Source organism: Marinobacter persicus, from assembly GCF_900114155.1.
Taxonomy (GTDB): domain Bacteria; phylum Pseudomonadota; class Gammaproteobacteria; order Pseudomonadales; family Oleiphilaceae; genus Marinobacter; species Marinobacter persicus.
Genome location: NZ_FOSC01000007.1, coordinates 115,344 through 173,014, shown reverse-complemented (window position 1 = coordinate 173,014; position 57,671 = coordinate 115,344). Strand labels below are relative to the sequence as shown.

At 61.1% G+C, this 57,671-nt stretch carries 50 protein-coding genes and 1 tRNA gene (2 of these 51 cut by a window edge); 21 read left to right on the top strand and 30 right to left on the bottom strand.

Annotated features, from left to right (window positions below):
- The 3 genes from BMZ63_RS09350 to BMZ63_RS09340 form a co-directional block, all read right to left on the bottom strand.
- Positions 1-1,209, bottom strand: partial view of an NADP-dependent isocitrate dehydrogenase gene (locus tag BMZ63_RS09350; protein WP_091704770.1) — the 5' portion only. 1,032 nt of this gene lie to the left of the window's left edge; the window shows 1,209 of its 2,241 coding nt (coding positions 1-1,209); it begins with the start codon at positions 1,207-1,209; the stop codon falls past the left edge of the window.
- A gap of 510 nt (positions 1,210-1,719) precedes the next feature.
- Positions 1,720-3,708 (bottom strand): acetoacetate--CoA ligase, encoded by a 1,989-nt coding sequence (locus BMZ63_RS09345; protein ID WP_091704767.1) that lies wholly within the window; start codon positions 3,706-3,708, stop codon positions 1,720-1,722.
- A 25-nt stretch (positions 3,709-3,733) separates the two neighbouring features.
- Positions 3,734-4,093 carry a DUF6164 family protein gene (locus BMZ63_RS09340; RefSeq protein ID WP_091704764.1) on the bottom strand — a complete coding sequence of 120 codons (360 nt, stop codon included), beginning with the start codon at positions 4,091-4,093 and terminating at the stop codon, positions 3,734-3,736.
- A gap of 82 nt (positions 4,094-4,175) precedes the next feature.
- Between BMZ63_RS09340 and BMZ63_RS09335 the strand changes: the two genes are divergently transcribed.
- Genes BMZ63_RS09335 through BMZ63_RS09320 form a run of 4 tightly spaced genes read left to right on the top strand, consistent with a single transcriptional unit; the run spans position 4,176 to position 8,654 of the window.
- Entirely contained in the window at positions 4,176-5,573 is a 1,398-nt protein-coding gene (locus BMZ63_RS09335) for a DUF2868 domain-containing protein (protein ID WP_091704762.1), read from the top strand.
- Positions 5,566-7,002, top strand: coding sequence for a GTPase/DUF3482 domain-containing protein (locus BMZ63_RS09330; RefSeq protein WP_091704759.1), 1,437 nt, complete (start codon positions 5,566-5,568; stop codon positions 7,000-7,002). The genes BMZ63_RS09335 and BMZ63_RS09330 overlap by 8 nt, the downstream gene beginning before the upstream one ends.
- A gap of 44 nt (positions 7,003-7,046) precedes the next feature.
- On the top strand, positions 7,047-7,442 hold the full coding sequence (locus BMZ63_RS09325) for an ectoine synthase (RefSeq protein WP_091704756.1): 396 nt from the start codon (positions 7,047-7,049) through the stop codon (positions 7,440-7,442).
- Between the two features lie 9 nt (positions 7,443-7,451).
- Positions 7,452-8,654: an MFS transporter gene (locus BMZ63_RS09320; protein ID WP_091704754.1), complete on the top strand. Its 1,203-nt coding sequence runs from the start codon at positions 7,452-7,454 to the stop codon at positions 8,652-8,654.
- Between the two features lie 154 nt (positions 8,655-8,808).
- On the opposite strand, the gene BMZ63_RS09315 is transcribed toward BMZ63_RS09320, so the two are convergent.
- Both BMZ63_RS09315 and BMZ63_RS09310 read right to left on the bottom strand, forming a co-directional pair.
- Positions 8,809-9,984 (bottom strand): type III PLP-dependent enzyme, encoded by a 1,176-nt coding sequence (locus tag BMZ63_RS09315; RefSeq protein WP_091704751.1) that lies wholly within the window; start codon positions 9,982-9,984, stop codon positions 8,809-8,811.
- Between the two features lie 155 nt (positions 9,985-10,139).
- Positions 10,140-10,958, bottom strand: coding sequence for an ATP-grasp domain-containing protein (locus BMZ63_RS09310; RefSeq protein ID WP_091704748.1), 819 nt, complete (start codon positions 10,956-10,958; stop codon positions 10,140-10,142).
- A gap of 156 nt (positions 10,959-11,114) precedes the next feature.
- Here BMZ63_RS09310 and BMZ63_RS09305 point away from each other — a divergent pair, with 156 nt between their 5' ends.
- Both BMZ63_RS09305 and BMZ63_RS09300 read left to right on the top strand, forming a co-directional pair.
- Positions 11,115-11,486 (top strand): DUF6746 family protein, encoded by a 372-nt coding sequence (locus BMZ63_RS09305; protein WP_091704746.1) that lies wholly within the window; start codon positions 11,115-11,117, stop codon positions 11,484-11,486.
- Between the two features lie 92 nt (positions 11,487-11,578).
- On the top strand, positions 11,579-12,433 hold the full coding sequence (locus BMZ63_RS09300; RefSeq protein ID WP_091704743.1) for an eIF2B alpha/beta/delta subunit family protein: 855 nt from the start codon (positions 11,579-11,581) through the stop codon (positions 12,431-12,433).
- Here the strand turns inward: BMZ63_RS09300 and hrpB are convergent.
- The 7 genes from hrpB to BMZ63_RS09265 all read right to left on the bottom strand — a co-directional run bounded on the left by hrpB (position 12,387) and on the right by BMZ63_RS09265 (position 20,331).
- On the bottom strand, positions 12,387-14,861 hold the full coding sequence (gene hrpB / locus BMZ63_RS09295; RefSeq protein WP_091704740.1) for an ATP-dependent helicase HrpB: 2,475 nt from the start codon (positions 14,859-14,861) through the stop codon (positions 12,387-12,389). The genes BMZ63_RS09300 and hrpB overlap by 47 nt on opposite strands.
- Positions 14,862-14,867: 6 nt before the next feature.
- Entirely contained in the window at positions 14,868-16,073 is a 1,206-nt protein-coding gene (locus BMZ63_RS09290; protein WP_091704737.1) for a YbfB/YjiJ family MFS transporter, read from the bottom strand.
- A gap of 89 nt (positions 16,074-16,162) precedes the next feature.
- Positions 16,163-16,828 carry an SCO family protein gene (locus tag BMZ63_RS09285; protein ID WP_091704735.1) on the bottom strand — a complete coding sequence of 222 codons (666 nt, stop codon included), beginning with the start codon at positions 16,826-16,828 and terminating at the stop codon, positions 16,163-16,165.
- 136 nt (positions 16,829-16,964) lie between these two features.
- Positions 16,965-17,885: a heme o synthase gene (gene cyoE, locus BMZ63_RS09280; protein WP_227663463.1), complete on the bottom strand. Its 921-nt coding sequence runs from the start codon at positions 17,883-17,885 to the stop codon at positions 16,965-16,967.
- Entirely contained in the window at positions 17,882-18,997 is a 1,116-nt protein-coding gene (locus BMZ63_RS09275; protein WP_091704732.1) for a COX15/CtaA family protein, read from the bottom strand. The genes cyoE and BMZ63_RS09275 overlap by 4 nt, the downstream gene beginning before the upstream one ends.
- 4 nt (positions 18,998-19,001) lie before the next feature.
- Positions 19,002-19,628, bottom strand: a complete 627-nt coding sequence (locus tag BMZ63_RS09270) for a hypothetical protein (protein ID WP_091704729.1) — start codon at positions 19,626-19,628, stop codon at positions 19,002-19,004.
- A complete protein-coding gene (locus BMZ63_RS09265) occupies positions 19,609-20,331 on the bottom strand; it encodes an SURF1 family protein (protein WP_091704726.1) in 723 nt (240 codons plus the stop codon). Before BMZ63_RS09265 ends, BMZ63_RS09270 begins: the two co-directional genes overlap by 20 nt.
- Before the next feature lie 66 nt (positions 20,332-20,397).
- Here BMZ63_RS09265 and BMZ63_RS09260 point away from each other — a divergent pair, with 66 nt between their 5' ends.
- Entirely contained in the window at positions 20,398-20,601 is a 204-nt protein-coding gene (locus BMZ63_RS09260) for a twin transmembrane helix small protein (RefSeq protein ID WP_091704723.1), read from the top strand.
- A 4-nt stretch (positions 20,602-20,605) separates the two neighbouring features.
- Here the strand turns inward: BMZ63_RS09260 and BMZ63_RS09255 are convergent, their stop codons facing one another.
- From BMZ63_RS09255 to coxB, 3 genes are read right to left on the bottom strand one after another with little or no spacing between them, the layout of a single operon-like run.
- Positions 20,606-21,493 (bottom strand): cytochrome c oxidase subunit 3, encoded by an 888-nt coding sequence (locus BMZ63_RS09255; protein ID WP_091704721.1) that lies wholly within the window; start codon positions 21,491-21,493, stop codon positions 20,606-20,608.
- Between the two features lie 27 nt (positions 21,494-21,520).
- Positions 21,521-23,104: a cytochrome c oxidase subunit I gene (gene ctaD / locus BMZ63_RS09250; RefSeq protein ID WP_091704891.1), complete on the bottom strand. Its 1,584-nt coding sequence runs from the start codon at positions 23,102-23,104 to the stop codon at positions 21,521-21,523.
- Positions 23,105-23,123: 19 nt separating this feature from the next.
- The gene (gene coxB, locus BMZ63_RS09245; RefSeq protein ID WP_091704718.1) at positions 23,124-24,251 is read right to left on the bottom strand and encodes a cytochrome c oxidase subunit II; all 1,128 of its coding nucleotides are present in this window, start codon (positions 24,249-24,251) and stop codon (positions 23,124-23,126) included.
- A 206-nt stretch (positions 24,252-24,457) separates the two neighbouring features.
- Here coxB and BMZ63_RS09240 point away from each other — a divergent pair, with 206 nt between their 5' ends.
- The 4 genes from BMZ63_RS09240 (at position 24,458) to BMZ63_RS09225 (ending at position 27,830) form a co-directional block, all read left to right on the top strand.
- On the top strand, positions 24,458-25,147 hold the full coding sequence (locus BMZ63_RS09240; RefSeq protein ID WP_091704888.1) for an MATE family efflux transporter: 690 nt from the start codon (positions 24,458-24,460) through the stop codon (positions 25,145-25,147).
- A 148-nt stretch (positions 25,148-25,295) separates the two neighbouring features.
- On the top strand, positions 25,296-25,943 hold the full coding sequence (locus tag BMZ63_RS09235; protein WP_091704885.1) for a hypothetical protein: 648 nt from the start codon (positions 25,296-25,298) through the stop codon (positions 25,941-25,943).
- A gap of 72 nt (positions 25,944-26,015) precedes the next feature.
- A complete protein-coding gene (locus tag BMZ63_RS09230) occupies positions 26,016-26,402 on the top strand; it encodes a DoxX family protein (protein WP_091704716.1) in 387 nt (128 codons plus the stop codon).
- Positions 26,403-26,510: 108 nt separating this feature from the next.
- On the top strand, positions 26,511-27,830 hold the full coding sequence (locus tag BMZ63_RS09225) for a Na+/H+ antiporter family protein (protein WP_091704713.1): 1,320 nt from the start codon (positions 26,511-26,513) through the stop codon (positions 27,828-27,830).
- Between the two features lie 201 nt (positions 27,831-28,031).
- Here the strand turns inward: BMZ63_RS09225 and BMZ63_RS09220 are convergent, their stop codons facing one another.
- From BMZ63_RS09220 to prlC, 4 genes are all read right to left on the bottom strand, one after another.
- The gene (locus BMZ63_RS09220; protein ID WP_091704711.1) at positions 28,032-28,535 is read right to left on the bottom strand and encodes a FixG Ig-like domain-containing protein; all 504 of its coding nucleotides are present in this window, start codon (positions 28,533-28,535) and stop codon (positions 28,032-28,034) included.
- Between the two features lie 97 nt (positions 28,536-28,632).
- Positions 28,633-30,042 carry an aminotransferase-like domain-containing protein gene (locus BMZ63_RS09215; protein WP_091704709.1) on the bottom strand — a complete coding sequence of 470 codons (1,410 nt, stop codon included), beginning with the start codon at positions 30,040-30,042 and terminating at the stop codon, positions 28,633-28,635.
- 3 nt (positions 30,043-30,045) lie between these two features.
- Positions 30,046-30,300, bottom strand: coding sequence for a YheV family putative zinc ribbon protein (locus tag BMZ63_RS09210; RefSeq protein ID WP_091704705.1), 255 nt, complete (start codon positions 30,298-30,300; stop codon positions 30,046-30,048).
- A gap of 56 nt (positions 30,301-30,356) precedes the next feature.
- Positions 30,357-32,411, bottom strand: a complete 2,055-nt coding sequence (prlC, locus tag BMZ63_RS09205) for an oligopeptidase A (RefSeq protein WP_091704702.1) — start codon at positions 32,409-32,411, stop codon at positions 30,357-30,359.
- A 211-nt stretch (positions 32,412-32,622) separates the two neighbouring features.
- Between prlC and BMZ63_RS09200 the strand changes: the two genes are divergently transcribed.
- A complete protein-coding gene (locus BMZ63_RS09200; RefSeq protein ID WP_091704699.1) occupies positions 32,623-33,162 on the top strand; it encodes a gamma carbonic anhydrase family protein in 540 nt (179 codons plus the stop codon).
- Positions 33,163-33,359: 197 nt separating this feature from the next.
- Positions 33,360-33,815, top strand: a complete 456-nt coding sequence (locus BMZ63_RS09195) for an Hsp20/alpha crystallin family protein (RefSeq protein WP_091704696.1) — start codon at positions 33,360-33,362, stop codon at positions 33,813-33,815.
- A gap of 5 nt (positions 33,816-33,820) precedes the next feature.
- Here the strand turns inward: BMZ63_RS09195 and BMZ63_RS09190 are convergent, their stop codons facing one another.
- The 7 genes from BMZ63_RS09190 to BMZ63_RS09160 all read right to left on the bottom strand — a co-directional run bounded on the left by BMZ63_RS09190 (position 33,821) and on the right by BMZ63_RS09160 (position 40,070).
- Complete coding sequence (locus BMZ63_RS09190; protein WP_091704693.1) at positions 33,821-34,654, bottom strand: flagellar motor protein MotB; 834 nt, start codon at positions 34,652-34,654, stop codon at positions 33,821-33,823.
- Positions 34,655-34,656: 2 nt separating this feature from the next.
- The gene (locus tag BMZ63_RS09185) at positions 34,657-35,430 is read right to left on the bottom strand and encodes a motility protein A (RefSeq protein ID WP_091704691.1); all 774 of its coding nucleotides are present in this window, start codon (positions 35,428-35,430) and stop codon (positions 34,657-34,659) included.
- A 32-nt stretch (positions 35,431-35,462) separates the two neighbouring features.
- Positions 35,463-36,290, bottom strand: a complete 828-nt coding sequence (aroE, locus tag BMZ63_RS09180; protein WP_091704688.1) for a shikimate dehydrogenase — start codon at positions 36,288-36,290, stop codon at positions 35,463-35,465.
- Positions 36,283-37,221: an oxygen-dependent coproporphyrinogen oxidase gene (gene hemF / locus BMZ63_RS09175; RefSeq protein ID WP_091704685.1), complete on the bottom strand. Its 939-nt coding sequence runs from the start codon at positions 37,219-37,221 to the stop codon at positions 36,283-36,285. The genes aroE and hemF overlap by 8 nt, the downstream gene beginning before the upstream one ends.
- Before the next feature lie 8 nt (positions 37,222-37,229).
- Complete coding sequence (tsaC, locus tag BMZ63_RS09170) at positions 37,230-37,802, bottom strand: L-threonylcarbamoyladenylate synthase type 1 TsaC (RefSeq protein ID WP_091704682.1); 573 nt, start codon at positions 37,800-37,802, stop codon at positions 37,230-37,232.
- Positions 37,803-37,844: 42 nt separating this feature from the next.
- The gene (dprA, locus tag BMZ63_RS09165) at positions 37,845-38,987 is read right to left on the bottom strand and encodes a DNA-processing protein DprA (protein ID WP_177187056.1); all 1,143 of its coding nucleotides are present in this window, start codon (positions 38,985-38,987) and stop codon (positions 37,845-37,847) included.
- 66 nt (positions 38,988-39,053) lie between these two features.
- The gene (locus tag BMZ63_RS09160; RefSeq protein ID WP_091704680.1) at positions 39,054-40,070 is read right to left on the bottom strand and encodes a LysM peptidoglycan-binding domain-containing protein; all 1,017 of its coding nucleotides are present in this window, start codon (positions 40,068-40,070) and stop codon (positions 39,054-39,056) included.
- Positions 40,071-40,365: 295 nt separating this feature from the next.
- On the opposite strand from BMZ63_RS09160, the gene def reads away from it, so the two are divergent.
- The 7 genes from def (at position 40,366) to BMZ63_RS09125 (ending at position 48,006) form a co-directional block, all read left to right on the top strand.
- Positions 40,366-40,869, top strand: coding sequence for a peptide deformylase (gene def / locus BMZ63_RS09155; RefSeq protein WP_091704677.1), 504 nt, complete (start codon positions 40,366-40,368; stop codon positions 40,867-40,869).
- An 81-nt stretch (positions 40,870-40,950) separates the two neighbouring features.
- A complete protein-coding gene (gene fmt / locus BMZ63_RS09150) occupies positions 40,951-41,886 on the top strand; it encodes a methionyl-tRNA formyltransferase (RefSeq protein ID WP_091704674.1) in 936 nt (311 codons plus the stop codon).
- A gap of 2 nt (positions 41,887-41,888) precedes the next feature.
- On the top strand, positions 41,889-43,181 hold the full coding sequence (rsmB, locus tag BMZ63_RS09145) for a 16S rRNA (cytosine(967)-C(5))-methyltransferase RsmB (protein ID WP_091704672.1): 1,293 nt from the start codon (positions 41,889-41,891) through the stop codon (positions 43,179-43,181).
- Positions 43,178-44,581, top strand: coding sequence for a Trk system potassium transporter TrkA (trkA, locus tag BMZ63_RS09140; RefSeq protein ID WP_091704669.1), 1,404 nt, complete (start codon positions 43,178-43,180; stop codon positions 44,579-44,581). Before rsmB ends, trkA begins: the two co-directional genes overlap by 4 nt.
- Positions 44,582-44,717: 136 nt before the next feature.
- Positions 44,718-45,743, top strand: coding sequence for a glycine--tRNA ligase subunit alpha (gene glyQ, locus BMZ63_RS09135; RefSeq protein ID WP_091704667.1), 1,026 nt, complete (start codon positions 44,718-44,720; stop codon positions 45,741-45,743).
- Between the two features lie 2 nt (positions 45,744-45,745).
- Positions 45,746-47,827 (top strand): glycine--tRNA ligase subunit beta, encoded by a 2,082-nt coding sequence (glyS, locus tag BMZ63_RS09130; RefSeq protein WP_091704665.1) that lies wholly within the window; start codon positions 45,746-45,748, stop codon positions 47,825-47,827.
- A 102-nt stretch (positions 47,828-47,929) separates the two neighbouring features.
- Positions 47,930-48,006: transfer RNA gene (locus tag BMZ63_RS09125), tRNA-Pro, on the top strand.
- A 75-nt stretch (positions 48,007-48,081) separates the two neighbouring features.
- On the opposite strand, the gene BMZ63_RS09120 is transcribed toward BMZ63_RS09125, so the two are convergent.
- The 4 genes from BMZ63_RS09120 to BMZ63_RS09105 form a co-directional block, all read right to left on the bottom strand.
- Complete coding sequence (locus BMZ63_RS09120) at positions 48,082-48,951, bottom strand: phosphate/phosphite/phosphonate ABC transporter substrate-binding protein (RefSeq protein WP_091704662.1); 870 nt, start codon at positions 48,949-48,951, stop codon at positions 48,082-48,084.
- Positions 48,951-51,281: a bifunctional diguanylate cyclase/phosphodiesterase gene (locus BMZ63_RS09115; protein WP_091704659.1), complete on the bottom strand. Its 2,331-nt coding sequence runs from the start codon at positions 51,279-51,281 to the stop codon at positions 48,951-48,953. Before BMZ63_RS09115 ends, BMZ63_RS09120 begins: the two co-directional genes overlap by 1 nt.
- A 75-nt stretch (positions 51,282-51,356) precedes the next feature.
- Positions 51,357-53,612 (bottom strand): ATP-dependent DNA helicase, encoded by a 2,256-nt coding sequence (locus BMZ63_RS09110; RefSeq protein ID WP_091704656.1) that lies wholly within the window; start codon positions 53,610-53,612, stop codon positions 51,357-51,359.
- A complete protein-coding gene (locus tag BMZ63_RS09105) occupies positions 53,609-55,315 on the bottom strand; it encodes a VRR-NUC domain-containing protein (protein ID WP_091704880.1) in 1,707 nt (568 codons plus the stop codon). The genes BMZ63_RS09110 and BMZ63_RS09105 overlap by 4 nt, the downstream gene beginning before the upstream one ends.
- A gap of 84 nt (positions 55,316-55,399) precedes the next feature.
- Here BMZ63_RS09105 and recC point away from each other — a divergent pair, with 84 nt between their 5' ends.
- Positions 55,400-57,671 carry the 5' portion of an exodeoxyribonuclease V subunit gamma gene (recC, locus tag BMZ63_RS09100; protein ID WP_091704654.1) on the top strand. The gene runs 1,334 nt beyond the window's last position, so the window shows 2,272 of its 3,606 coding nt (coding positions 1-2,272); the start codon lies at positions 55,400-55,402; its stop codon lies beyond the right edge, outside the window.

Here is a 57,671-nt window from a genome sequence, read left to right as displayed (position 1 = left end):
CGGGTCAAACGCACCGTGCTTCTTACAGAAGTTGATGGTTTCCTGGTAGATGGTGGCGTAGGAACGGTCCGGCAGAACGGCCTTGGTATCACGCATGCCACCTTCGCTGTCCCACATCTTGCCGGAGCTGCGGATCATCGCCGGCATGGAGGCGTCGACAATCACGTCGCTCGGTACGTGCAGGTTGGTGATGCCGTTGTCGGAATCCACCATGGCGATTTCCGGACGTTCTTCGTAGATCTTCGCCAGGTCCTGCTTGATTTCGTTCTGCTTGTCTTCCGGCAGCTGCTGGATTTTCTCTTCCACGGAAGACACGCCGTTGTTGGCGGTCACGCCCAGCTCTTCAAACAGGTCGCCGTATTTTTCGAACAGCTCTTTATAGAAGCTCTTCACCGCGTAACCGAAGATCACCGGGTCGGAGACCTTCATCATGGTGGCCTTCAGGTGCAGGGAGAACATGATGTCGTTCTTCTTGCAGTCTTCGATCTGCTCGTCGAAGAACTTGAGCAGGGCTTTCTTGCTCATGAAGGTGCTGTCCAGAACTTCGCCGGCCAGCAGCGGCAGCTCGGACTTCAGAACGGTTTTCTCGCCCTTGGCGTTTTCGAAAACGATTTGCGCGGTGGTGTCGTTTTCCAGGGTGACAGACTGCTCTGCGGAGTAGAAATCGCCGTCGTTCATGTGCGCCACGTGGGTCTTGGAATCGGCGCTCCACTCACCCATGGAGTGCGGATGCTTGCGGGCGTAGGCTTTAACCGCGGCCGGGGCGCGACGGTCGGAGTTGCCTTCACGCAGAACCGGGTTTACGGCACTGCCCAGCACTTTGGCGTAACGGGCCTTGACGTCTTTTTCTTCGTCGGTCTTCGGCTCTTCAGTGTACGCGGGTACTTTGTAACCCTGGGCATTCAGTTCCTTGATCGCGGCGTTCAGCTGGGGAACAGAAGCACTGATGTTCGGCAGCTTGATGATGTTGGCGTTCGGGTCTTTGGTGAATTCACCCAGTTCTGCCAGAGCGTCCGGTACCCGCTGGTCTTCCTCGAGGTAGTCCGGGAAGTTCGCCAGAATACGTGCCGCCAGGGAGATGTCGCTGGTTTCAAAATTAATGCCGGCCGGCTTGGCGAAGGTTTCCAGGATGGGAAGCAGGGAACGGGTCGCGAGGGCAGGTGCCTCGTCCGTCAGTGTGTAGACAATTTTGGCTTTGGAGTCTGTCATTTTCGTCCTCAGGCTAATGGGTGGATTCGGGACGGTCATCGCCGGGCCTTCCGCCTTTTGGGCACTGCGGCCTGGGCAATGACTGAATTCGAAACTTTTGATAGGCCTACTAAGATACCATTTTTTAGTAAGTTTTGGTTACGATCTTAGTATAAGAACGGATTAATCTGCCTGATTTTCCGTTACAGGACGGTTAAATGACGGGATTTTACGAAACTTTCTTTCATTTAGCTTGCTGGCTAACTCAGAAGTGGGCGCAGCACGGGGAGGGCCTTCCAAAACACGCTTAAACCCATCCATGGGGCGCTCAAGCTCCGCCATCCCTGGCTCCGCATGGTTTTGGAAGGCCCTCCCCCGTACTGCCTCGCCAACTACGTGCAAATCTGGGCTTTTACACAACTCGCGTATTTGAATGATTGGCAGATTGTCGACAATTTCCGCGTTCTGGTTGCGAGAAGCTGAACCTGCCCCACTTTTAAATTGAAAGCATCGTGGTCCGGGAGTGCGCACTCATTCCGACAACAATCCGATCTCCGTCAGTTTATCCCGGATACGGTCCAGCGCTTCCGGGTTGCCCAGGGCATCACGGTTATCCGCTTTGCTGGAGCCGTTAATCAGGCGCGCCACGGCCAGTTCCACTTTTTTGCCGCTACGGGTGTAGGGAATGTCCGGCACTTCGATGATGTGTTTGGGCACGTGCCGTGGGCTGGCACCCTGTCGGATCCGCTGGCGCAATTGTTGCGCCAGGTCATCGGTCAGGGTCTGGCCGTCGGCGGGCACCACCAGCAAGACCACTTCCACATCACCGTCGATCTGGCGCCCCACCACCAGGCTGTCTTTCACCTCCGCCACGGTTTCCACCTGGCGGTAGATTTCGGCGGTGCCAATGCGCACACCGCCGGGGTTCAGGGTGGCGTCGGAGCGGCCGTGGATAATGGCGCCGCCGTGTTCGGTAAATTCGATGAAATCACCGTGTGCCCATACACCGGGGAAGGTACTGAAGTAGGCCTCGCGGTAACGTTCACCGTCCGGGTCGTTCCAGAAGCGCACAGGCATGGAGGGCAACGGCTGACGGCAGACCAGTTCGCCGCGGCCCCGGGCCAATGGCTGGCCATCTTCGCTGTACGCCTGTACATCGACGCCCAGCAAACGGCACTGGATTTCGCCCCGGCGCACCGGCAACAGGGGTGTACAGCCGACGAAGCAGCCGCAGATGTCGGTGCCACCGGCGATCGATCCGAGCAGAACCTGCGGGGCACCGTCCCCGTATATCCAGTCGTAGTCTTCGGGCAACAAGGGCGAGCCGGTGGAGAACACCACCCGCAGGTGGCTCTGGTCGAGACTTCGGGCCGGTCGCAGGTCGGCTTTCCGGCAGCCGGCGATGAATCGGGCACTGGTGCCGAAATGAGTGACTTTTTCGGCGGCGACCGTGTCCCACAGGAAGTTGAGGTCCGGGTAGCCGGGCGAGCCATCCACAGTGATCACGGCGGCGCCGGTCATCAGCGCCGAGGCCTGCCAGTTCCACATCATCCAGCCGCAGGTGGTGAAGTAAAGGAAACGGTCCCGCGGGCCGACATCACCGTGCAACATCAGTTCCTTGGCGTGGTTGACCAGCAATCCGGCCGTACCATGCACGATGCACTTGGGTTTGCCGGTGGTACCGGAGGAGTAGAGGATATAAACGGGGTGGTCCGGGCCCACGGGCGTGAATGAGGGCGGTGTACCGGCGCCGAAGGCCAGGGCATCGTCCCAGGTGGTTACCCGATCACCACTGACCGGCGGCTCATCCGGCAACTGGGCGATGCTGACCACGGTTTTCAGGGATGGCAGCTGGCGCACCAGGCCGGCAAACTCCTCCTGTCGGGCAAAGGTCTTGCCCCCATAACCGTAGCCATTCACCACGATCAGTGCGGCCGGTTCGATCTGGCCAAAGCGGTCATTGATGGCACCGATACCGAAATCCGGCGAGGCGGAGCTCCACACGGCCCCCAGGCTGGTGGTCGCCAGCATGGCCACCAGTGCTTCATAACCGTTGGTGACCACACCAGCCACACGGTCACCCTGTTGCACACCCCGGCTGCGCAGGAAAGCTTCCAGCGCACCGGTATCGGCTTTCAGTTCGGCGTAGGTCTTGCGCAACACTGGCCGGGTTTCGCAATAGGCCACCACGGCTTCGCTGTTGGCCTGGTCGCCCTCCGCCGGGGTTAACAGGTTGGCGGCGAAGTTCAGACGCATGCCGGGGAACCACTGCGCTCCCGGCATGGATCGGTTGCCAAGCACCGTTTCGGCGGGTGTGTCACAGGTCAGCCCACAGTAATCCCAGACACTCTGCCAGAACGTTTCCAGTTGGTTGACCGACCAACGATGCAGCGCATGGTAATCCTCGAAAGGGCCGTGGCCCTGTTTCTCCAGCCAGCTCTTGAAGCCCGCCATACGGCTACGCTCGAGCGCCTGATCGGTGGGCTCCCAGACAACCGTTGTTTGTTGTTTTTCGCTCATCTGATTCTCCGGTGTATTCAAGATTTCAGCCCAGGCTGATAAACGGCAGCAGGCTTAATGCAGCAATGGCCGCAACAGCCAGCACTGCGGCCAATACCGAGACCGGCCGTTGCCGAAAGTGGTACCAGAAACCCGTTTCGCCACGCAGACTACGGGCGGCAAACGCTTCCTGCTGGCGAGCCTGACGCTCGCTCTGGTAGTGCTCGAGCAGGGCCTGGGCCCGCTCCGCCTCGTCGTCATCGTGCACCCAGAAACCGCCCATGCTGATACCCCAGCGGCTGGGCGGGGTTTCGTAGTAACGGACCTTGTGGGCCTCGAACAGATCCCGGATCTCATCGGCTTCGTCATCGGGCACGTGCCGCAAGTTCATCAGGTGGTGGGGCATGGCGGTTCCCGGCTGGCTTCAGTGGCATTGTTGGCTATATGCTAACAGCATACACCAGCTGCCCCATTGTTCAGGATTCTGCATGACCGATAAGCCCCTTCGTCTGCTGCTGGCCTTTGACGACCGATTCCAGCGCGACAGGGACCAGCCCGCCACCTTCCTGCACCGGCGCGATCGCCGTTTCGCTCTCGATTGCCAGCAACAGGGCCGCTCCCCGGGTATCCGTGCTTGGCTGGCGCACCTTGACAGGCTGTCGGGGGCCGGTGCTGATCGCAGCCAAACACCAGGCTCGCGTTACCTGCAACGCTGGCGCGCCCTCGGCGCCGGTTTCATCGCCGGTGGCAGTCTATTGGGTGTTGCCGCCATGCTCGGCCTGTTGCTTTACGAAGGCGGCCAGCGCATCAACGTGACGGTATTTCTGGCCTTTGTGATGCTGCAATTACTGCTGGCAGTGGTCACCACCGTGCAGGCAGCCGCCGGCTGGCAACCCTGGCACTGGCTGACACGCCATTGGCAAACCACCGAAAAAAGTCCTGTCCGTACCGCCCTGCAGCCACCAATGGCTGCACGGGCAGCACAGGCCGGAGGCCTGGCCTTTGCCACCAGCGGACTGATAACACTGCTGATCATGGTGGTGATCCAGGATCTGGCCTTTGGCTGGAGCACCACACTGGATACCGCCAGCACCAGTTACCACCGCCTGGTGAGCTCGATTGCGGCGCCCTGGGCCTGGTTGTGGCCGGCGGCGGTACCGTCCCTGGAACTGGTGGAAGCCACCCGCTTCTTCCGGGCCGCGCCCGATGCAGCCACCACATCACCACCACAGTGGGGCCAGTGGTGGCCGTTTCTGACCATGACCTGGCTGACCTGGACATGGCTGCCCCGGCTGGCACTGTTGCTGGCCACGCACTTTTTTCTTCAACACAGGGCCCGGCGGTTACTGGCAAGGCACCCGGGGCTGACCACCTTGCACTACCGGATGGAAACCCCGGTCATTGAAACGGGCAATCAACACAGTGATGCGGACGATCTACCAGACACCCGAACCCGCAGTGAGCTGGCCAGCCTCCCGGTGACGCCGGTCTGTATTGCCTGGGCCGGAGCCGGCAGGGATGGGCTCCCGGAGGAGCTGGTGCCGACCAGTTCCCGGCCGCTTTCCGTCGGTGGCAATGCCCGCCTGGAAGACGACGATGCCGTTCTGCAGGCCACCCGCCAGCAACTGCAGCAACAAAGCCGGCCGCAGGTACTGCTATTAACCCGCAGCTGGCAGCCGCCCACCGGTGAGTTAAGCGATTTTCTCGAACAGGCCCGGCAGCACTGGCCAGCCGGCACCCGGGTCACACTGGTGCCACTGGCTGCCGACCCCGGCCTGCCTCCGGCGGACCATCTGCTGCAGCCATGGTTGCGCTTTGCCGGGCGCCTGTCCGGTTTTGCCTCGGTGGCGACGGTGGGCAGCACCCGGGAGGCCAACCATGAGTAACCCGTCTCCGGTGTTTGCCGTGGTGGGTCATCCGAACAAAGGTAAATCCAGTATCGTGGCCACCCTGTCGCAAAACGACGCCATCGCCATTGCCCTGGAACCCGGCACCACCCGCCAGCAACAACGCTACCCGATGACCGTGGACCAGCAGTTGCTGTATACCCTGGTGGACACCCCGGGCTTCCAGCGCCCGCGCCGGGTGCTGCAATGGCTGGAAGCCCATAGCGTGTCGGCCTCGGACCGGCCGGAAACCGTGCGCGCCTTCGTACGCGAGCATGAGGGCGACACCCGTTTTGTTGACGAGTGCGAATTGCTCAAGCCGATTATCGAAGGCGCCGGTATCATCTACGTGGTGGACGGCTCAGTGCCTTACAGCGCCGAGCACGAAGCGGAAATGACCATTCTGCGCTGGACCGGCCGGCCCAGCCTGGCGCTGATCAACAGCATCGGTGATGACGACTACAGCGACACCTGGCAGGCAGCGCTTGGCCAGTTCTTCCAGGTTGTGCGCAAGTTCGACGCCGTTCGTGCTCCTTTTGCGCAGCATCTCAGCCTGTTGAAAGCCTTTGGCCAGCTCGAACCCGCCTGGGAGCAACCCTTGCAGCAGGCCGTCGAACACCTGGCAAGCCAGCGTGAGCATCGCCAGCACCAGGCCGCCGCCCTGATCGCGGAGGCCCTGATTGCCATGATGCGCTTTCAGGAAACCCGCACACTGCCAGACCAACAGGCAACCACCGATCCGCAAGCCCTGGAAAACAATCTGCGCGAGCGCTGGTACCAACACCAGCGGCAGCGGGAGCAAACGCTGCGAGCCAATATCGAAACGCTGTATCAGCACCAGCATATCCAGCGCCAGGAAGCCGAGCTTGAATGGCACAGCGAGCACGACCTGTTTTCCGAAAGCACCCGCCAGGCCTGGGGCGTCAGCAAGGGGTACCTGGCCACCGCCGGCTTCGGGGCCGGGGCGGTAAGCGGCGCCGGCATTGATGCGCTCACCTTCGGCTCGTCCATGGGCGCCGGTGCGTTGCTCGGCGGATTGGCCGGCGCGGTGGGCAGCTACCTGTATGGCGACCGCCTGACCCTGCCAACGCTGAAAATCGGCCCACTGAAAAATGGCCTGAAAACCGCCCGCTTCGGCCCGGTTCAGGACCCCCAGTTCGGCTACGTGGTGCTTGGCCGGGCGGTGGACCACTGGTGGCATATTGCCATGCGCAACCACGCCGGACGCGAGTTGCTCGAGCTGGAACCCACCGACCAGCACTGGCTGGAAGGGCTGGATAAAAGCCATCGCCGCAGCATCCAGCGAACCCTGGACAAGTGCCGGAAACAGCGCCAGCCCGATCAGCGGCAACGGCAGGATTTGATAATCGCCATCGAACAGGCTATGAAGGTTTACGAACAGTGGCGGTTGAATCATACCGCAAGCTAATGTTTATACTGTAAGGCTGTTCCATCACCAAACGAGGAATGCGCATGAAAATTGTACGAGTGCAAGACATTATCGGTACTGAACGCGAAGTCAGTGCCCAGCAATGGACCAGCCGCCGCTTGCTGCTGAAAAAAGATGGCATGGGTTTCTCCTTCCACGAAACCATTATCAAGGCCGGCTCTGAGCACACCTTCTGGTACAAGCACCATCTCGAAGCGGTTTACTGTGTTGGCGGCAATGGTCGGATCAAAGACCTGGCCACTGGCGAAGTTCACGAAATCACCGACGGCACCCTGTACGCTCTCGACAATCACGATCGCCACACCCTGTACGGCGGCACCGAGGACATGCGCCTGATCTGCGCCTTCAACCCGCCGGTCACCGGCCAGGAAGTGCACGACGAAGACGGCGCCTACCTGCCGGACACCAGCGAAGACTGATTCGCGCCCGTGGCAATTCCCTCTGCCGCGACCGCACCGCCACCGCCAGCCAGACTGCTGCCGGTGGCGGTGTTGCTTTGGCTGGCCGGTGTTTACCTGAGAATCCCCGTGCTGGTGGCGCCGCCCCTGGCACCCTTCATTGGCGATGAACTGGCACTGAGTCAGACGCTGACCGGTGCACTGACCACGCTCCCCATCCTGATGCTGGCCATCGGCGCCATGCCCGGCTCCCTCGCTATTTCCCGCATCGGCCCACGCAATACCCTGGCGCTGGCCATGCTGATCATGGTGATTGGCTCCGCCGGCCGTGGTCTGGTGCCGGACACCTCTACCCTGATGCTTGCCAGCGCCGTCATGGGCCTGGGCGTGGCGATGATGCAACCGGCCCTGCCGGCACTACTCCCGCGCTGGCTGGAACCCCACCATCTGGCCATCGGCTCGGCCATCTATATGAATGGCATGCTGATGGGTGAATTCATTGGCGCCGGCATAACCCTGCCAGTACTCATGCCATTACTGGACAACAGCTGGCGTGCCACCCTGCTGGCCTGGTCGCTGCCGGCGCTGTTGGTTGCCGCCGCCCTGTTTCTGCCCAAACGGGACCTGGCCCGGCCGGTACGCAAAGCCGCCTGGCTGCCGGACTGGAAAAACCCGCTCACCGTCCGCCTGGGACTGCTGCTGGGCCTGTCTGGCTCCATGTTCTTCGGCCTTAACGCCTACATGGGCAACCTGCTGGAACAGCAGGGCCGTATCGGCATGCTGTCCGAAGCCCTGTTCTGGTACAACATCGCCCAGGTCTTCGCCTCCCTGGTCATGCTGAAAACCGCCCGGCTCTGGGTCGGGCGCCGAACCCTGATCGTCATCATGGCGGTACTCAGCATCCTGGGCACCGCCGGCACCGTGGTACTGGAAGGCTGGTGGTTCATCGCCAGCGCCACCCTGATGAGCTTCGTTGCCGGCATCCTGCTAATACTGCTGGTGGCCCTGCCACCGCTGCTGGTCAACTCCGCCGAAACCGGTCGCCTGTCCGCCGGCACCTTCCTGGTGGGCTACACCATGGCCTTCTCCGTGCCCATGGCCGGCGGGGTACTGGCCGACTGGACCGGCGACCCGCGCCACGCTGTCATGGTCATGATCGCCTACAGCCTGCTGGTGTTGCCCCTGGCATTCACCCTCAACCTGAAACGAAAAAAGGACCAGCCCGAAAGCTGATCCTTACCGATAAAGGCCTGCACCCAAGCCGGAAGGCCGGGGCAGGGAGTGCTTCCCCGCAGGGAATCATTGTCTGAGCAAAGCGAGTTGTTGATTCCCGGAGGGGAAGCACTCCCTGCTCAGGCCCGGCCCCAAGCCTGATCAAACTCCACAGTTAAAGGTAATAATCCTTCAACGGAGGAAACCCGTTAAACTCGATGGCGCTGTAAGTGGTGGTATAAGCCCCGGTCGACAACCAGTACATCCGGTCACCAATCGCCAGATTCAAAGGCAACGGGTATTTATGGTGCTCGTACATGATGTCGGCACTGTCACAAGTCGGCCCGGCAATCACGCAGTCTTCGCCCTCGCCGGTTTTCTCCGTCCAGATCGGAAACTTGATGGACTCATCCAGCGTCTCAATCAGACCGGAAAACTTGCCAACATCGGTGTACACCCAGCGATGCAACGCGGTACGGGATTTACGGGCAATCAACACCACCTCACTGACCAGCACCCCGGCATTGGAAATCAGTGACCGGCCCGGTTCAATGATGATCTCCGGCAAATCGTCGCCAAAATCCTCGTGCAGAAAACGTGCGATTTCCTCGGCGTATACACCCAGCTCATTGGTCCGGCTGATGTAATTGGCCGGAAAGCCACCGCCCATGTTGATCATCTTCAGCTCGATACCATCTTCTTCCTTCAGGCGCTCGAAGATCACCTTCACCTTGCTCAGAGCCGCATCCCAGGCACCGATTTCCCGCTGCTGGGAGCCCACATGGAAGGACACACCATAAGGCACCAGCCCCAGGTCACGGGCCAGGATCAGCAGGTCCATGGCCATATCGGTCTGGCAGCCAAACTTGCGCGAGAGAGGCCAGTCTGCGGTCAGTGTGCCTTCGGTCAGGATGCGGACATACACCTTCGAGCCCGGGGCAGCCTTGGCAATGTTGCGCAGGTCGGCCTCGGAATCGGTGGCATACAGGCGCACACCCTTCTCGTAGAAGGTGCGGATATCCTTCGCCTTCTTGATGGTGTTGCCGTAGCTGATGCGGTCACCGGTTACCCCCAGAGCCATCACCTTGTCCAACTCATACACCGAGGCAATATCGAAATTGGCGCCCTTGTCCCGCAGCAGTGTCAGAATCTGCGTGGCCGGGTTAGCCTTCACCGCATAGTAAACCTTGGCATAGGGAAAACCTTCCACCAGCTCGTTGTACTGACGATCGATGATATTGGTATCAATCACCACAAACGGGGTTTCCTTGGTGTCGGCAAAATCCTTGATGCGTTTGAAGGTCTCGGCACTGTAGTAGTCGGCAATCTCGGCGTTGGGGGTCTGGTTCATCGGTGGTGTTTCCCTCCACGGGGCAAACAGGCATAAAAAAAGGCACCACAGCAAGGCTGAGGTACCCATCGGATTTCGCGATCATCGGGCTTTTTTCCCAACTCGACAAATGCGCAGTTATACCGATAAACCCATGCGCCGGGAGGCCCTGTACGTCAGACCGCCACCGGCCAGAGTGGACCCGGATCACTCGGGCCATTCGGGCCCTGTGGCTGGCTCTGGCGTTGCAGGTATTCCAGAATGGCTTCTTTCAGATCCGCTCCCCGTGCCAGCCCCTGATTGCCAAACAGGCGATTGAATTCCAGCACGTAGGGATAGCCTTCCACCATCGCAATATCAAAGCCGGCATGGTCGACCCCAAGCTCCCGCGCCAGGCGCATTGCCAGCTCTGTGGCGGCCGCCGGCACCGCATCGGCAACAACCCGGCCGCCTTTGGCCACATTGTTGTAAAACCCCTGCTCGGCCTGGGTTCGCCAGTAGGCGGTTAAAACCCGGTCACCCACCACAACCACCCGCACATCCCGGTCAATAGGCAGATATTCCTGGGCATAGAGGACACTGGTGCGCTCGCAATAGGCCTGCCAGTCAGCCCGGTTTTCAATCAGCCAGACCCCTTCGCCCATGCTGGCTTTGGGCAGTTTGGCGACAAACGGCAGGCTCATCCCATCCCAGATCATGTCCCGCTCCTGCGGGCCATTGGCTTCGATCCGGGTCCAGGGCGTGTGTTCCGGTACTACGGCCTGGAAGGCCCGGGTCATCTCCACCTTGTCGTGACCAATCCGGTAACTGGCAACACTCGGAAACACCCGGCATTTCAGGCCATGGACCAGCGCATTGAGCTGCCAGTACTCGGGAAACAGTACCCAGTCCGCCTCCTGCAACACGGCTTTATGGCGCAGGAAATGTTCGGGCTTGAGTACTGTCGTGTCGGGAAAGCCCAGGGTTCGAAAGACATCGAAGGATACAAACTGCATGGTCACCGCCGCACGGTGTGGAACTTGGCGGCATTTTATCCGGCTTACGGTGGCTGACAAGCTTTATTTCATCACCTGAAATTGATCAATCTCATGGTTCAAAAACACAATAACGATAATAATTCGCATTACATTGCAACTGAAAGAGGAACCACCATGCAGACATTTCTGAAACCTGTCGCTCTTGCCTCAGCCCTGCTCTTCACTGCGCCCGTCATCGCCGATGATGACTATGGCCATTTCAAGGGCAAACCGTCCGAGACCCTGGAAGAGGCCGTTGCCAACTTTTCTGAATACAACACCAAACTGGAAAAGGTACTGGCAGGCGACCTGACACCCGAAGCCATGAACGAAATCCATGAGCTGACCTACACCATCGAAAATGCGCTGGCCAGGATCAACGAAGAGTTTGACGGTCTGGCCGTCACCCTTGAGGAAATCCACCTGTCTTCCGAGCGCATGGAAACCGATCAGGTTCAGGAATACGGTGAGCAGTACCTCGATACCAGCCGCAAGGTGATCGAGTAACCCGCTCCCGGACACACGCAGCTGGTCGCCATTTTCCGCTGCGGTAATATTGCTGCTAACCTCAGGGTGAACCCATCACCCCGTTAGCAGCAATGCCCCATTTTCCTTCCAGCGCACAAGTCCTGCTCGACCAACTCAAGCAGGACACCACCTCCGGTGCCACACAGCTGGCTTTGGCCACCCTGCGCAATCTTCAGACCTGGACTGATGAGCACCATCCGTCTGCCGGGGAAACGGCTGTTGTTCTAACGGCGCTGGCGGAAGCCCGACCGAGCATGGTGGTGATTGGTAACGCCCTGGAGAGCGTCCGGAGCCGGCTGAAATCAAACCACAATAATGCCGGGCCGATCATCTCAGAACAGATCCAGCTTCTTGAAAACGCCAGTCAGGACATGGCTCGCCATGCCCGCTCCCGGATACCGGAGGGCGCCACGGTCATGACCCACAGCGCCAGTTCGGCGGTACTGGCGCTGTTCGAGGACATGGTGCGGGCAAACCACCGGTTTTCGGTGATCTGCACCCAGAGCAGTCCGGGCATGGAGGGGTACACAGTCGCCCGGAGACTGGATACCCGGCGAGTGCCGGTTACCTTGATCACCGATGCCCAAATGGGGCTGTTCGTGCCGCAATCGGATGTGATCGTGACCGGCTGTGACTGCTGGCTGTCAGACCATTATTTCGTCAATAAGAGCGGCACCCTGCTGCTGGCACTGGCTGCACGCCATTTCAGAAAACCCTTCTGGGTACTGGCCGACAGTTTTCGGGACAGCAACAAGACCCATGACACGGTTAATCTGGAAGAACTGCCTGCACGGGAAATGGCAGCCCCCGAAGGCGGGTTCGTCACCGCCCGCAATATCTACTTTGAAACCATTCCGGAAACGCTGATTACCGGTCGCATCAGCGAGCAGGGCGTTTTTTCGTACCCTGCTGGGCCTGGGCGGTGAGGGGGTCTTCCGGCCAGGGGTGTTTCGGGTAGCGTCCGCGCATGTCCTTGCGCACCTCCGGATAGGCATTGGCCCAGAAACTGGCCAGGTCCGAGGTGACCGCCAGGGGGCGTTGGGCCGGGGAGAGCAGGTGAATCACCACCGGCACCCGGCCGGCGGCCACCCTTGGCGTCCGGGTCCAGCCGAACAACGCCTGCAGCTTGGCGGACAGCACCGGGCCGTTGTCGGCGGTGTAGTCGAGAGTTACGCGCTGGCCGGTGGGGATGCCCATGGCCTTCGGGGCCAGTTCATCCAGCTGTTGCTGTTGGGGGTAATCCAGCAGGGTATTCAGCGCCTGCATCAGGTCCAGTTTCGCCAGGTCTGCCCAGCGCTGCATGCCGGCCATGAAGGGCGCCAGCCAGGTGTCCAGACCAGCCAGCAGGGCATGGTCGCTCACCTCCGGCCAGTCGCCAGGGAATTCCCTGGCCAGCAGTTGAACCCGCGCCTGCCATTGCCGGGAGTCGTCGCTCCAGGGCAGCTTATCCAGCCCCTTGCGGCGTACGGCATCCACCAGCCCCTGCTGGATCAATGCAGGGTCCACATGGGACAGAGGCTTTTCCGCCAGCACCAGGGCGCCGAGCCTGCGCACCTGTCGCGCCATAATGGTGCCGCGTTTGTCATCCCAGGTGGCTTCTTCTCGCTGGTCAATGTGCGCCGCCAGGTCAGTCTCCAGATCCGCCAACGCCACCGGTGCCGCCAGGTAGATGGTCGCTTCCCGGGCCTTGCCATCCAGCTCGGCGGCCACCAGCCAGTCTTCCCCGGCCAGCGAGTCGTCTTCCCGAAGTATTGCGCCCTTGCCGTTACTGAGTTGAAAGCGGGGCTGGTTGCCGGGGCGGCGCCGGGCGATACGGTCCGGGTAGGCCTGGGCCAGAACCCTGCCCACGTCGGTTTCGGCGGGTAGCCCGCCGGTATCCGTGCCCCGGTTCAGGCGCCTGGCGGCCTGGCGCACGGCCTTCAGGCGGGCCGGATCCACCCCCGGGCGCTGACTGTCGCCGCGCAACACGCGGATCCGTTCGTGCAGATCGGCCCCGGCACCCGGGCCCAGCAAATCGCGCTCTTCCAGCAGGGCCGCCAGTTCAGCCGCCAGGCGAGCGAATCCCAGCACCCGGCCTTTCAGCACCATGTGCGCCAGCCTGGGGTGCAAGCCCAGTTCCCGGGCGGCTTTGCCATGATCGGTAATCGCCCCCTCGCTATCCAGCAGGTCCAGCCACCGCAACAGCGTTTGCGCCTGCCGCCAGTGTGCCGGCGGCGGGGCATCAATCCAGTTCACCTGCTCCGGGGTGCGGGCGCCCCATTGGGCCAGCTCAAGAACGACCGGAGCCAGATCCGCTTCCCGGATCTCGGGCGGGGTGTAATCCGCCAGCCCGAACTGTTCAGACTCACTCCATAGCCGGTAACAGACGCCCGGCTCAATCCGGCCGGCCCGGCCCTTGCGCTGCTCCGCCGAGGCTTTCGACACCCGGCCAGTCACCAGCCGGGTCATACCGCTATTGGGATCGAACACCGCCCGGCGCTGCTGGCCGGCATCAATCACTACCCGCACGCCCTCGATGGTCAGGCTGGTTTCGGCAATGGCAGTGGCCAGCACGATTTTGCGCTGGCCGTCTGGTGCCGGGGTAATGGCCCGATCCTGCTCCTCACTTTTCAGGTTGCCATACAAAGGCGCAAGCAGGGTGTCCTCCGGTAACTGACCCGCCAGTTGTCTGGTCACCTGGCGAATCTCCCCGGCCCCGGGCAAGAACACCAGCAGCGAGCCGGATTGTTGCTGCAAGGCCTCGTGAATCACCGCCACCACCTGATCCGGCAACCGGGTATTGCGGGCCGGCGGCCGGTAGTGGACTGCCACCGGAAACGCGCGCCCCTCACTGGTGATCACCGGTACGTCGCCCAGGACCCGGGCAATGGGGGCAGTATCGAGAGTGGCAGACATGACCAGCAGTCGCAGGTCCTCACGCAACGCCTGCTGGGATTCCCGCACCAGTGCCAGGCCGAGATCGGCCTGCAGGGATCGTTCGTGAAATTCGTCGAACAACACCGCCGCATACTCTTCCAGCAGGGGGTCGTTCTGGATCAGTCGGGTGAGAATGCCTTCGGTGACCACCTCAATACGGGTGGCAGGGGAAACTTTGCTATCCAGACGGGTGCGGTAGCCAACGGTCTGTCCCGGATTTTCATCCAGCTGCCGGGCCATGAACCGGGCCGCCGAGCGGGCAGCCAGCCGGCGGGGCTCGAGCATCAGGATCCTGCCGCCCTTCCGCCAGGGCGCATCAAGCATGGCCAGTGGCACGCGGGTGGTCTTGCCGGCTCCGGGCGGGGCCTGCAGCAGTGCGGTATTACCGGTTTCCAGCGCCTGTTTCAGCGCTGGCAGACTCTCCTCTATCGGCAGCATGGGGTGTTATTGCGAGCGCGCGTGCCAGTCTTCTGGCTTGGGCACAAAAAAGGCCAGCAACAGGCCAAAGGCCAACGCCGCCACGCCAATGCCGAACGCGGAAACCAGCGTGCCCCCGCCATCCAGCCATTGTTTCGTGAGCCAGGGGCCGACCATCTGGGTAAAGCCATAGAGGGCCACCATGGCCGCCGACAGCCGCGGCCCCTGGTGCGGGTGCAAGGCCCGGCCCAGGCGCTGGGTCAGCAGCACCGTACCCAGGAAGGTGCCACCCACCAGCGCGGCGCAAAGCATCAGCCCGAGGGCGCCCGGCCAAAGCACTGCCGCCAGCACCCCCAGCAACTGAATCAGGAAATTCAGCCGCAGCGCCGGCAGATCGCCCATCCGGGCACCCAGTTTGTTCCAGATCCAGGGGGCGGGAATGGTGAACAGGGCAACGATCACCCAGGTGCCGTCGAGCAGGGCATGGCCTTCCGGTAATTCCAGCTTCGCCAGTAGCGGCAGGAAAGTCATCGGCAGGATATAACCCAGACCAGCACCGGCATAGGACAGAAACAGGGGGGCACTGGCCCGGTCAATCAGGGGGGTGTTCACCAGCTCTTTGCCGGAATCGTCATGCTGGCGCACCGGGATGTCCAGCTTGCGCAGCTGGACCACACCCCACCAGGCCAGGGGAATGGACAGCAACGCCGCCGGCCACCAGCGCTCGGCGCCTTCCAGCCAGCCGGCGGTGCCGGTAACCAGACCACTGGAGACCAGCAGGCCAGCCCCCACGCCAATATAGACCAGCCCACTCATGGTGGCCCGGTTACGCAACACCAGCCATTCCAGAATCAACGCCGGAGCCTGTACAAAAACCACGCCATTGGCCACGCCATTGAGCCAGCGGCTGGCCGAAATCAGAGTCAGGTTGTCGGTCTGGGTGACAATCAGAGTGGTAATTACGTGAACCGCCAGGAAAAGCGGCAACATAACGCGAATGTGGGCGATCCTGTGCCACTTGATGGCAACCATCGCACCCATCAGGTAACCCAGGTAATTCCAGGTGGCCACCGCCGCGCCATCCGAGGCACTGAACTGGCCGTCATCCACCAGATAAGGCAGAAGCGGCGTGTAAATAAACCGACCGAGGGCATGCACCACCAGCAATACGCAAGCACCGGCCAGCAGCACGGTAAACAGTTGCCTGGGATTCGCGGCGGTCTGTGAGGTCATGGCAGCTACCTGATTATTGTTGGTTTAGGAGCCAGCCAGTGTATGCAAAGCTAACGATGATGTCAGTTTGACCTTCGATTAAGAAGCGCTCAACCCTGCGATGCCCGCGCGTGATTCGCCTGTACCCATTCATAGATACGCTCGAACGCCTCAAGCAACTGATCCGGCCGATGCGGTGGCTGAATCAGTGCCTGCACCTCCGCATCCGGATTGAGCAGGGCAAAATGGCCGCTGTGGTCCACCAGTAACTGACCACCCTCTTCCCGGTGCTGGAACACCGCACTGAGGCTTTTTGCCAACTGCCGGGTGGTTTCCAGATCGCCCGTCAGACCATGGAAATTGTCACCGAAGAAACTGGTGTAGTCGTTCAGACGCTCCGGCGTGTCGTGCTCCGGATCAGCGCTGATCAACAGATAATCCGGCTGGGGCAATTCCGGCGGCAGTTGCCCGTCCATCTGCCGCAAAGTGGTCATGGCCACCGGGCAGATATCCGGGCAGTTGGTGTAACCCACGAACGCAAACGTCCAGCGGCCTTTCAGGTCTTCCCGGGTGGTGGGCTCGCCCTGTTCATTGGTGAGCGTGAACTCCGCCAGCGGACGGGCTTCGGTGTAGACATAGGCGTTGTATTCCGCCAGATCCGGGGCGGAGGTAGCTTCGGAACTCTCCAGATTGGTCTGACGGTAGACCACAAACGAAAAAATACTGATCACGACCAGCAGCAACACGGCTACCGTTATTTTTACCGAACGACTCATGAATACAAACCCTTACTCGAAGAGCGGCTGGGGCCGGGGGTGCTTTTCTGGCGGAAAAATTGTCTGAGCGAAGCGAGTTGTTTTTTCCAGAAGAAAAGTATCCCCGGCCCCGGGCGATCCTGCACGCTGTCTAAATTCAGAAAAACACAAAGTGATCCACAAGAAGTACCACAAACAGCGCCATCAGGTAAGTGATGGAATACTTGAAGGTATTGAGCGCCACACGCCGGTCATCCCCCCGTAACAGCCGGATGGCGTACCAGACAAAGCGCAGCCCCAGGGCCAGGGCACCCAGCAGATAGATACCGCCCGACATGCCTGTGACAAAAGGTAGCAGGCTGGCCGCCAGCAGCATCAGCGTGTAGAGCAGAATATGCAGCTCGGTGTAGCGGTTGCCGTGGGTGACCGGCAGCATCGGAATGCCAGCCCTGGCGTATTCCTCCTTGCGGTGAATGGCCAGCGCCCAGAAATGCGGCGGCGTCCAGGCGAAAATGATCAGCACCAGCAACAGGGCATGACCTTCCACCTGCCCGGTCACCGCCGTCCAGCCCAGCAACGGCGGCATGGCGCCGGCCAGCCCGCCAATGGTGATGTTCTGCGGCGTGGCGCGCTTGAGAAACAGGGTGTAAACGCCGGCATACCCCACCAGCGACGCCAGGGTCAGCCAGGCGGTCAGGTGATTGACCAGCATCATCAGTACCGCCATGCCGGCGCAGGCGAGCATGGTGGCGAAGATGATGGCATCAAACGGCGCAATCCGCCCGGTGGCCACGGGCCGGCGACGGGTGCGGGCCATGACCGTGTCGATTTTCTGGTCCACCACATGGTTCACCACGGCAGCGGAACCCGCCAGCAGGCCAATACCCAGGTTGCCGAACAACAGGACAGGCCAGGGCGGCACTCCGGGCGTCGCCAGCAGCATGCCGATGACCGAGGTGAGCAGCATCAACGCCACCACTTTTGGCTTGGTCAGTTCCAGCAGGTCGCGCCAGCCCGGTACCCTGGACCGGGGCCGGGACGCGTCGGGGACTGTCAATGTGCGGGTGGAGTTATTCATACCGTCACCTCCCGGGATAGCGGGTTTGTTGTTGTTATTGGCCGGGCAACCGGCAATCGGTGAGCGCGCCAGATCAGGTGCACCACAGACAACAGCAGCGCTGCGCCAGTGGCGTTGTGGGCCACGGCAACCGCCAGTGGAATATGCAGCCAGACATTGGCCAACCCCAGCAAAATCTGCAACGCCAGCACACCAGCCACCAGCGCCGTGGCACCGCCAAGCCCGGTGTGGTGCCGGCCGCGCCAGAGCCAGGCCAGCAGTCCACTGAAATACACCAACACCACCAAGGCACCCAGGCGGTGACTCATGTGGATCGCCACCCGGCCGTCGGCAGTCAGTTGTCCACCCAGATAATTAGGGCCCACCTGCTGGGCAATGTCGAAGCCGTGGCGAAAATCCATGCCGGCCGGCCACCACTGGCCCTGGCAGGTGGGTAAATCGGTGCAGGCGACAGCGGCGTAGTTCGCGGCGGTCCAGGCCCCCAGAGCAATCTGCAGGATCACCAGAAACAAGCCGCCATAAAGCCATGGCCAGAGGCCCGCCGGCACCCGGTACGGCCTTTCCCCGGAGGACCGGGACTGCTGCGCACCGGCTCGCCTCGCGGATGCCTGCAATCTGTGTAAGCGCAACGCCAGCAGCACCAGCAAAGTCAGCGTTGTGAAGCCCCCCAGCAGGTGCAGCGCCACCACCTGGGGCCACAGTTTGAGGGTGACCGTCCACATGCCAAAGGCGCCCTGCAGCACCACAAACGCGGCAATGAACACCGGCAGGCCGACGGGAATACCCTTGTGGCGGTTTCGGATAGCCGCAGTTGCCAGCCCGAATATCACCAGTCCCAGGGTGCCGGCGGCGTACCGGTGAATCATTTCCGGCCAGCCCTTGGCCACATCCACCGGCGTGTCCGGGAAGCGGGCATTGGCGATGGCGATGTGCTCGGCACTTTGCGGCACGGTCAGAAAGCCGTAGCAGCCCGGCCAATCCGGACAGCCAAGCCCCGCGTGAACCAGGCGCGTCCAGGCACCCAGCATGATCACCACAGCCGCCAGCGCGCAGGCAAGCAGGCTCCATATCCACATTCTTCTTGCCAGGGTAGTCGTTGCCACAGCAGCCATCCGCTCACCCCACCTGCGACAGTTTCAACAGATGTTTCAGGTCCTTCAGGATCTGCTTGCCGGTATGGTCCGGGCCATAGTGCATCATCACGTTGCCAAACGGGTCCACCAGGAACAGGCCGGGCTGACGACCGGGAGAGAAATCCGCTGGCCAGCCGGCCCGTTCCCCCGGGGCAACCTGCAATTGCTCAATGGCCGGATACTCCTGTTGCAAGCGCTCCTCCAGCGGCGCCGGCACCGAGCCCAGCCACGCCGACCGGCTGACGCGGGGTGCGTTCTTGCCCAGCGCCACATTGACCTGCCGGGCCAGATACAGAAGCTCCTCACACTCAGCGGCGCAGGTCTCGGCGGCCACCAGCATCTGCCATTGGGGATCGTCCACGCCAGCGGCGAAACGGTCAGCAAACGGTTGGCCGTCAGCAGTTTGCAGATGAAGCGCCTGTACCGGCACCAGCGGCTGCACCAGGCTGCCCTCGTTGGTGTGCCCGGTGGGGTTCAACCAGCCGGTGAAATACATCACCGTGGCCAGAATCATCGGGCCAAAGCCCACCGCAAACAGCAACAAGGCGGTACGCCGACCGCGTCGGGTCTGTTGAGGATCGGGCAGGGTATCAGCCGTTATCGTTGTCATTGTCGGCTCCTGTTGTTTTCCGGTAGCTGGCGGCGGCGGTCAGAACGACCAGGGCCAGCGCCAGGGCAAACCATTGGGCGGCGTAACCGTAATGGGTTTGCGGCCCCATCAGGTCCGGCGCGGCAGCTGGTTCAAAACTCCCCGGCTGCTGACCGTTGTGCAGCTGTACAATCAACGCCGGCGGCCGCTCGATCTGCTCCGCCACCCGTTCCGGCGGCAGTGCCTGGACCCGGCGAGGCCAACCGGCGGAGCCCTCCGCCTGGTCGGACAGCACCGGCGGCTGAGGATACGCCGCCAGGCGGCCATTCAGAGTTACCTGTTGTGCCGGTGTCGGGACCTCCGGCAGCCGGTCCCGCCTGGCCGGTGCCGGCAGCCAGCCCCGGTTTACCACCAGTGGGCGGCCTTCGGTAGGCAGGAACACCGTCAGCACCTCATACCCCGCCTGGCCATTGCGGGTGCGGTTGTCCAACAGCCAGGTCGGCTCGCCGTACCGGCCCGTCACCGTGACCGGCTGACCCGGGCGCTGTTGTTCTCCCGTTAACCGGCTCCAGGTCTGGCGACTGTCCTCCCCCTGCCAGTCCGCCAGCATCCGTTTTTTCTGTTCCGCCCGGTCCAGTTGCCAAACACCAAGGCCCACCAAGAGCGGCAGGAACAAACCGGCAAACATCAGCAAACGCCAGTCGGCCCGCCAGCGCCGCGCCATCAGCCCCGGCTCCCCCTGCCAACAGGTTTGCTATAGTGGGAACTATAGTCAAAAACGGATCCGACCATGCTCAAAGTCGCCATTGTGATACTGCTCCTGGCCATTATCGTGAGCCTGTTCAGCGGCCTGTTCTTCCTGGTTCGCGATGGTGGCAAAACCCGCCGGGTGGTCAATTCACTGGCCCTGCGCGTGGCCCTGAGCCTGCTGTTACTGGTTCTGGTCATCACCGCGCTGTTGACCGGGGATCTGACCCTGAACCCCACCCCGTGAATCGCTAGATGATGTAGACAAAAACAAACAGCCCCAGCCAGACCACATCCACAAAATGCCAGTACCAGGCCGAAGCCTCGAACCCGAAGTGGTTATCCCCGGTAAAGTGACCCTTGCTGACCCTTACAAACATGACAATCAGCATCAGGCTACCCAACATCACATGGGCGCCATGAAAGCCGGTGAGCATGAAGAAGGTGCTGCCGTATATGCCGGACTGCAGGGTCAGATCCAGATCCTTGTAGGCATGCACGTACTCCTGGGCCTGCAGGGTCAGGAACACCAGCGCCAGAACAATGGTGGCGCCCAGCCAGAGTTTGAGCTTCTGCCGCTGGCCGGCCTTCAGCGCATGGTGGGCAACCGTCACGGTAAACGATGAACTGACCAGCAGAATGGTGTTGATCAGCGGCAGCCCCCAGGGACCGATCACTTCTTTCGGGCCCGGATAGGCCTCGGGATTCGGGTTATTCACCAGCGGCCAGCTGGCCTGGAATCCCTCCCACAACATGTTGGTGGTGCCTTTGTCGCCTTCACCCCCCAACCAGGGCACCACAAACACCCGAACGTAAAACAGAGCCCCGAAAAAGGCGGCAAAAAACATGATCTCCGAAAAAATGAACCAACCCATCCCCCAGCGGAAGGAGCGGTCCATCTGTGCGCTGTAAAGCCCGGCCCGGCTTTCCCGGATCACACTGCCGAACCAGCCAAACAGCATGTAGGCCATGATCAGCGCCCCGATGAAAAACATCACCCAGGCCCCGGTAGTGCTTTCCCCCTGTTTGCCGTTGACCATGATCGAGGCCACACCGTACAGGGTGACACCCAGGCCCACGGTAGCCACGATCGGCCATTTGCTCTGCTCGGGAACGTAATAACTCTGTTCTTGTGCCATGACTCCCTCCAATCGCCCGACCTTGGCCTACTTCACCTCTGGCGGTGTGGAAAAGGTGTGATAGGGCGCCGGTGACGGCACCGTCCATTCCAGACCTTCAGCGCCCTCCCAGGGTTTGGCCGGCGCTTTTTCGCCACCTCTTACGCATTTCACCACAATGAACAGGAACAGCAGCTGGGTCGCACCGAACAAAAACGCCCCGATGCTCGACACCATGTTGAAATCGGCAAACTGCAGGGCATAATCCGGAATGCGCCGGGGCATGCCCGCCAGCCCCAGGAAGTGCATGGGAAAGAACGCCAGGTTCATGCCCACGAACGACAGCCAGAAATGGGTTTTGGCCAGAATTTCGTCGTACATGTGGCCGGTCCACTTAGGCAACCAGTAATAGGCCGCCGCAAAGATGCCGAAAATGGCCCCCGGCACCAGTACGTAATGGAAGTGCGCCACCACAAAGTAGGTGTCGTGGTACTGGAAATCCGCCGGGGCGATGGCCAGCATCAGGCCGGAAAAACCGCCGATGGTGAACAGGATGATAAAGGCCACTGCGAACAGCATGGGCGCCTCGAAGGTGAGCGAGCCCCGGAACATGGTGGCCACCCAGTTAAACACCTTCACCCCGGTGGGCACGGCAATCAGCATGGTGGCGTACATGAAGAACAGCTGTCCGGTCAGGGGAATGCCCACGGTAAACATGTGGTGCGCCCAGACCACGAACGAGAGCAGGGCGATGGCGCCCACCGCATACACCATGGAGGCGTAGCCGAACAACGGTTTGCGCGAGAAGGTCGAAACAATGTGAGAGATGACCCCGAACGCCGGCAGGATCATGATGTACACCTCTGGGTGCCCGAAAAACCAGAACACATGCTGGAACAGCACCGGATCGCCACCACCGGAGGCATCAAAGAAACTGGTGCCGAAGTTGATGTCCATCAGCATCATGGTGACCACACCGGCCAGCACCGGCATTACGGCAATCAGCAGGAACGCGGTGATCAGCCAGGTCCAGACGAACAGGGGCATTTTCATCAGGGTCATGCCCGGCGCCCGCAGGTTCAGGATGGTGGCGATCACGTTAATGGCGCCCATGATCGATGACACGCCCATAATGTGAATGGCAAAAATGAAGAAGGTAGTGCTGGGCGGCCCGTAAGTGGTGGACAAGGGCGCGTAGAAGGTCCAGCCGAAATTGGGCGCACCGCCCTGCATGAACAGGGTGGACACCAGAATCAGGAAGGCGCAGGGCAACAACCAGAAACTCCAGTTGTTCATGCGCGGCAGGGCCATGTCCGGGGCGCCGATCATCAACGGCAGCATCCAGTTGGCCAGGCCCACGAATGCCGGCATCACCGCGCCGAACACCATGATCAGCCCGTGCATGGTGGTCATCTGGTTGAAAAACTCCGGCTGGACAATCTGCAGCCCCGGCTGGAACAGTTCGGCCCGGATCACCATTGCCATGCTGCCCCCGAGCAGAAACATGGCAAAGCTGAAGATCAGGTACATGGTCCCGATGTCTTTGTGATTGGTGGTCAGCAGCCAACGGGTAATGCCGCTGGCCGGGCCGTGGTGATGTTCCTGGCTGTGGCTTTCTGCAACCGCACTCATCAGCACTCTCCCGTTCCTGTTACTCGCTCAGGTAATCCACGATGTCCTGGGGCGTGACCATTTCGCCGGTGTTGTTGCCCCAGGCATTGCGTTCGTAGGTAATCACTGCCCCCAGCTCCACTTCACTGAGCTGGCTGCCGAACGCCTGCATGGCGGTGCCGGACACGCCGTTGACCACGATATCGATATGCGCAGCCCGGTCTTCGGTCGCGACAGCGCTGCCCTTGAGGGCCGGGAACGCCGGCGGTGAACCACTGCCGTCGCTCTGGTGGCAGGACGCGCAGGCACTGGCGTAAACCTGCTCACCGCGCTCCATCAACTCGTCCATGGTCCAGTCTTTCTCGGTCAGCAGTCGCTCCTGCTCGGCGGCTTCACGCTGTTCGGCCACCCACTGGTCGTACTCTTCCTGGGGCACCGCTTCCACCACCACCGGCATGAAACCATGGTCCTTGCCGCACAGCTCGGTGCACTGGCCCCGATAAATGCCGGGCTCGTCAATGCGGGTCCAGGTTTCGTTGATAAAGCCGGGAATGGCGTCTTTCTTCACCCCGAGCGCCGGCACCCACCAGGAGTGGATGACATCGTTGGCGGTCAGCAGCAAGCGGACTTTTTTGCCCACCGGCACTTTCATCGGTTTGTCCACTTCCAGCAGGTAGTTCTCACCCTTGGCCTGACGGTTTTCGATCTGGTCGCGGGGGGTCGCGAGGCTGGAGAAAAAACCGAAATCCTCGTTGATGTATTCGTACTGCCAGCGCCACTGGTAGCCGGTCACCTTGATGTCCACCTCGGCTTCGCTGGTGTCGTACATGTCAATCAGCGTGGCGGTGGCGGGAATGGCCATCGCCACCAGGATGGCCAGGGGGATAATGGTCCAGAGAATTTCCACCACCGTGTTCTCGTGGAAATTGGCCGGCTTGTGGCCTTTGGACTTGCGGTGGGCGATGATTGACCAGAACATCACCCCGAAGACCACCACGCCGATGGCCACACAAATCCACAGAATGGTCATGTGCAGGCTGAAAATCTGGTTGCTGGTGCCGGTGACCCCCGGCGACATGTTCATCGTCCAGTCCGCCCATACCGAAGTCGGCGCAGCCAGGCTGGCCACGGCAACAACCGGGAGCGTCCGTTTGGTGTGTACGCGCATGCTGTGTCTCCACAGAGTGTTATTCTTGTCGGCTTTTGCGCCCTGCCAGAAACGGGTATATCAAGTTCGAGTATAGACACAGATCAAAAAATGACTAAAAAACGGTCAAACCCAATCAAACTAAGCAGAGAATTTTGAGACATAAATCGTCTAAGACCTTCGCCAGCAGCACCGACCGGCGCCTGTGGGCACTGGCCTGGCCGCTGATGCTGACCAACCTCACCGTGCCCCTGCTGGGACTGGTGGATACCGCCGTGCTGGGCCACCTGGACAGCCCGGAATACCTGGGCGCGGTGGCCGTGGGTGCCAATCTGTTCAGCATCCTGTACTGGACCTTCGGCTTCATGCGCATGGGCACCACCGGCCTGGCCGCCAATGCGGTACTGATTACATTTCTGCTGGTGATCTCCAATGCCCTGGACGGCTTTGCCAATGCCGCAGAAGCCCTGATCGGGGAAGCCGTGGGCAGGGGCAGCCGCCGGCGCTTCCGTGTGGTGTTCCGTACCGCCCTGCGCTGGTCTCTCTGGGGAGCGCTGGCGCTGACCATCGGCTTTGTTCTGGGCGGACGCTGGCTGATCAGCCTGCTGACCGGCATTGAAGAGGTCCGGCGAACGGCCTGGCAATACCTGCCCTGGCTCTGGCTGCTGCCCTTTGCTTCAGTGTGGGGATTTCTGTTCGACGGCATCTTTATCGGCGCCACCCGCACCCGGGACATGCAGAACACCATGCTGTTTTCAGCCCTGGCGGTGTTCCTGCCGGTCTGGTGGCTGACCACCGGCTGGGGCAACCACGGGCTGTGGTTGTCCCTGATCAGCCTGATGCTGGCCCGCGCCGTCAGCATGGGTTGGCTGAGCTGGCAATACAGCCGGAACGGCAGCTGGTTCAGGCAGGAATGATTGTCACTTGCAAGGCAGTTTAAAAAATCTTGACTACACTTTGCCTAAAACACGGGGCCGCATGGTGAGCGGCCCTTTCATTCACGGTCGGGACCACCCTGGAGGCGCCTTGCGACCCCAACTTGCGCAGATGACGGCTGCACCGGACATGACACCACAGGTTGTCCTCGAAATTATTGACCAGGCGAGGCGCCAGGAGGCCCATTCCGGCACCTTTTTCCGCCAGATGAAAGACACCGCCCCGCGGTTGCCCTCATCGGTGGTGGTGGAGTGCCATCAACCGGCGGCCTGCCTGTTCCGTTTTGCCGCCGAATACATCGAGATGGCGCCCCGGCTGATCGAGTGCGTGGACGCCTGTGCCATCGAGGCCGGGTGCAAGCCCCTGTTCCAGCCATTCATCGATGCCGCCATCCGCTATTTCACTCAGCCTTCGGCCATGCTGCTGAAATACGAGGGGCTCAATGGTCTGCTGATTCGTGCCTACCAGTGCCACCGGCTGATGGAGGAGATGCACGAAAACAACCGTTCCATCCGTGCCAGTGAGCTGTTTGATCTGGAGGCCACCCGCGCCAACCTGCTGGTACACCGCCTGATTGGCGAACCCTTTGCCAACGAACTGGACGACGCCATTCTCCGTACCGTGCTTGAAATCGCCGGCACGCCGGATTTCTACAATCTGGATCTGGAGCCGTTCATCAACCAGGTCAACAACCGCGCCTGGGACTGGATGCGCAGTTACTGGGAAAACCTGCTGGTGCGTAACCACATTCGTTTTGCCCTGGGCTCGCCAGACTGACTCCGGTCACTGCATCTTTCCTGAAAAATCCGTATTCTTCGCGTTTTGATTCACCATCAAGGGGAAGAAACCGTGCTTGAAAATACCGATCTGGGCAAACTGCTGGTTCGACTGGCTGTTGGCGGCCTTTTGCTTTTTCATGGTATTTCGAAGCTGTTCAACGGCATTGGCTTCATTGAGACGTTGTTGGCCAGTCACAACTTACCCACACAGCTGGCCTGGGCGGTGTATATCGGTGAAATCATCGCGCCTTTGATGGTCATTCTCGGTTATCAGACCCGCATTGGCGCACTGCTGATTTTTCTCAACATGGTGGTCGCCATTGTTCTGGCCCACACCCATGAGTTGCTGGCACTGAGCAGTAACGGCGGCCTGGCGCTGGAACTGCAACTGTTCTTCCTGATCAACGCCGCTGCGGTGTTTTTCATGGGGCCGGGCAGATACAAGCTCAAGAATTGATCAATCCGCTTTGACTCACGCCGGCATTTACGGCAGATTAGCCCGCTTTTCAAACTGCCGGTGCCCACAAGGCACCGGTAAAACCACAATTCCTACCCGGAGTTCGCCATGAATGCCGTTGTTGCCGCGGTGCTGATCATGCTCGTGCTGAGCCTGTGCCGCATTCACGTTGTTGTTGCCCTGATTATCGGCGCCATTTCCGGCGGCCTGATCGCAGGCATGTCCCTGGACGCCACCATCGATGCCTTCAACAGTGGCCTGGGCGGTGGTGCCACCGTCGCGTTGTCCTACGCCACCCTCGGTGCCTTCGCGGTGGCCATCGGCAAATCCGGCCTGGCCCACGCCCTGGCCGATCGCGCCCTGGCCATGGTGGGGCGCCAGGACGACGGTGCCGCCAAAGGCATCCGCTTTCTGATCATCGGCCTGCTGGTGGCCATTGCCCTGTCCTCCCAGAACATCCTGCCCATTCACATCGCCTTTATCCCGCTGGTGGTGCCGCCGCTGCTGTACGTAATGGCGAAGCTGCGCATGGACCGCCGGCTGGTGGCCTGCGTGCTCACCTTCGGCCTGATTACCCCGTACATGTTCCTGCCGGTGGGTTTCGGCGGCATTTACCTGAACGAGATTCTGCTGGCCAACGTGGCCGACAACGGCGTGGACGCCAGCGACCTGAACGTCATGTCCGCCATGGCGCTGCCGGCCCTGGGCATGCTGCTGGGCGTGCTGGTGGCGGTCTTCTTCAGCTACCGGGGCAAACGGGATTACAACCTGGAAGCCATTGCCAAGACCGAACGCACCGACATCCAGTACAACCCGAAGACCCTGATCATGGCGCTGGTGGCCATCGTCGTGGCCTTCGTGGTCCAGCTCTGGCTGGGCTCCATGATCCTCGGCGCATTGGCGGGGTTTGTGCTGTTCAACCTGTCCGGCGTGGTGAAGTGGAAGGAAGCGGACGACCTGTTCACCGAAGGCATGAAAATGCTGGCCATGATCGGCTTCATCATGATCACCGCCAACGGCTTTGCCGAGGTGATGCGTGAAACCGGCCACATCGCCAGCCTGGTAGAGGGTTCTGTCGCTGCCATTGGTGACAACAAACCGCTGGCCGCCCTGCTGATGCTGGTGGTGGGCCTGCTGATCACCATGGGCATTGGCTCGTCGTTCTCCACCATTCCCATCATCGCGGCCCTGTACGTGCCCCTGGCCCTGCAAATGGGCTTCAGCCCCCTGGCCATCGTGGCCCTGGTGGGCACCGCCGGCGCGTTGGGCGATGCCGGTTCACCGGCCTCGGATTCCACCCTCGGCCCCACCGCTGGCCTGAACGTGGACGGCCAGCACAACCACATCTGGGACACCGTGGTGCCCACCTTCCTGCACTACAACCTGCCTTTGCTGGCCTTTGGGTGGTTGGCGGCCATGGTGCTTTAGGGCTGGGGGTTAGTCTTTAAAGCTTAGCCTGCTGGTTATGGTGGGCAATGAGGGGCTGGTAGGGGATGTCAAAACGGAAAACGGTGGTTTTCCTGAATGTTTTGACATCCCCTACCAGCCCCTCATGTTTATCCTGTGTGATAACGCCTTTTGAAGACTTTTTAGGGCCAGGATTCTATTAACTCGTGGGTCTGTTGACGGTTATCGCACTTGTGCCGTGAACTTGCTTTTCACCATGAGTGTTGGTGCGATGTCATCAGCCGGCAGGAGATGGAAGTTAAGACTGGTCACATCGTTCACGAGGTTCTCAGGGCTGACAGAGATCGACACCGGTACTTCAAGCCTCTCGCCAGCGCCTACCGGGCCAATGGTCTTCGTGCTGGGGTGCGCGCCATTCAGCCCGGAAACACGAAACTCATAACTTCGACTCTGGTTGCTTTTATTGAGCAGTTTCAGGGTATAGCTGTTCTCCACCTGACCTTTGGCGTTGTAACGAAACAGGCCACGGTCTTTTTCGACATCCAGGGTCTGCATGGGCCTCGACACCAGCGCCCACGAAAAGGTACCGATCATGGCCAGCAGAATCACGGCATAACCCAGCATTCTTGGCCGCAGGATACGCAGGCGCCTGAAATAGCCTTTAAAACTGCGGGTCTGGATTTTCCCGTCATCAGTGACGGTTTGGATTGGTATCTGCTGGCCCATCGTTCGCTCTCACGTTGGTGTCTTTTGCGACAGCCTAGGGCGTGGGAACGAATCGGTGCAGGCTCACATTTTTCAATAATGATCGGTACAGATGGGGTCAGTGCAGACCAAGCAGCGCTGGCAGACGTTGCAGGGCGCCTCGCCGTCGGTCATTCCATGGGTGGGCGAAACTCAATCGCAAACCGTTGGTGTAATCGCCGGAAGCCGAAAACAGCGGGCCCGGAGTGATCACGATCCCGGCTTGCAACGCCGCCTGATAAACGGCGAGGGTGTCACAGGTATCGGGGAGCTCCAGCCAGAGTGCCAGACCTCCTTGAGGAACCGAGACACCCACCGTGCCCGGCCATTGGCGAATGTCCCCAAGTAGCTCGTCGCGCTGTTCGCGCAGACGCAGCCGCTCTCTGCGCAAATGGGCATGTAACGCACCTTCCCGCATAAAATCGGCGACGCCTTGCTGCAAATACCGGCTGCTAGCCAACTGCGTCACCAGCTTCAGGTGCAGTATCCGATCGTGCCAACGGCCACCCGCTATCCAGCCAAGACGCAGGTCGCGGGACAGTACCTTGGAAAATGAACTGCAATGAATGACCCGGCCGTTACGATCGCGGGCCTTTAGAGGGTCTGGCACATGCTCAAAACCGGATTCGGCGTAAATGTCGTCTTCAATGACAGCCAGATTGTGGTCTTCCGCCATGGAGATCAGCCGCGCCCGGGCCTCATCGGGCATCAGAGCCCCACCCGGCGTGGCGAAGGCGGGCGACACCACACAGGCGCGAATATCCCAGCGCTCCAGTGCCTGCGCCAGAGCGTCCATATCCATGCCGGTTTCGGCCCGGGCGGGGATCTCGATCACCTTAAGGTTCAGCTGTTCCAGCAACTGCAGCACACCATAAAACCCCGGTGTTTCCACCGCCACCACATCACCGGCCTGGCAGCAGGCCATCAGCGCCAGAAACAGAGCGTGCTGGCAGCCAGAGGTCACGCACAACTCGTCGGCTGTAACGGGCCAGCCCCGCCGATTGTAACGCAGCGCCAGCTGCTCACGGAATCCCGCATCCCCTGCAGGCTCGTCGTAGTACTGGAAGTTTGAACGCCGTTGGCGCCGAAGCGCGCGCCCTATGGCCCGGTTAAGTGCAGTAATGCCATAGGGAGCCTCACCGGTCTCAGGGGCTGGTTTCAGATCAAACGCTCCGTTGCGCGCCATGATATCCAGAAGCAGATGGCTGATAGTAACGGGGCGGGGCGCCTCCAGTTCGGTTTTGGGTCGGGGCGGGGGCAAGGGCTCCGGCAGGCGGGTGACAAAATAGCCGGATTTCGGGCGGGCCTCGACCACCCCGCGAGCCTCCAGCCGCCTCAGAGCATGCTGTACCGTGGCCTTGGAAACACCGTGTCGCGCACACAGCTCACGGATCGAGGGCAAGCGGCTATGGGAGGGCCAGCGCCCGTCCGCGATGCCCTGGGACAACCATTGCTCCAGGGCGCGATATCGGTAGGTCGGGTCGGTCAATGCTCAGTCGTCGTCCGCAGCGGCCTTGAAAAACACCACCTGTTTGACGGTGTGATCGTCTTCGTTACCGCGTTGGTTCACCCGGGTCTGCAATTCGGCAGCGGTCGGTTCGGGCTGGTCGGACATCGCATCGGTGAACCCACAGGCCACGCATTCACGGATTTGCTCGTCGGTGTCGTCCGTGAACATCATGATCTTGTCCATCTCGGCGCAACGGGGGCACACGGCGCCAGCGATGAAACGTTTGGGACTTGCCATAATTCAACTCCAGATTACGTCACCGGTCATCACTACGACGACCGGTGGCCATTGTATCAGGCAGCGCTGTCACTGTTGCCACTGATACCGGTTTGTTTGAGCAGCGCATCCACCTCGGGTTCCCGACCACGGAATGCCTTGAACAACTCCATGGGCTCCTGCGAACCGCCTTTCTCCAGGATATTGGTCAGGAACGCCTCGCCGGTTTCCGGGTGGAAAATGCCCTTTTCCTCGAACAGGGAGAAGGCGTCCGCCGCCAGCACCTCGGCCCACTTGTAGCTGTAATAACCCGCCGCGTAGCCGCCGGCGAAAATGTGGGAGAAGGCGTTGGGGAAGCGGTTGAATTCCGGCGCTTCGATCACCGCGATCTCTTCCCGCACTTTGCGATGCATATCCAGCGGGTTGGTGGGCGCTTCCTCTGTGAATTCCGCGTGCAGGCGGAAGTCGAACAGCGAGAACTCCAGCTGGCGCACCATGGCCATGCCGGACTGGAAGTTCTTCGCTGCCAGCAGTTTCTCAAGCAGGTCTTCCGGCAGCGGCTCACCGGTTTCGTGGTGGCTGGCGATCAGCGCCAGGGATTCCGGGTCCCAGCACCAGTTTTCCAGGAACTGGCTGGGCAGCTCCACCGCGTCCCAGGCCACGCCGTTGATGCCGGACACGTCCATCACGTCCACCTGGGTGAGCATGTGGTGCAGGCCATGACCGAACTCGTGGAACAGGGTGGTGACCTCGTCGTGGGTGAGCAGCGAGGGCTTGCCCTTCACCGGCGGGGTGAAGTTGCAGGTCAGGAAGGCCACCGGTAGCTGCAGCTGGCCACGCTGGTTGCGCCAGCGCACCCGGCAATCCGCCATCCAGGCACCACCACGCTTGCCCTGGCGGGCGTAGGGGTCGAGATAGAACCAGGCCACCGGCTCGCCGTCACGGCTGATGCAATAAGCACTGGCGTCAGCGTGCCAGGTTTCCACTTCCGGCCTTTCCTCGATCTGCACACCAAACAGCCGTTCTGCCACGCTGAACAGACCGTTCACAACCTTTTCCGCCGGGAACCAGGGGCGCAGGGTTTCCGGGGAAATGTCGTAGCGCTTCTGGCGCAGCTTCTCGCTGTAGTAGCCCACGTCCCAGGCTTGCAGGTTGTCCACGCCATGCTCGTCTTTGGCGAACGCCTGCAGCTCGGCAAACTCTTTCTCCGCCTGGGGCTTGGATTTCGCCGCCAGCTGGTTCAGGAAGTCCATTACTTCCTCGACGCTGCGCGCCATCTTGGTGGCCAGCGACAGCTCCGCGTAGTTATCAAAGCCCAGCAACTTGGCCATGGCGTGACGGCGCTTGAGGATTTCAGCCATCACCGGGGTGTTGTCCCACTGGCCGGCATCCGGACCCTGGTCGGAGGCCCGGGTCACGAACGCCTCGTACACCTCCCGGCGCAGCTCCCGGTTGTCACCGTAGGTCATCACCGGGAAGAAGCTGGGGAAATCCAGGGTGATCACATAGCCGTCCAGCTCCTTCTGCTCCGCCGCCTGCTTGGCGCCCTCAAGCGCCGATTCCGGCAGGCCGGACAGCTCGTTCACATCGGTGATGTGCTTGTACCAGTGCTGGGTAGCGTCCAGCACGTTGTCGCTGAACTTGTTGGACAGCTCCGCCAGCTCCCGGGACAGTTCGGCGTACTGCTTCTTCTGGTCCTCGGGCAGGTCGACACCACCCAGGCGGAAATCCCGCAGGGTGTTCTCAACGGCCTTGCGCTGGGCTTCGCTCAGCTGGTCAAAATCGTCCCGCGCCGCCAGCTTCTTGTAGGCGTCGCACAGCTCGGCGTTCTGGCTGATCTCGGTGCTGTACTCTGTCAGCTTTTCCAGGCAGCTCTTGTACACCTTGCGCAAGTCGTCGTTGTTGGCCACGCCGTTGAGGTGGCAAATCACCGACCAGGCGTTCGCCAGCTTGTTCTCCATCGCCTGCATGGGCTGGACCAGCGTGTCCCAGGTGGGGTCATCCTGTGCGGCCAGCTGGGGAATTTTCATCCGGTTTTCGCTGAGAATCTGGTCAATCGCCGGTTCCATGTGTTCGATGCGGATGTGATCAAACTTCGGCAGCAGATCGTCGGTTAAAAGCGGGTTGTTCATATAAAGCCCTTCTCAGCTATTCGTGTTTGAGGTAGCTTCCCGGTATCAGACATTGGGGAAGTGCATCTGGGGGTAGGCCTTTCCAAAAAGCGCTCCTGGCGGCCCATCCCTGGGTCGCTTGTCTTCCGCCATCCATGGCTCCACAAATTTTTGGAAAGGCCTACCCCCAGCTGCACCGCAACCACCGGGCATATTCGATAAGGTATACATAATGACGAATGTACGAACACACAAGGGTATCACACCACAATTTGGCGAACGCTCGTGGGTGGATGAGAGCGCCGTGGTCATCGGCGACGTGCAGATGGGCGAGGACTGCTCGGTCTGGCCGATGACGGTGATTCGCGGCGACATGCACAAAATCCGCATTGGCAGCCGCTGCAGCATCCAGGACGGCTCGGTGCTGCACATCACCCACGCCAGCGACTACAACCCCGGCGGCTGGCCGCTGATCCTGGGTGACGACGTCACCGTGGGCCACAAGGCCCTGCTGCACGGCTGCACCATCGGCAGCCGCGTGCTCGTGGGCATGGGCTGCACCGTGATGGACGGCGCGGTGGTGGAAGATGAGGTGATCATCGCCGCCGGCACCCTGGTGCCACCGGGCAAGCGGCTGGAGTCCGGTTACCTATACGTGGGCTCACCGTGCAAACAGGCCCGGGCACTGACCGACAAGGAAAAAACCTTCTTCAAATACACCGCCGCCAACTACGTCAAACTCAAGGACGAATACCTGAACGCCGGCCAGTAACTCCCTTCCGGGGTCCCGACTGATCAAGGTCAAATATTGACCAGCCGGGGCCTTGAAAACCCACCAATGCATCCTACATTCAAGAATAGCCGCAGTTCACGGATACCATCCGGCTGGCGCCACCGGCATGGAGCTGTTCCGCGAGCGAAGCTGAATGAACATCTCAGATTCGTTATCGTCAAAAGGAGGAGTTCCCTATGAGCAATCTGACCCGCTGGAATCCGATCAATGAATTCGATGACCTGATGAACCGCTACAACCGGATGTTCGGCTTGGCCCGGACCAACGGTGACCGGGAAGGCAAGGACCTGTTCAGCCGCAGTGACTGGTCACCGGCCGTCGACATCAAGGAAACCGACAGTGCCTTCACCATCGAAGCCGAGCTGCCGGGCATGAACAAGGACGATGTAAAGGTCACGGTGCACGACGGCGTGCTGTCCATTCAGGGCGAGCGCAAGAGCGAGGAAGAAACCAACGACAAGAAGCACCACCGCATTGAACGCTTCTACGGCAGTTTCCTGCGCCGCTTTACCCTGCCCGAAAACGTGGATGAAAACAGTGTGAAGGCTAACTTCAAGGACGGCCTGCTGACTCTGACCATCCAGAAGGCCGAGCCGAAAGAGCCGAAGGCCATCGAGGTGGAAGTGCAGTAAAAGGATCAGGGCAGGATTTCAATGGGCAGGTCCCGGGTGGGGGCGTCTTCATCACACTCCGGATTACGGATGGAGATCTCCACCCGGCGGTTCACTGCCCGGTTTTCTGCCGTGTTGTTCGGTGCCAATGGCTGGGTTTCGGCCCGGCCGGCGGCCACCACCCGCTCTGCCTCGATATCCCGGTTCAATACCAGTTCATGCACCACCGACACCGCGCGCGCCGCTGACAGGTCCCAGTTCGAGCGGTACTGGGTGCTGGATATGGGGCGATCATCGGTATGACCCGACACGACAATATTCCCCGTGCAATTACCCACCACTTCCACCACCCGTTCGATGATCGGAATCATGTCCGGCTTGATGGTGGCATCGCCGGAAGGAAAGGTGGCGTCCTCGGAGAAGCGAATGACCACCTGGTCCTTGTCGTAATTGATATGCAGTTTGTCCGAAGCCACTTCTGACTCCAGCTCCCGGATCAGGCGCTGGGACAGATCCAGCACACCGCCGGGAATCTTGGCGGTCTCGGACGACTCGGTACGCTCGTCGATGAATTCCGGCTGTTCCTGCAGGGTATCGGTGGGCTCGGGCAGGGAGACAGAGTCAGATTCCACTTCCGACAGTGGCGCACCCCCAATGTCTTCACCGATCACATTGTCCGCGCCCAGCGCCAGTTTCATGGAGTTGGCCATGGCACGGTATTTTTCCGCGTCCATTTCGGCAAAGGACAACAGCAGGATGAAGAAGGTCAACAACAAGGTTGCCAGATCGGCAAAGGTGACGATCCAGTCCGGATTGCCTTTTTTCTGTTTGCGTTTTTTCGGTGGCCGCGTCGGTTGCAAACCTAGGCCTCCTGCTGCTCATCCAGCTTGGTGCGCTGCTCGGGTGTTACATAGGACGACAGGATTTCCGTCATCACCCGGGGGTTCTCACCCCGCATGATGCTCTTGATGGAGGTAATGATCAGCATCTGGTTGCGGGCGTCGTCCTCGGCCTTGAGTTGCAGTTTTTCCGCCAGCGGCAGAGCGATCAACTGGGCGATGAACGACCCATACAGGGTGGTCAGCAGGGCAATGGCCATGGCCGGGCCGATGGTCGAGGGGTCATCCAGGGTTTTAAGCATCTGCACCAGCCCCACCAGGGTACCCAGCATGCCGATCGCCGGCGCCGATTCTCCAATCCCCCGAAACACCCGCTCGGCCATGTCGTAACGCTCGGCGGTCTGCTCACTCTCCTGCAGCAGGGCATCTTCCACCGTTTCCGGCGGGTGGCCATCCACGCACAGGTTGATGGCTTTTTGGAGGAATTCGTCCTCGGTTTCGTGGTTCTCCAGGCCCAGCAAGCCTTCCTTACGGACAATCCGGCCCAGTGTGGCGGTCTCACGAATCAACTCTACCGGGCGCGCCAGGTGGTCGGTAAAGGTCGCCTTCATGGCCAGCTTGAAGGAACTGACCACCGAGGCCATCCGGAACTTGATCAGGGTGACGGCAAAGGTACCCCCCAGCACAATCGCCAGACCCGGCAGATTCACGAAGGTCATCGCCGACGTGTCCGCCACCATGGCCAGGATAACGATCATAGTTCCGGCCAGTAGCCCGACAAGCGTAAGAATATCCATGAACAGCCCTTTTTTGCCGGCCCACCCGGGCCTCAGTCAGTTCGTAGTTCTTCAATCACCGCAGCGGTATCAGGCATGACACCCCGCCACACCCAGAACGATTCCGCTGCCTGTTCCACCAGCATACCCAGGCCATCGAAAACCCGGGTGCCGCCATTATCCAGAGCCCACTGGTTGAACGTCGTGGTATGCAATGAGTACATCATGTCATACACCACGGTGTCCGGCCCGATAATTTCCCCGGAAACCGGAGGCAGATCACCCTGCAGGCTGGCACTGGTGCCGTTGATGATCACATCGAAAGGCCCCTCCGCCCGATCAAAACCGCAGGCGGACAAGCGGGTGTCTGCCGCTTCATCAGCAAACAGTTCCACCAATGCCTCGGCCCTGGCCAGTGTCCGGTTGGCTATCGTTAATGCCGCAGGCTTCTCGGCCAACAGGGGGCCCAACACACCGCGTACCGCACCGCCGGCACCCAGTACCAGAATACGCGCATGTTTCAGGGCCACGCCGTGGTTACCGGTCAGGTCCCGTACCAGCCCCACACCATCGGTGTTATCGGCCACCAGCGCACGGTCTTTATCCAGGTACAGGGTATTGGCCGCCCCCGCTTTTTGCGCCCGGGGGGTGCGGGCATCCGCCAGACTCCAGGCCTGTTCCTTGAACGGCACTGTGACATTCAATCCCTTGCCGCCACGTTCAAAAAAGTGGCCAACAGTGCCGGCAAAGTCATCCAGCGGGGCCTGAATGGCGGTGTACTCCACCGGCTCGCCCGTCTGGCGGGCGAACAGGCTGTGAATACGCGGGGATTTGCTGTGGCTGATGGGGTGGCCCACCACCGCGTAGAGCTCGTTATGCATGCTTGCCCTCCGTTGATACCTCCAGCCAGTCACGAGCGGTGAGAAAATGCTCGGTCAGGCGGGCTTCCTCACTACCGGGTTCCGGCTGGCGGTCATAGTCCCAGCGCACCAGTGGCGGCAGCGACATCAGGATGGATTCGGTGCGGCCGCCGGATTGCAGGCCAAACAGGGTGCCCCGGTCATACACCAGGTTGAATTCCACATAGCGACCCCGCCGGTATAACTGGAACTCCCGCTCGCGCTCACCCCAGGGGTGGTCCATGCGCCGACGCACAATCGGCTCATAGGCTTCCACGTAACTGTCGCCCACGGCGCGCATAAAGGCAAAATCCTGATCAAAATCACCGGTGTTGTGGTCGTCAAAAAACAGACCGCCCACACCCCGGGGTTCCTGCCGGTGTTTGAGGTAGAAATAGTCATCGCACCAGCGCTTGAAGCGCGGGTAAACCTCTTCCCCAAAGGGCTGGCAGGCATTTCGGGCGGTTTCGTGCCAGAACACACAGTCGTCGTCAAAGCCGTAATAGGGCGTCAGGTCATAACCACCGCCGAACCAGTAAACCGGCTCGCCATGCTCCGGCGTGGCGATGAAAAAACGCACGTTGGCGTGGGAGGTCGGCACGTAGGGATTCTCCGGATGAATCACCAGCGACACCCCCATGGCCTGCCAGGGCGCACCGGCCAGATGCGGGCGGTGGGCGGTGGCGGACGGCGGCATGGTGTCACCCATGACGTGGGAAAAGTTGACCCCGCCTTTTTCAAACACGGCACCGTCGGTGATCACCCGGCTGATACCGCCGCCACCCTCCGGGCGCTGCCAGCTGTCGCGGACAAAAGAGGCTTTGCCATCGACCGCGGCCAGACGCTGGCAAATGGTGTCCTGAAGGCCAAGCAGGTAGTTTTTGACCGCTTCGGTATCCGGCTGTTTTGACATGGAAGCTCCTAACGAAATTGTTGTCCGGTGACGATATCAATAATACGGCTGGGCTTGCGATTGCCCCCCAGGGCACCGGGTACAATCCGGTCCAGTTGCTGGCCAAAATAACGGCGAACCTGCCAGATATGCCGGGCCGGCGCACGACCAGCAGGGTTACAGGAGGTGGAGACCAGCGGCATGCCAGCTGTTTCACACAGGGCCCTGACCACCGGATGGGCACTGACCCGCACGGCAATGGAGCTGTGTCTGCCCCGGACCCACTCCGGTATCTGCCGGTTCACATCCGGCAACAGGCAGGTCACCGGCCCGGGCCAATGGCTCATGGCCTGCCGCTGAAGGTCTTCGGGCAGTGGGTCGAGCAGGAAACGGATCTGGTCGACAGAGGCGGCCACCAGGATCACGCCTTTCTCTACGGGACGCTGTTTTAATTCCAGAATCCGTTCAACGGCATTCTGGTCCCAGGGGTCACAGCCCAGACCCCAGACCGCCTCGGTGGGGTAGGCGATCACACCGCCGGTAAGCATCGTCCGGCGGGCACAGTGTCGTTGCCAGGAGTTGAGTGGAGTTTTCGCCTGCATGGTTCGTTGCACACCCGTATATACTGATCAGGGATGCACGGCTCAGGCGATTTTCAGGTAGCCTCCCGGGGCGGCATTAACCAGCCCTTCCAGCTCCAGAACCAGTAGCGACTGCATTAGCTGGTCTGCGGGCAAGCCGGTCGCCAGGCTCAGTGCATCGGTAGACTGCGGATCATACCCCAAAGCCTCGAATACCGCGATTTCGCGGCCACCCAACGCGGACATATCCGGGCCTGCCGGCACCGGCGTGACGCTGTCCGGGGCCGTCATGCTCCACCAGGTGCCCAGCTCTTCCAGCACGTCATCGGCGGTTTCCACCAGACTGGCACCCTGCTTGATGAGTTGATGGCAGCCCCGGGCTACCGGGCTGTGCACGGAGCCGGGAATGGCGAACACCTCGCGGCCCTGCTCCATGGCCAGACGGGCGGTGATCAGGGATCCGCTTTTCAGGCCGGCTTCGGTGACCAGCACCCCGCGGCTCAGGCCGCTGATGATCCGGTTGCGCTTGGGAAAGAACGCTGCCCGGGCCTGGGTGCCCGGCGGGTATTCGGAGACAATCAGGCCCTTGTCGATAATCCGGTGCGCCAGTTTGCGATGCTGCGCCGGATACAGACGGTCCAGCCCGCAACCAATCACCGCCAGGGTTGGAAAACCGGCATCCAGGGCTCCGGCATGGGCGGCACCATCGATACCCAGAGCCAGGCCACTGGAAACCAGCAGGCCCCGCCGGCTCAGCTCCGCGGCAAACCGGCGGGCGTGGTCCAGCCCGGCCCGGGTCGCGTTACGGCTGCCAACAATGCCGATCTGGTCGCGGCCCAGCAGGCTGGTATCGCCCAGCGCGTAGAGCACCATCGGCGCATCGTGGATCTGCCGGAGCGCTTCGGGGAAATGCTCATGGCTCTGGCCAAGCACGGCAATGCCCAGTTCCCGGCATTGCCGGTCAATGGCCTGCGCCTGCGCCAGGATCGGATGGTCGGTGTCCTGGTTCTGCCAGGCCAGCACCGCTTCCACGGCCTGTGGCCCCAGGCCCAGGGCCCGGAGTGTGGCCGGATTCATGGCAAGCAGGTCAGTCAGTTGGTCGGTGTGCCCGGCCAGGTGTTCACGCACCTTGATGCCGAAGCGGGGCAGACAGGTCAGCAGCAGCCAGGCGGCTGAACCGCGCTCGGGGAGGGGAGACATGGGCATACTTCATCCTTGACAATCAGGCCGGGCGTCAATGCCCGGCCGCACAGAGTTTGTTTGATCCCGGCCTCAGGGGTTGGTCACCTTGTCGCCCACCGAGAGTGACCGGGTGGCCTGCAACACCAGGCCATAGCTCATTTTTTCATAGGTCTGGAACACCATCAGCAGACCGGCTCGCTCGGAGGGCAGCTCAATGGTTTCACTGGTCACCGGATCACGCACCAGATTGCCGGACTTCAGCACCGCCAACACGTTGCCCTCTTCCATGCCCTCACGTTCACCCCGGTTGATGGCCACCACATCGTACTGGCCAATCTGGCTCACGCCCCCTTCCACGGCAATCATCTGGCCCTCAATCTCCGATTCCGGCGCACTGGGCACGAAGTTGGTGGTCAGCCTGCGGTCCTCGCTCACCAGCAGGCGGTCGCCAATACGTACCTCTTCATTGGAACTGGCCAGTTCCATGGTCAGCACATCACCGTCTTCGGCAACGATATTGCCTCTGGCGATGCTGCGGGCTTCCAGACCCAGAAACTCGCCGGTATCCGGGTCCACGAATTCCTGGCTGCGGCGGAAAATACCGACCCGGTCGGCGGGCTTCTCGCCCCGGGCGTACACCCGGTCACCGGCACCGGTGATAATCCGGCCATCGGCCCCTTCCAGCACATAGGGCGCACCGTTGATTTCCGACGGACTGACAATCCGGGTTTCCGTCAGGAAACTGGCGATGGCATCCAGCGGAATGGTGGGAATCGGGGTATCAATGGCCTCGGAACGGACTTTCGGCGAGAGTTTCTCCACCCCCCGACTGGCAACCTTGGTGATTCTCGGCTTGCCATCAATGTAAACCAGCGCCAACCGGTCACCGGGATAGATCAGGTGCGGGTTGGTCACCTGCGGGTTCACATGCCAGATTTCCGGCCAGTACCAGGGGTTTTCCAGAAAACGACCCGAAATGTCCCACAAGGTATCTCCCTTGACGACAGTGTAACGCTCGGGATGATCAGACCTCAGCTCCGGGTTGGCCTGGGCCCAGGAAGTAAACAGCAGCGCCGAGGCCGCCAGAGCGTACAACAGTTTCCTCATTGTCCATGTCCTTGATCGCGAACTTGCTTTACAGGTTATTACGTTGTTGATTCCGTTACTATAGAAGAAGTCCTGACGTTTGTGTTGTTATCTTTTGGTCCCGCCCGGATTCGTCCTGCCCTATTGAAAGCTTTTGGCTATCGACTGATCAGTTTGTACTCAATCGACCATTTGTCGGATAATAGTGTCAGAAAACACATTTTGCGCTGCACGCCGTCGCATTTTGGCGAACCGGATCACGGTTCGCGGCTTTAACGGCGGGACAGCCACGAACAAAGGCGAGAACCAGAGCGCTATGATACGAGAAATTCTTGAATACCCGGACCCCCGGCTTCGCACCATTGCCAAGCCCGTGGACGAGGTAACCGACGACATCCGTACCCTGATCGACGACATGTTCGAGACCATGTACGATGCCAACGGCATTGGCCTGGCCGCCACCCAGATCGACGTGCACAAGCAGGTCATCGTCATGGACCTGTCGGAAGACAAGAGCGAGCCGCGGGTGTTCATCAACCCGAAGGTGGAAGTACTGGATGGCGACCTTGAAGCCATGCAGGAAGGCTGCCTGTCCGTGCCCGGCTTCTACGAAGACGTCAAACGCATTGAGCATTGCCGGATTACCGCCAAGGACCGAAACGGCGAGGAATTCGTTCTGGAAGCCGAAGGCCTGCTGGCCGTATGCATCCAGCACGAGATGGACCACCTGAACGGCAAACTTTTTGTCGATTATTTGAGCCAGCTCAAACGCAGCCGCATCCGCAAGAAGCTGGAGAAGCTGCACAAACAAAGTGCCTGAACGGCCTTTGAACCAGATAGTTTCAGGACCGGGCCCAAGCCCGGTTTTTTCGTCTTCAACACCAACAGAGACTCCAGCACCGTGCGCATCGTTTTTGCCGGAACCCCGGATTTTGCCGCCACCGCCCTGAAAGCCCTGATACAGGCCGGCCATAATATCGTCGGCGTTTACAGCCAGCCCGACAGGCCCGCCGGGCGTGGCCGCAAACTGGTCCCCGGGCCGGTCAAGCAGGTGGCCCTGGATGCCGACATCCCCGTGTTCCAGCCCCTGAGCCTGAAGACCGAAGAAGCCCGGCAGGAACTGGCTGACCTCAAACCCGATGTGATGATCGTGGCCGCCTACGGCCTGATTCTCCCCAAGTCGGTACTGGACATTCCCACCCACGGCTGCCTGAACATCCACGCCTCACTTCTGCCTCGCTGGCGCGGCGCCGCCCCTATCCACCGGGCCATCGCCGCCGGCGATACCGAAACCGGCATTACCATCATGCAGATGGACGAAGGCCTGGACACCGGCGACATGCTGTTGAAAGCCGCCACACCTATCCACCCGGACGACACGGGAGGCAGCCTTCACGACCGTTTGGCCGATCTTGGCGGTGAAGCCATTGTCGCGGCGCTGGATAAACTGCAAAAAGGCGAATTGAACCCCGAGCCGCAGAACAGCGACGACGCCTGTTACGCCCACAAACTGTCGAAAGCAGAGGGCCACCTGGACTGGCAACGCAGTGCGGTGGAGCTGGAACGGCTGGTGCGCGCCTTCAATCCCTGGCCCGGTACCTTCACTGACCTGGGCGACCAGCGCATTCGCATCCATCAGGCCGAAGCGCTTAACCAGAACAGCGACAAGACGCCAGGCACCGTCCTCAAACGTGAGCGCGACGGCATCGACATCGCCTGCGCCGAGGGCATTCTACGGATCACCCGGGCACAACTGCCGGGCACCCGGGCGCAAAGCGTGAACGACCTGATCAACGGCGGCAAGCCGGTGCTCATACCCGGCCAGGAGCTGCATTGATCATGGCCCTTCCACTCCGTGCCGTTGCCGCCCGGGTCCTGCTGGCGGTTGAAAATGGCCAGTCCCTGAACCAGTGCCTGCCGCCGGCGCTGAACCAACTGCCCCCGGAGCAGCGCCCGCAACTGCAGGCGCTGTGCTACGGAACCTGCCGGTGGTTTCACCGCCTGGACGGTGAACTCGGCAGCCGCCTGAAAAAGCCCCTGCGCAAGCCGGATCGTGTAATACACCACCTGATGCTGGTGGCCTTGTTCCAGTTGCGCTTCAGCGAACAGGCCAGCTATGCGGTGCTCAATGAAACCGTGGAAGCCTGCAAGGCTCTGGACAAACCGCATCTGACCGGCCTGGTCAACGGCGTGTTGCGCAAGGCCGAGCGGGAAGGGGCGCCGGAGCCTGCAGACGACAGCGCCCAATTCAGCCACCCGGTATGGATGGTGGAAAAACTGCGCCACAACTGGCCGGAAGACTGGCAAGCCATTCTCGAAGCCAATAACCAGCAAGCGCCCATGACGCTGCGGGTGAACGCAAAACGCTTCAGTCGGGACGAGTATCTGGCCCTGCTGAACCAGGCTGGTATTGAAGCCCACGCTACCCGCTTTGCCCCCCATGGCATTCAACTGGAACAACCGGTACCGGTGGACCGCCTGCCCTGGTTTGCCGACGGTGCCGTGAGCGTTCAAGACGAAGCGGCCCAGCTGTGCACCACACTACTGGATTTGCAGCCCGGCCAACGGGTACTGGACGCCTGCGCCGCCCCGGGCGGCAAAACCTGCGCTATTCTTGAGAGCGAACCGGCGCTTGCCGAAGTGGTCGCCATTGACGAATCCGCCGAACGCCTGCCCAGAATCGAAGAAAACCTGGAACGCCTGGACCTGCACGCCACACTCAGGCAGGCCGACGCGGCCGATACCGGGCATTGGTGGGACGGCAAGGCCTTTGACCGCATTCTGCTGGACGTACCCTGCAGCGCCACCGGTGTGATTCGCCGGCACCCGGACATCAAACTGCTGCGGCGCGAATCCGACATAGCACCCCTGGCCGGCATTCAACTGGGCCTGCTGGAAGCCATGTGGGACATCCTCGCCCCCGGCGGCCGGCTGGTGTATGCCACCTGCTCGGTGTTCGGGCAGGAAAACCACCGTATAATCCAGCGGTTTGTAAAACAGAACGAACAGGTAAAGCTGGTTACCCTGGATACCGACTGGGGTATCGACACCGGTGCCGGCCGACAACTGTTACCCGATCCCGACAGCCATGACGGCTTTTTCTACGCCGTATTGGAGAAACCAGAGCCATGAAAATCCTGATTCTCGGAGCCGGCCAGGTGGGCGGTAGTCTGGCCGAAAACCTCGCCAACGAAGCCAACGACATTACCGTGGTGGATACCGACGGCGCCCGCCTTCGGGAATTACAGGACCGGCTGGATATTCGCACCGTACACGGCCCCGCGTCCTATCCCACACTGTTGAATGACGCCGGCGCCGAAGACGCCGACATGGTCATAGCCGTCACCAACAGCGATGAAACCAACATGGTGGCCTGCCAGGTTTCCAAATTGCTGTACAAAACACCCACCACCATCTGCCGGGTCCGCGCCAATGCCTACCTGGCGAAAAAAGAGCTGTTCTACAAGAAAGATGACCTGGTGGAACCGGAAAAGCGAATTGGCTTTCCTATTGATGTGACCATCAGCCCGGAATATCTGGTGACCAAACACATCACCCGGCTGATTGAATACCCCGGCACCCTGCAGGTCCTGGAATTCTCCAAGGGCCTGGTACGACTGGTGGCTATCCGCGCCACCAAGGGCGGACCACTGGTGGGCCATGAGCTGTCCTACCTGCGCACCCACATGCCCCGCATCGATACCCGGGTGGCCGCCATTTTCCGCAAGGGCAGGGCAATCATGCCCCAGGGCGACACACTGATTGAAGACGGCGACGAAATCTTCTTCATCGCCGCCGCCGATCACATCCGCTCGGTCATGAGCGAGCTGCAGCCACTGGTCCAGCCCTACCGGCGTATTTTCATCTGCGGCGGGGGCAACATCGGCTATCGTCTGGCCAGTTCCCTGGAAAACCGCTTCCAGGTGAAAATCCTGGACCGCAACCACGACCGCTGCGTGATGCTGTCCGAGCGCCTGAACAAAACCATCGTGCTGGAAGGCAATGCCGCCAACAAGGACATCCTGCTGGAAGAAAACATCGAAAGCACCGATGTGTTCTGTGCCGTCACCAACGACGACGAAGCCAACATCATGGCGTCCCTGCTGGCCAAACGACTGGGCGCCCGCAAGGTACTGACCCTGATCAACAACCCCGATTACGTGGACCTGATCCAGGGTGGCGATATCGACGTGGCCATCTCGCCACAACAGACCACCATCGGCAGCCTGCTCACCCACGTGCGCCGGGGTGACGTGGTAAACGTTCACTCTCTGCGCCGGGGCGCGGCCGAGGCCATTGAAGCGATCGCCCATGGAGACCACCGCTCCTCCAAGGTGGTCGGCAAACGGCTGGACGAAATCCACCTGCCGTCAGGCACCACCATCGGCGCCATTGTCCGTAACAACGAGGTGTTGATCGCCCACGACCACATCCGTGTGCAGCCGGACGACCATGTCATCCTGTTCCTGGTGGATAAATCCAGGATCCGCGAGGTGGAAAAACTGTTCCAGGTGGGACTCACCTTCTTCTGATGGACACCAGACAAAACAACAACCTGGCCGGTACTTAGAAATACCGTGCCGGCCCGCGTATAATGCGCGTTTTCAAATTTTCAGCGCGTCCCGGAAAAAGGGGCGCCACACACAGACTGATCAGCAGGCAAACGTCGTGACAGACAAGGCAACCAATAATACCGCGCCGGATCTCCAGACCTTCCAGGGTCTGATTCTGGCACTGCAGAATTTCTGGGCGCAGCACGGCTGCGTGGTTCTCCAGCCCCTGGACATGGAAGTGGGCGCCGGTACCTTCCACCCGGCCACTTTCCTGCGCTCCATCGGTCCGGAAACCTGGAACTCCGCCTATGTACAGCCCAGTCGCCGCCCGACTGACGGCCGCTACGGCGAAAACCCCAACCGTCTCCAGCACTATTACCAGTTTCAGGTAGTGCTCAAGCCCTCGCCGGATAACATCCAGGAGCTGTACCTGGATTCCCTGCGCGCCCTGGGCCTGGACCCGCTGGTGCACGACATCCGTTTCGTGGAAGACAACTGGGAATCACCCACGCTCGGCGCCTGGGGCCTGGGCTGGGAAATCTGGCTCAACGGCATGGAAGTCACCCAGTTCACCTACTTCCAGCAGGTGGGCGGTCTGGAATGCTACCCGGTCACCGGCGAGCTGACCTACGGCCTTGAGCGCATCGCCATGTACCTGCAGGGCGTGGACAGCGTGTACGACCTGGTCTGGACCAAGGGCCCGGACGGCATGGTCACCTACGGCGACGTGTTCCACCAGCAGGAAGTGGAAATGTCCACCTACAACTTCGAGCAGGCCGACACCGAGTTCCTGTTCCACAGCTTTGATGTTCACGAGCGCGAAAGTGCCCGCCTGATCGAAGCCGGTTTGCCACTGCCTGCCTACGAGCAGGTACTGAAGGCCTCCCATACTTTCAACCTGCTGGATGCCCGCCACGCCATCTCGGTGACCGAGCGCCAGCGTTTCATCCTGCGTGTTCGTACCCTGGCCCGCTCCGTTGCCCAGGCGTATTTCGACAGCCGCCGCAAACTCGGCTTCCCGCTGGCGCCCGAAGCACTGCGCAAGGAAGTGCTGGCTGCCGCCGAGGCCGCCGACGCCAAGGCCGCCAAAAAGAACGGCAAGAAATCCAAGCAGGCACAGCAGGAACAGGGGAACGCATAACCATGGCTACACAGGATTTTCTGGTTGAACTGGGCACCGAAGAACTGCCCCCGAAAGCACTCAAACCCCTGTCCGATGCCTTCACCCGGGGCATTGCCAGGGGTCTGGAAGACGCCGGTGTTGAATTCGGCAAGGTGGAAGCCTTCGCCGCCCCCCGCCGCCTGGCGGTGCGTGTGCGTGATCTGGCGGACGCCCAGCCGGACAAGGCCGTGGAGAAGCGCGGCCCGGCGGTAAAAGCGGCGTTCGACGACGCCGGCAACCCGACCCGGGCACTGACGGGTTTCGCCACCTCCCTGGGCATTACCCCGGACCAGCTGGACACCATGGAAACCGACAAGGGCGCCTGGGTGGTTTACCGCACCGTCGAGAAAGGCAAGGCCACCGTGGAATTGCTGCCGGAACTGGTTGAACAGTCCCTGGCCGCGCTGCCCATCCCCAAGCGCATGCGCTGGGGCGCCCACCGCACCGAGTTCGTGCGCCCGGTGCACTGGCTGATCATGCAGTTCGGTGACAAGGTCATCGATACCCCGATCATGGGCCTGACCCCGGGTAACAAGACCCGTGGCCATCGTTTCCACTGCCCGAAAGCGCTGATAGTACCCACCCCGGGCGATTACGAAGTGGTTCTGAAAGAGGAAGGCTTTGTATTGGCCGATTTCGCCGAGCGCCGCGAGCAGATCCGCAAGGGCGTGACCGAGCTGGCCGAGAAGGAGGCCGGCGGCAAGGCGGTGATCAACGAAGACCTGCTGGACGAAGTCACTGCCCTGAACGAATGGCCGGTGCCGCTGATGGGTCGCTTCGAGGAACGCTTCCTGGACGTGCCCGCCGAGGCACTGATTTCCTCCATGGAAGAGCACCAGAAGTACTTCCACGTGATCGCCGCCGATGGCGAGATGCTGCCGCTGTTCATCACCGTGGCCAACATCGAGAGCAAAGACCCGGCCCAGGTGATCTCCGGTAACGAGAAGGTGATCCGCCCGCGCCTGGCCGACGCCGCCTTCTTCTACGACACCGACCGCAAGTCCCGCCTGGAAGACCGCATCGATGCGCTCAAGCCCATCGTGTTCCAGGACAAGCTGGGCAGCATTTACGACAAATCCGTGCGGGTGGCCGCCCTGGCCAGGAAAATCGGCGACGCCATCAACAGCGACCCGGCCCTGGCCGAGCGCGCCGCCATGCTGGCTAAGACCGACCTGGTCACTGAAATGGTGCTGGAGTTCACCGATCTTCAAGGCATCATGGGCCAGTACTACGCCGCCAATGACGGTGAACACGAGGATGTCGCCAAGGCCCTGAACGAGCAGTACATGCCGCGCTTTGCCGGTGATGACCTGCCGTCCACCCTGACCGGCTGCGCCGTGGCCATCGCCGACCGCATCGATTCGCTGGTGGGCCTGTTCGGCATCAACCAGCCACCATCGGGCACCCGTGACCCGTTCGGCCTGCGCCGAGCCTCCCTGGGCGTTCTGCGCATCATCATCGAGCGCGAACTGCCGCTGGACTTGCAGACCCTGTGCGAGTGGGCTGAAGAGAACTTCACCGTGCTGACTGAGCAAAACACCGCCAGCACCGTGGTGGACTACATGCTCGAGCGCTTCCGCGCCCACTACGACGAGCAGGGCATCAGCGCCGAGGTCTACCTGGCCGTCCACGCCCGCCGTCCGACCCGGCCGCTGGACTTCGACCGCCGTGTGAAAGCCGTGGAAGCCTTCCGCCAGTTGCCCGAAGCCCAGGCCCTGGCCGGCGCCAACAAACGGGTCTCCAACATCCTGACCAAGCAGGGTGGTGACAGTATCGGTGAGACCGTGGACAGCAGCCTGCTGCAGGACGCCGCCGAGAAAGCCCTGGCCGAGCAGGTGGACGCCCAGGCGGAAAAGGTGGTGCCGCTGTTCGAACAGGGCGACTACGCCAGTGCCCTGAGCTCCCTGGCCAGCCTGCGCGCCCCGGTGGACACCTTCTTCGACGAAGTGATGGTGATGGCAGAGGATGAAGCCGTGCGCAACAACCGCCTGGCGCTGCTCAACCGCCTGCGCAACCTGTTCCTGCGGGTGGCGGACATCAGCCTGCTGCCAACCGCGGGCTAACCAATGCGGGGCCAGACAATGGCTCTGCAGTACTACGGACAAATTTCCCCAGGGAAGGGGGTAGCATTCAGCAGCCGAATGAGTATAATACCGGCCGTTGTTCGGCGTGTGGCGCAGCTTGGTAGCGCACTTCGTTCGGGACGAAGGGGTCGCAGGTTCGAATCCTGCCACGCCGACCACTATCCCGCTTTTCCTGAATACCCTCTCTTGTAATCAGCCGTTTCGCCAATCGCTTTGACACCTGGCCTTATCGTTTAATCAAGCAGCTCTTCCAGCGTCTCATAAGCCTGATGATTAACCCGGGTAATCTCCGTCGCCTGCTGGCTTTCCAGAAAACGCCGGCGTTGCTCCGAGGGCCTGGTCATCAACCGGGCGATGTTCATTTTCACGGCATCACACAGCCCGCTCCGGAACACGAACGGGTCATAGTGCAGCGGTTCTGAACGCCAGATCACCCGGAACCGGTCCCGATCAATGACGCCCCGCGCCACATACTCATCCACCCGTGAGCTGGAGACAAAGGCCGCCTGCACCTTGCCGGCCAACAACGCATCCATGGCTTTATCATGGCTGCCGGCATACACCTGGCCGGCGAAAAACCCCGTGAGTGATTGCCCGATATGGTCGGTAAAACGGGTTTTCGGAATCAAGGCGCCGGATGTACTGGCTGGATCGGTCAGGGCAACGGTGGCTCCTCGCAGATCTGTTGCCGTCTGGACCGGGCTGTCCCTGTCCACGATCAACACGGACGAATAGAAACTGCCCGCCGGGGTAAAATGGCCAGGCTCTACCGCCAGCGACGCGAAGGCTTCAATATCCGGGTTTCGTTTGTAGGCCTGCATGTAAGCCCCGGGCCCCAATACAGCGACATCGACGGCACCGGAGATGAGGGAGTCGATGACACTCTGGTAGGAACTGGCGCGAACCATCTCGACCGGTATATCCAACCCCTCGCTCAACAACGACATCAGCGGCTGGTATTCGCGCAACTGCTCGTCGATATCCTTTTTCGGGATCATCGAGAAAACCAGACGATCAGTCCCGCAGGAACCAGCCGGCGCAGGCTCACCGGCCATCAGACCGGAAGACATCAGGAACAGCCACAGCAGGTACACCCAACGCATCAGCCCGTCTCCTGCAGCCGGTTAAACGTGGCGTGAAAGTGCGGCACATCGGCTGCCGGTATCGGCCGGCTCAGGTGATACCCCTGGGCAATGTCACACCCGGCCACTTTCAGGTGCACCAGCTGTTCCGGTGTTTCCACACCCTCGGCGACCACTTTCAGGTTCATCCGCTTGGCCAGGATAATGGTGGAGGACACCACCGGGCTGTCATCGTGGCTGTTACAGATACGGGAAATCAGACTGCGGTCGATTTTCAGCTTGCCCACCGGCACACTCTCAAGATGGGCCAGGCCGGAATAGCCGGTGCCGAAATCGTCCAGGCTCAGGCGTATGCCGGCATCATTCAGGCAATTCAGGTTTTCCATGGCCTGCTCGTCCAACACGGCCGTTTCCGTCACTTCCAGCTCCAGCATGTCCTGCGCCAGGCCGTGACGTTCCATTTCTGCACGTACCCGGTCACAGAACCCGGGTTCACTCAACTGTATGGGGGACACATTCACCGCCAGTGGATGGGCTTTCAGTCCTTGCTGTTGCCACTCCACCAATTGCTCACAGGCCAGGCGAATCACTTCCATGCCCAGGGGCACTACAAACCCGCTGCGTTCCGCCATGGGAATGAAACGGTCCGGAAACAGCAGGCCATAATCCGGGTGCTGCCAACGCACCAGGGTTTCATAGCCAACAATCTCCATGGAGTCCAGGCACACCTGTGGCTGGTAGTGCAGGACAAACTGACGCTCGCGCAGGGCATCGGCGAAAGCCTGTTCCAGGTGGAATTCCTCGATATCACTGTTGGAATTCAGGGACTGGTCAAAGAACCGGTATTGCCCACGGCCAGCCCGTTTGGCGGAGTACATGGCGGCATCGGCGCCCCGCAGCAGATCGTCGATACTCTGGCCATCCCTGGGCGAGATGGCGATGCCCACCGAGGGGCTGCTGTTCAGCTCACTGCCGTCCAGCTGGTAGGGGGCCGACAGGTGCTCCACCAGCCCGGATACCCATTTCTCGATATCCACCTCGGTCCGGTTCCCCCCCATAAAGACCACAAATTCGTCGCCACCAAAGCGGCCGGCAAGATCCTCGTCTCCCAGGCGATGCTGAATCCGCCCTGCAACCGCCTGCAGCAGCAGATCGCCAATGTGATGTCCAAGGCTGTCATTAATGGATTTGAAACGATCCAGATCAATAAATAACAGGGCCGACAAACGGCGCTGTCGGCGTTGACTGGCCAGGGCCTGGGCAGCCACATCCAGGAACTGGCGGCGGTTGTACAGACCGCTCAGGTGGTCGATGGAAGCCGCCCGGGTGGTACGGGCGTGCTCACCCTCCAGGCGCTCGATCAGGTTCTGGTTTCTTCGCTCCGATTTTTGCAGGGCTTTCAACGCCAGTTGTTGCTGGCGCAGGGTACGTACAAGCCAGACAACAATCCCGGCCACCAGCAAGGTCATCAGGACATTCAGAACCAGCTGCTGGTTCTGTTTGCCCAGCGCCGCTGCCAGAATTTGTTCCTCCGGCTGGGCCACCACCACGGTGAAGTTGTTCGGACTTCGGTTGGCATAAACGTATTGGTGACGCTTTCCGGAAAGCTCAAAACTGCCCGCCCCCGAATTCACCCGGTTACTGGAAGCAAAAAACAGCCCTTTGACCGGCTTACCCCCAACCATGACCCCGAGAGTGTCGGCCCGCATCCACTCGTTTTTTTCTCCGTCCAGGATCTGCAAAAAGCCACCGTAGCCAAGATTGACATGTTGCAACAGCCCGGACAGGTAACCGATATCCAGTTCCACCAGTATCCAGCGGTCCACCCGGCCATTCCCCGGTTTGCCCTCGGGCACCAGAAAAGGAAGGCGCCAGGCGGTCTGTCCCGGTGCCATTGCCGGGTCGAGCCTCCGGGACGGCAGCACCGGCGTGTAGCCGTGCTTGGCCGTATGATCAGCCAGATCGGAAAGCCAGGGGCCAATACTGGTACGGGCAGAGTCGGGGTGGGATGAGTAACGCAAATTCCCGTTCGGTTCGTAAATGCTCAGGCGGTTAAATACCGGATCCTCGGCAAGCAGCGTCAACAACCGGGCGGAGCGGGATGAAGTGCCCGCCAGTTCGTCCCCGGCCAGGCTGGCCATGGCACGGGCCCGGTCGGTCATCTGTTTCAGGCTCTCGGAAATGATCAACGCCAGGTTGCTGTTTTCCGAGCGCTGGGCCTGCAGGGCATCGTCCCGGGAGGCGGCACTCTGAACCAGGAACAGAGTCCAGATAAACGCCACCATCACGATCCCGAGCAGGATCATGATCTGTGGAACAACATTCAAGGATGGTTCGGCACGGCGGTTCATCAGGGGTACTCTGGTCATTACCCCTGCAAGCTAACAATGCCGTGTGGCAGTTCGGTTACAGGTAAACGGTTTTTCTCAGGCCGGACTGGAGAACCACCAGGCGGGCAGCAGATGGCTGACCCGGCGCTGCACAAAGCGGTCGTCGATCAGCCAGATCACACCCCGGTCTTCCGGTGTGCGGATAACCCGGCCAGCAGCCTGGGCCACTTTCTGCAGGCCGGGAATCAGGTAGGTGTAGTTGTAGCCTTCACCAAAACGTTGCTGCAGACGCTCTTTCAGGATTTCATGCCAGGGGTCAAAGGGCGGCAGGCCAAGGGTGGCCACGAAGGCGCCGATTAACTGGTCGCCGGGCAGATCGATGCCTTCACTGAACACACCGCCGAGTACCGCGAAGGCCACGCTGCCCTCGGGTTTCTGGAACTCCGCCAGAAACTGCTTGCGCTGCTCCGGACTCATTCCAGGCTGCTGGGAACGTTGGGGAATATCCGGTGCCTGCACCGCCAGCGTTTCACTCACTTCCCTGGCGTACCTGAAGCTGCTGAAGAACGCCAGGTAATGGCCTGGCCGTTCCCGATACTGTCTGGCAATCAGCCCGGCGATGGGCTGCAGACTGGCTTGCCGATGCACCTGCCGGGTACTGATACCGGGCGTGAATTTCACCTGTAATTGTTCCGCACTGAACGGGCTGGCAAGAGAGCTGAAACGGGTATCGGCCGGCAAACCCAGCAAATCCCGGTAATAGACACCCGGGCTCAGGGTGGCAGAGAACAGTAGCACCGAATGGGCGGCCATGAAGCGCTCCGTGAGGAAGTCCGCCGGGATCAGGTTCTGGATGGTCAGGCTGGCCCGGCCCCGGCCGGCGCGTTCAAACTGACACAGGGAATGGTCGCCGAAGCTGTCCGCCAGTTTCAGGAAAGCGACGCTCTCGAACAACAGTTCCTGCAGCGCCAGGTCCGGCGGATGGTCGGCCAGGTAATCGGTCAGGCTGGACACCAGCCCCTGAAGGGCACCGGGCAGTTGCGCGGGCAAGGTATCCAGAAACACCGGGTGGGATTTCTCTGCGTGATCCCGGATCAGACCTTGCCAGGCACGGGCGGTACGGTCGAGCGCGGCCTTCACCGGCCCGGGTGCGGTTTTCCGGGTTTTCAGCAGGCGCTGCTGGTCCAGCCGCACCGAGTACATGCCCCGGGCCCGGTCCACCAGATTGTGGGCTTCGTCCACCAGCACACCGGCTCGCCAGTTGTTCTGGCGGATCAGGCCGTGGAGCAGGGCGGACTGGTCAAACAGCCGGTTCACATCGCCAATCACCAGATCACACCAGCGCGCCATTTCCTGTGCCAGGAAATAGGGGCAAATGTCATGACCTGCGGCGATCTTCGCCAGATTTTCCTGGTTTAACGGTTCACTGCTCTGAACCGCCTCGGCCCGGGCATCCGGCAGGCGGTCGAAAAATCCTTTCGCCAGGGGACAGGATTCGCCGTGGCAGGCTTTATCCGGGTGTTCACAGGCATGGTCTTTGGACACCAGTTCCAGCGTTCGCAACGGCCAGGCTTGCAGCTCACTCTGGCCCATGCGCAATTTCTCAACCGCATCCAGCGCCAGCTGGCGGGCGGTATTGCGACAGGTGAGGTAGAACAGCCGGTCCTGGCCCGTGGCGGGCATGGCCATCAGCGCCGGAAACAGGGTACCCAGGGTTTTACCGAGACCGGTGGGCGCTTCCAGCAGCAGGTGCTCGCCTTTCACCGAGTTCTTGTAAACGGTTTCTGCCAGCTGCCGCTGCCGGGGGCGAAACTCCGGAAACGGAAAGCGCAGGCTGGCCAGCAGGGCGTCGCGCTGTTCCCGGTGATGCTCTTCCTGCTCGGCCCAGTTCTTGTAAATACCGCACAGGGCTTCCAGTTCCTGCCAGAGTTCGTCCGCCCCGGCGGTTTCGGTCAGAACCGTCTCCCTGTCCCGGCCGGTGTCGTAATACACCAGCGCCAGCTCTACCCGCTTCCGGTTTTCCTGCCGGCACAGCAGGGCACCGTAGGCCCGCAACTGGGCCCGGTGCAGGGCACGCTGGTGCGGGCGAATGCGGGAAACGTCCCCCCGGTGGGTCTTGATTTCCTCCAGCCGGTTCTTGTGTGGGTGATAGCCATCGGCCCGGCCGGAAAGCTCAATTCCCAGGCAGTTACCGGTCAGTGAATACTCGCTTTTATAGCCGTAGCCACGTTTAGCCTGTATGGCCTGATGGCCGGCAATGCCCTCTTCGCTGGTTGGGGCCGGGGTGTACCGGAAGTCCAGATCACCGTGGCGGGCCGCGAATTCACACAGGGTGCGGACGGCGACTTTCACGCGCCCGCCTCATCATCCCGCCAGCGCACATAACAAACGCTGGCCGGGATACCTTCCCGTGCAAAAAAGTGCAGCCAGCGAACCTGGTGGTCCTGCAGGCGGTCGCCGGGGCCTTTCACTTCGATCATCTCATAGCGTTGCTCTGGATCGTCAGCCTCCGGCACCAGCCGGATCAAGTCCGGGAAGCCGCTGCGGTGTTCCCTGATATTATTGAGCAGGCGACGGAACAGGGCCTCCAGGTGGCGAGCGGGGATACAGTCCATAGCCAGTTCCAGCAGGTTTTCATTCAGCACCGGCCAGATAACAAAAGGGTTGGAGATGCCCTGCTTGTTCCGGAAAGTCTCGATAATTTCCTGTCGGTAATCGCCGGTTGCCAGCAACCCGAAACGTTGCTCGAACGCCTGCTGGCGCCTCGCCACAAAATCCTCCCGGGTCAGATCCGCCGGGCCGATGTGGAACGGATGGAAGAAGGCCCCGGGAATGGGTTTGAAGATCACCGGCCAGCACAGCAGGCCAAACAAAGCGTTGATCAGGGTGTTTTCCACGTAGAACACCGGGGCTTCCTCGGTACGCAGATGCTGCACAGCGGCCAGTTCCACGGTGCCGGTATCCGGTCTCGGCAAGGTGAGGGTGAATGCCTGCAGCTCGGGGTTTTCCACAGGCTCGGGCTTGTCGGCTCCCACCTTGGGCGCCAATCGTTTTAGCAACCGGGTCAGCCCCTGAGCCTCGGCGTCGCTCAGTTCGCCGGTCTGCCACTGGCAGGCCGTGGCCCAGGCTTGATCAAAGCGTTTCATTCGCTCCAACAGTCGCAGCCGTTTCAGACGTGCCTCCCGGTGCCCGCTGGCGGCCCATACCTGCAATGCCAGCTCCCGCTCGCCCTGGCGCTCCGCCTGCCGGCCCAGCTCCAGCAACAGTCGATCCCGTCGGCTGGAGAGCCATGGGTTATCCACCGGCCCGGGCGCATCGGGCCAGACATCCACGGCCGGTTCGCCCTCATCGAGCCGTTCACGGCACCGGTGCATCTGTAAATAACAGTCAACATCGGCCCGCCATTGGAAGGCACGGGATTCCGGGGTGAAGGGCACGGGCTCGAACCGCTGCACGCCCAGTTCCACCAGTACAAAGTCGGTCCAGCTCTGGCGCAGGTTGCCGAAGAACATCAGGCGAATGCGGTCAAACAGGGCCATGTCCCGAAGCTGGACGACTTCCCACGTTTCGCCGCCATCAGGCAGCCACTCCCGCAGGGACCTTGCCCCCCTGAACCCTTCCGCCAGCAGCTCCCGCATCCGGGCCTTGCCCAGGGTTTTCGGGTGGCCCTGTTGCTGTAACCAATGGCCAAACACCGGTCTTAATTCCGCCAGAGTAAACAGTCGGAACAGGTCATCCAGGCTCAGCTCCGGTGCACTGTCCAGCCAGCCCTCCTGCACCAGCACCCTGAGTGCTTCAGGTTCCGGCACCGGTAATTCCGGATAGCGAAGCTTGTCGGCCCGGAACAACTCACCGGTGCGCATCACCATTCGGGTCAGAAGCGCCCGGGGGCCGGTCGCCAGGCCCGTGAAGGCCGCCAGCCGGCTTCGCTCCTGTTCTGTTAACAAGTCTGCGTGGTGGTTCGCTACCCAGGCCACCAGAATGTCCATGTTCTCCAGATAATAAAGCGGATTCTCGAGATCAGCCGTAGCCAGGTACGAACGGGTTTGTCGCATCAATTCGTTACTCTCGCTCACCAATCATTCCCGGGTTTGCGGTAACCTGTACCGCAACCATCATCGAACCAAGATAACACCGGTATGCCTGAGACCAACAGTATCGAACCCGGCTTCCACGCCATTCACGCCAACCATCTGGAAGACCTGCGCCGCACCGTGGTCTACATCTGCCGGCACAACCCCATGCCGCCGCTGCAGAGCGAGACCTTTCTGGTGCAGAGTAACGGCATCGCCCAATGGCTGAAACTGGCGTTGGCTGAGAAACGCACTGACGATGGCGTGGAAGGCGGCCTGGGCATTGCCGCCGGCATGGATTTCCTGTTCCCCGCGCGGTTTATCTGGCAAGCCTACCGGGCGGTGCTGCCCGATGGCGAGGTGCCGGAACAATCCCCCTTTGATAAACGGCGGCTGGTGTGGCGACTGTACCGGCTGTTGCCGGAACTGGTGGGTCAGGATGACGCCTTCACGCCGCTGGCTCGGTTTCTGGACGGCAGCGATACCGACCTGCGCAACTTCCAGCTGGCTGAAAAAGTGGCGGATCTGTTCGACCAGTACCAGGTGTTCCGTGCCGACTGGCTGGCCGCCTGGGAGCAGGGCAGAGATGTAGTGATCACCGCCCGGGGCGAAGAAAAGGCCCTGGATGGGGAAACCTGCTGGCAACCGTTGCTCTGGCGCAGGCTGGTCGAAGACGTGGGCACCGAGGCCCACACCAGCCGTTCGCAGATTCACACCCGCTTTATGGAGCAGGGCCAGCGCATTACCGATCCGGCCAACCCGGTGCGCCTGCCCAGACGGATTGTGGTGTTCGGGGTGTCCTCCCTGCCCCGGCAGGCACTGGAAGCCCTGTACGTATTGAGCCGGTTCAGCCAGGTGGTGCTGTGTGTCCACAACCCCTGCCAGTTCTACTGGGCCGACATCATCAGCGACCGGGAACTGCTGAAAGCCGAACGCAAGCGGGGTACCGCGCATCCGGTATTGTCGCGGATTCACGATCCGGATCAGCTGCACCAGCACGCCAACCCTTTGCTGGCGGCCTGGGGCAAGCAGGGCCGGGACTACATCCGCCTGCTGGATGAGTTCGACAACCCGGACGATTACCGGGCCAGCATCCAGACCCCGGGCCAGAAGATCGATATCTTCACCGACCATGGCGACCCGGATTCCCCCTGCCTGCTCAACCAGTTGCAGAACGATATCCACAACCTGACGCCGCTGCAGGAAATCCGCCAGCAGCACCGCACGGTGGATCTGGCCCGGGACCATTCCGTGGTGTTCCACGACGCCCACAGCCCCCAGCGGGAAGTGGAAATCCTGCACGACCAGCTACTGGCCGCGTTCAACTCCGATCCCACATTGCGGCCCCGGGATGTGATCGTGATGGTGCCGGACATCAACGTATACGCGCCCCACATCCAGGCGGTGTTCGGGCGCTATTCGCCGGGCCGCAAACGCCACATTCCGTTCACCATTTCCGACCAGGGCCAGCGCCACCACGAACCTGTGCTGATTGCCCTGGAAACCCTGATGTCACTGCCCCGCAGTCGTTTCGGCGTGAGCGAGATCATCAGCCTGCTGGAAGTGCCCGGCATCCGCGAGCGCTTTGCCATCAGCGAAGACGAGATCCCCCTGGCCCGGCGCTGGGTGGAAGGCGCCAACATCCGCTGGGGCCTGCACGGCGAGCACCGGCAAAGCCTGGACCTGCCAGCGGAGCTGGAGCGCAACACCTGGCAATCTGGCCTTCGCTCCATGCTGCTCGGTTACGGGATGGGTGACGACGAACCCTGGGGCGGAGTAGAACCCTATGGTGAAATCGGCGGCCTGCAGGCCAGCCTGGCGGGCCGACTTGGGGACTTCGTACATCAGTTGGAAACCCTGTGGCGGGCCCTGCAAACCAACCGCACCCCGGAGCAATGGGAAGCCCTGTTCTCCGAAATGCTCGAGCAGTTCTTCCACAAGGTGGACGGCCAGGACCTGCTGTTGCTGAACCGCTTCCGCCGTCAGCTGGAGCAATGGCTGGAGGATTCCCTTGCCGCAGGCCTTGATCACCAGCCGCTGCCCCTGAACATCGTCAGGGATGTGCTTTTGCAGGGCCTGGACGAAGGTGGCCTGAACCAGCGATTCCTGGCCGGCAAGGTGAACTTTGCCACCCTGATGCCCATGCGCGCCATTCCGTTTCGCAAGGTGTGCCTGCTGGGCATGAACGACGGCGACTACCCCCGCTCCCGGCCACCGGTGGATTTCGATCTGATGGCCCAGGACTATCGCCCCGGGGACCGCTCCCGCCGGGAAGACGACCGCTACCTGTTCCTCGAGGCCCTGCTGTCCGCCCGGGAACAGCTGTACATCAGCTGGG

Excerpts from the sequence above, each read along its gene's own strand:
- BMZ63_RS09345 (WP_091704767.1), bottom strand. The coding sequence starts at position 3,708 with ATGAGCGAAAAACAACAAACAACGGTTGTCTGGGAGCCCACCGATCAG.
- BMZ63_RS09340 (WP_091704764.1), bottom strand. The coding sequence starts at position 4,093 with ATGCCCCACCACCTGATGAACTTGCGGCACGTGCCCGATGACGAAGCC.
- BMZ63_RS09335 (WP_091704762.1), top strand. The coding sequence starts at position 4,176 with ATGACCGATAAGCCCCTTCGTCTGCTGCTGGCCTTTGACGACCGATTC.
- BMZ63_RS09330 (WP_091704759.1), top strand. The coding sequence starts at position 5,566 with ATGAGTAACCCGTCTCCGGTGTTTGCCGTGGTGGGTCATCCGAACAAA.
- BMZ63_RS09325 (WP_091704756.1), top strand. The coding sequence starts at position 7,047 with ATGAAAATTGTACGAGTGCAAGACATTATCGGTACTGAACGCGAAGTC.
- BMZ63_RS09315 (WP_091704751.1), bottom strand. The coding sequence starts at position 9,984 with ATGAACCAGACCCCCAACGCCGAGATTGCCGACTACTACAGTGCCGAG.
- BMZ63_RS09310 (WP_091704748.1), bottom strand. The coding sequence starts at position 10,958 with ATGCAGTTTGTATCCTTCGATGTCTTTCGAACCCTGGGCTTTCCCGAC.
- BMZ63_RS09305 (WP_091704746.1), top strand. The coding sequence starts at position 11,115 with ATGCAGACATTTCTGAAACCTGTCGCTCTTGCCTCAGCCCTGCTCTTC.
- BMZ63_RS09300 (WP_091704743.1), top strand. The coding sequence starts at position 11,579 with ATGCCCCATTTTCCTTCCAGCGCACAAGTCCTGCTCGACCAACTCAAG.
- hrpB (WP_091704740.1), bottom strand. The coding sequence starts at position 14,861 with ATGCTGCCGATAGAGGAGAGTCTGCCAGCGCTGAAACAGGCGCTGGAA.
- BMZ63_RS09290 (WP_091704737.1), bottom strand. The coding sequence starts at position 16,073 with ATGACCTCACAGACCGCCGCGAATCCCAGGCAACTGTTTACCGTGCTG.
- BMZ63_RS09285 (WP_091704735.1), bottom strand. The coding sequence starts at position 16,828 with ATGAGTCGTTCGGTAAAAATAACGGTAGCCGTGTTGCTGCTGGTCGTG.
- cyoE (WP_227663463.1), bottom strand. The coding sequence starts at position 17,885 with ATGAATAACTCCACCCGCACATTGACAGTCCCCGACGCGTCCCGGCCC.
- BMZ63_RS09275 (WP_091704732.1), bottom strand. The coding sequence starts at position 18,997 with ATGGCTGCTGTGGCAACGACTACCCTGGCAAGAAGAATGTGGATATGG.
- BMZ63_RS09270 (WP_091704729.1), bottom strand. The coding sequence starts at position 19,628 with ATGACAACGATAACGGCTGATACCCTGCCCGATCCTCAACAGACCCGA.
- BMZ63_RS09265 (WP_091704726.1), bottom strand. The coding sequence starts at position 20,331 with ATGGCGCGGCGCTGGCGGGCCGACTGGCGTTTGCTGATGTTTGCCGGT.
- BMZ63_RS09260 (WP_091704723.1), top strand. The coding sequence starts at position 20,398 with ATGCTCAAAGTCGCCATTGTGATACTGCTCCTGGCCATTATCGTGAGC.
- BMZ63_RS09255 (WP_091704721.1), bottom strand. The coding sequence starts at position 21,493 with ATGGCACAAGAACAGAGTTATTACGTTCCCGAGCAGAGCAAATGGCCG.
- ctaD (WP_091704891.1), bottom strand. The coding sequence starts at position 23,104 with ATGAGTGCGGTTGCAGAAAGCCACAGCCAGGAACATCACCACGGCCCG.
- coxB (WP_091704718.1), bottom strand. The coding sequence starts at position 24,251 with ATGCGCGTACACACCAAACGGACGCTCCCGGTTGTTGCCGTGGCCAGC.
- BMZ63_RS09240 (WP_091704888.1), top strand. The coding sequence starts at position 24,458 with ATGCTGACCAACCTCACCGTGCCCCTGCTGGGACTGGTGGATACCGCC.
- BMZ63_RS09235 (WP_091704885.1), top strand. The coding sequence starts at position 25,296 with ATGACACCACAGGTTGTCCTCGAAATTATTGACCAGGCGAGGCGCCAG.
- BMZ63_RS09225 (WP_091704713.1), top strand. The coding sequence starts at position 26,511 with ATGAATGCCGTTGTTGCCGCGGTGCTGATCATGCTCGTGCTGAGCCTG.
- BMZ63_RS09220 (WP_091704711.1), bottom strand. The coding sequence starts at position 28,535 with ATGGGCCAGCAGATACCAATCCAAACCGTCACTGATGACGGGAAAATC.
- BMZ63_RS09210 (WP_091704705.1), bottom strand. The coding sequence starts at position 30,300 with ATGGCAAGTCCCAAACGTTTCATCGCTGGCGCCGTGTGCCCCCGTTGC.
- prlC (WP_091704702.1), bottom strand. The coding sequence starts at position 32,411 with ATGAACAACCCGCTTTTAACCGACGATCTGCTGCCGAAGTTTGATCAC.
- BMZ63_RS09200 (WP_091704699.1), top strand. The coding sequence starts at position 32,623 with ATGACGAATGTACGAACACACAAGGGTATCACACCACAATTTGGCGAA.
- BMZ63_RS09195 (WP_091704696.1), top strand. The coding sequence starts at position 33,360 with ATGAGCAATCTGACCCGCTGGAATCCGATCAATGAATTCGATGACCTG.
- BMZ63_RS09185 (WP_091704691.1), bottom strand. The coding sequence starts at position 35,430 with ATGGATATTCTTACGCTTGTCGGGCTACTGGCCGGAACTATGATCGTT.
- aroE (WP_091704688.1), bottom strand. The coding sequence starts at position 36,290 with ATGCATAACGAGCTCTACGCGGTGGTGGGCCACCCCATCAGCCACAGC.
- hemF (WP_091704685.1), bottom strand. The coding sequence starts at position 37,221 with ATGTCAAAACAGCCGGATACCGAAGCGGTCAAAAACTACCTGCTTGGC.
- tsaC (WP_091704682.1), bottom strand. The coding sequence starts at position 37,802 with ATGCAGGCGAAAACTCCACTCAACTCCTGGCAACGACACTGTGCCCGC.
- dprA (WP_177187056.1), bottom strand. The coding sequence starts at position 38,987 with ATGCCCATGTCTCCCCTCCCCGAGCGCGGTTCAGCCGCCTGGCTGCTG.
- BMZ63_RS09160 (WP_091704680.1), bottom strand. The coding sequence starts at position 40,070 with ATGAGGAAACTGTTGTACGCTCTGGCGGCCTCGGCGCTGCTGTTTACT.
- def (WP_091704677.1), top strand. The coding sequence starts at position 40,366 with ATGATACGAGAAATTCTTGAATACCCGGACCCCCGGCTTCGCACCATT.
- rsmB (WP_091704672.1), top strand. The coding sequence starts at position 41,889 with ATGGCCCTTCCACTCCGTGCCGTTGCCGCCCGGGTCCTGCTGGCGGTT.
- trkA (WP_091704669.1), top strand. The coding sequence starts at position 43,178 with ATGAAAATCCTGATTCTCGGAGCCGGCCAGGTGGGCGGTAGTCTGGCC.
- glyS (WP_091704665.1), top strand. The coding sequence starts at position 45,746 with ATGGCTACACAGGATTTTCTGGTTGAACTGGGCACCGAAGAACTGCCC.
- BMZ63_RS09120 (WP_091704662.1), bottom strand. The coding sequence starts at position 48,951 with ATGCGTTGGGTGTACCTGCTGTGGCTGTTCCTGATGTCTTCCGGTCTG.
- BMZ63_RS09115 (WP_091704659.1), bottom strand. The coding sequence starts at position 51,281 with ATGAACCGCCGTGCCGAACCATCCTTGAATGTTGTTCCACAGATCATG.
- BMZ63_RS09105 (WP_091704880.1), bottom strand. The coding sequence starts at position 55,315 with ATGCGACAAACCCGTTCGTACCTGGCTACGGCTGATCTCGAGAATCCG.